This is a genomic window from Micromonospora sp. L32 (assembly GCF_052068055.1).
GTDB classification, from domain to species: Bacteria; Actinomycetota; Actinomycetes; order Mycobacteriales; family Micromonosporaceae; genus Micromonospora; species Micromonospora purpureochromogenes.
Window position 1 is genome coordinate 111,390 of record NZ_JBQHDD010000012.1, and the last position, 57,671, is coordinate 169,060.

The window sequence follows — 57,671 nt, forward strand, 5'->3', positions numbered from 1 at the left end:
CTCCCGGAAGCGGCTGCCCGGCAGCGCGATGACCAGGTCGGCCGCGGCGAGCCGGTCGAGCCCGGCGTCCACCTGCACGGCGAGCCCCAGGTCGGTGCTCACCGGGCCGGGCTGCTCGGCGCAGACGTCGAAGGCGAAGCGGCCGGTGAAGATCTCGCCCACCAGGCCAAGACCGAAGGCCGCCACGCCTTCGGGGGCGTACGCCGCCACGGATCGGATGACCATGCCGTGATGATGGCACGTTCCTTGCGATCGGTGGCAGCCGTGCCACTCGTCCTGATCGGCCGGACGTCGCACGATTGCCGCATGACCGACGCACCCCACGGCCGCAGCGCCGCCTTCCACGTCCTGAGCACCGGCTACACGACCTCGACCGGCCCGGGCGTGGCCGCCACCGTCTCCCTCGTCCTCGACGGTGAGCTGCGCATCGTGTTCGACCCGGGCATGGTCGCCCACCCGTCGGCGATCCTGGATCCGCTCGCCGACCTCGGCCTCCGGCCGGAGGATGTCACCGATGTCGTGCTCAGCCACCACCATCCGGACAACATCATGAACGTGGGGCTGTTCCCGCAGGCACACGTGCACGACCACCAGGCGGTCTACCGCGGCGACCAGTGGACCGATCGCGACGCCGAGGGTTTCACGTTCTCCGACTCCGTGCGCCTGATCCGCACCCCGGGCCACAGCCACGAGGACGTCACCATGCTCGCCGGCACCCCCCAGGGTGTCGTCGCGTTCGCCGGTGACCTGTGGTGGCGGGCGAACGGGCCGGCCGACGACCCGGTCGCACCGGACCGCGTACAGCTGAAGGCCAGCCGGGAGCGGGTCCTGGCCGCAGCCGACATCCTGGTGCCCGGCCACGGCGCACCGTTCGTGCCGGACGGCACGACGCCCCGGTAGTCGTACCGCCATCCGGCGGTGCGATTCGGCGGTCGGGTCAGCGGGCGGCCGCCTGGCGCGGCGAGGGCGGCCCGCCTACCTCCGCCCGGGCTTGGGGGACGCCCCCCGAAGCTCTGTCGGCGCGATCGCGGCCTCGATGCCCATGTCGGCGTTTTCGAAGACGAGGCAGGACTGCGGAGCGAACCCCGAGCAGTTCGGCGGCGTGCCGGTGTTCTCGCTGCCACTTCCGCAGGCGGCGTTCGCATTCTGCGAAGGGGATACGGCCTACTCTCCCTTACGTGATGGACCCACCCCTGGACGCCGCGTTCGCGGTCTTCGACGCCCAGGTCTCCGGGTGCGTCTCCTACGGCGTTGAGGCGTCCGGACGCCGCTGGTTCGTCAAGACAGCCACCACCGCGCAGGGCCACCGTTCGCTGCTGCGGGCCGCCCGCTTCCACGCCGCGGTCCGGCACCCGGCCATCGTGCGCCCCGAGCACGTCCTCGACGGGCCGATCCTGGTCTACCCGTGGCATGACGGCAGCGTGCTGAACCACGCCACCACCCACGGCTCGGACCGCAGCGCACTGCACCGGTTCCAGCAACTACCCCTGCGCGACGTCGAAACGGCCATCGACACCATCCTCGACGCGCACCTGGCCGTCACCGCCGCCGGCTACGTCGCGGTCGACCTTTACGACGGCTGCTTTCTCTACGACTTCCACGCCCGCCAACTGCGCCTGATCGACCTCGATGAGTACCGTCCCGGCCCGTTCACCCTCGACACCGACCGCCTCCCCGGATCCCGCCGCTACATGGCCCCCGAAGAATTCGTCCGCGGTGCCGTCATCGACCGGCGCACCACCGTTTACACCCTCGGCCGCACCATCCACCACCTCCTCGACTCCCCACAGGGCTGGCGCGGCTCCCGCAACCAACAACAGGTAGCCGTACGCGCCACCACCACGACACCCGCCGACCGATACCCCGACGTGGCAGCACTCGCCGCAGCCTGGCGCACCACCCTGCCGAACCCGTAACGCGCCAGAACCCGTCGCACACCCCGTGAGCTGACAGGGCCTCGACCCAGGGCGGCATCGCGCGGGAGGACGAGCTGCGGGAGTGGGTCCAGCGCAGCCCGGGGCTGATCCGGGCGCTGAGCGTGGTGCGGGACTCATGCCGAACGCTGGCCCTGCATCCGCGTCTTGACCTGAGCCAGCCCTCGAAGCCCGGGAGGGATGCCGTCGACGCGCGCTCCTGCCGGCCGGTGGCTCCCGGGCCGGGGGAGCGGGCGGCACGCCATGATCTTGCGCGATGTGCGCGGTGTGTGCTCTCCAGCGGATGCCAACCCGGGTCAACCCGTGCCAACGCGGGTCACTGTGGCCGACCGCCGGTCGCAACCCGGGGTTCGTGTGCTCGGGGTGTGGTCCTGGGCTGGGAGAACAGGGGTCCGGGTGACGTGGGTGAACGTGGGCCACTCCCTGCCACCCCAGGTGAACGCCCGGATCGCTAGACTAGGCCCTCGCGCCCTCGTAGCTCAGGGGATAGAGCATCGGTTTCCTAAGACGGTGCCCGATCCGGTTCCACAGGCCGACAACCTGCAATCCTCTGATTCTGTCGCACGCGTGCCGCTCGCAACGGGCGGGCGCTGTGCTCGTCGGCCGTTAGATCAGCAGGCTGGCTCAGACTGGATGGACGACCTGGGGTGGCGCTGCCATGATGTGCGCCGTGGGGATCATCTATGGCTCGAAGCGCATCAGCTCGGGTCGACCCGGCACGGACGAGCTGGGTAAGGGCCATGCAAGGGCCGTGGTGACGGTGCTCTTCGGACTTTTCGTGCTGGCCATGGCGCACTCCGTGCCGTGGGTGGTCGCGAAACCGGGGCAGGACGTCATTGATCGGCTGTTGGGCCGGGCGCCGGCCGCCGAGGTGAAGACGTACGCGTTGACCGATCTGCCGGGCATTCAGGCGTGCCTGTATGTCGGGTGGGTGCTGCTGCTGTCGTTGCTGGTGGCGGCGTGGGTAAGGCCGGAGTGGCGCCGCGCTGTACGGATCGCCGCCCGGCTGCTGGGCCTGGCGTTGATGCTGGCGCTGACGATGTCTGAACCCAGCGCCGCTATCGACGCGAGCGGATTCCCCCTGGCCGATCGACCCAGCACTGACTTCCTCGCCGGTACCTACCTCGCGCTGTCCGGGACGATGCTGCTCGCCATTGGCGCTTCGGCTCTGCCAGCGTCGCCACAGTCGTCGGCACCACCCCCGCCCGCCCCGGCTTCGCCGACACCCGACGCCGAGGCCGTCGGAGCCGGGTCGTCGGCCCCCGCCGCGCCGACCACCCCAGTCCCGGCGCTGGTACTCGGCCAGAGTTGGTCGGCCCGCCCCGCGCGGGTGCCGTGGTGGCGTCAGCCCTGGCCCGTCACCGGCGTCGTGGTGGGCACCCTCACCGTGGCGATCCTGGTCGGGACGTTCGCCTGGCAGGCGACGCATCGGCCCGCCAACCGGCACCGCGACCTCGCGACGCTGCTGGTGGCATCGCCGGCCGACTCGACACCCGCTCAACCGGCAGCCGCCGACGACCGGGTCAACACCTCCCGGCTCCTGCCGCTCACGGACTTCCGGGCACTGATGCTCGCCGAGCAGCTACGCGACGACGTGCAGCACTCCGCGGGGACGGCGTGGACCCAGCCCGACCACGCCTTGGTGCAGGTCACGCTGCTCCAATTCGACTCGCCCCTGGCGGCCGACCAGTTTCAGCGATCCTACGTCGACATCGAGGGGGCTGTCCGGAGCACGATCAACGGCGTGGACCTCCCCGATGTGCCGGGGGCGGTGGTCTTCAGCGGTGAAGAGCAGGGACGGGTTGAGGTGAACGCGATCGCGCACCGCGATGACGTCGTGGTGCTCGTCAGCGCGAACGGTGGACCGTCGGACCTCGATGCCACCGTCAATGCGCTGGTCCGCGAGCAATACGACAGGCTTTGAGTCAAATCGGGCTCGGCTACGGGTCGACCCTCATCACGGCGTGAGCTTCTTCGGTTGGACTAGTACCGACTGTCGCCCTTCCCTGTCTGGGTCGCGCCCTCGGTTGAGGGAGCCTCAACCTTCGCTTGTGGCTGTACACCTAACTGGCCGTCCGTTGCGCTGGACCCGGAGCGCCAGTTTGGAAAAGCGTGCTCAACCGGTCGTGATGCCCGAAACGCCTGCAGCGGGCGGTCGGCCCGGCTGCGTCTCGTGTCCGCTCGTGCCCGCTGCGCGCCACGGTTACTGGCCCACGGATGGCCCATGCCGACCGCGGGATTAGAAGAAGATTCTTGACCGTTGTCGGGTGCCGTCGTGCCTGGTCAGGCAGTCCGTTGGCGTCAGCTGGAGTCGGTCTTGGTCGGCGGCCGATCGGTGCGGCACTTCGGCCTTTCGGCGCTGCTCGCATCGGCTTCCGCCGGTGTATTCTGCCGCGACATACAAGTTGATCACGGGGGTGGTCGGTGACGACCGTATCTGTCCTGGCGCGTCTGGCGCTCGTGCCCTTGCTTGGCGGCGCGGGTCTGACGGCCCCGGCGGGATCTCCCGTCAGCGCGGCGCCCACGCAGGCCGCCGAACCGGCGGCGACGGCGTCCGAGTTGCACGTCAGCAACCAGTACTGCACGCCGGGCGGGGTGATCGACGGCAGCGTGGAGCATCCGTTCTGCACCATCTCCGCCGCCGTGGCGGTGGCGCAGCCGGGCCAGACGGTGCTGGTGCGGCCGGGCAGCTATCCGGAGACCGTGGCGGTCACCCGGTCCGGCACGGCCGAGGCGCCGATCACCGTCCGCGGAGTCAACGGGCCCGACGGCTACGTTCGCGTCGGCAAGTACAACACCGACATCCCGGTCGAGGGAACGATCCTCGCGATGGACGGGGTGCACGACGTTCGGGTCGAGGGCTTCCGGCTCCTGGGCGCCCGGGGTGCCGACGTCGTCACCGTCGCCGGTTCCAGCCGGGTGACGCTCGACGGGCTCTCTGTCGACCAGGGCAGCTCGGCGGCGGGTATCCGAATTACCGGTCCGGCCCAGGACTTGACGGTCAGCCGCACGCTCGTGGACATCGGCAACCTGCCGGGCCTGACGGTGGAGCCGGGCGTCGTCGACCTGACGGTGACCGCCAGCCAGTTCGTCGGACAGGGCATCGCCGCCACTGACGCGCCGGGCCTGACCCTCACCGGCAACACGTTCTTCAGCGTGTGCCGCGAGGCGATCGCCGTGGCTGGCGCCTCACCGGGTGCCTCGATCAAGAACAACGCCGTCCAGGACGCGGTGATCAGCGGCAGCCTCTGCGCAGGCCGGCTCCTCTCCATTTCTGCGGAATCCGTGCCGGGCACCGAGGTCGACTACAACATCATCGATCCGCGCGGCGGGCGGGCGCCGTACCGGTGGGCCGGCGTCGACCATCCGGACCTTGCGTCGTTCCAGCAGGCCACCGGCCTGGCCGGGCACGACCTGGCGGCGGATCCGCAGATTCGCTGGGCGTCGAATTCATATGGCCGGCCGTACCTGCAGTTGTCGATCACGTCTCCCGCTCGGGACTCGGCGGACGATACCGCCCGGGGTGCCAGCGACCGGGACCTGCTGGGCAATCCGCACGCCGACGACCCGACGCAGCCCAATACCGGCACCGGGACGGGCTTCCGTGACCGTGGTGCCGTCGAGTTGCAGGACGGTAACCCTCACGTCGCCGCCACGCTCCGGCCGAAGGGTGGCGGGAGCCCGCTCGACGTGGTGGCCGCGGTGACCGTGCCGACCAGTTGGCCGACGGACGGAACCCGAGGTCGCGTCGCCTTCCGCTTCCCATCGAGGGGTCTCTGGCGGGTGGGTGACGCTCCGTCGGCCGAGTACACCTACCGCCGGGCGGGCCAGGTCTGTGCCGACATCCGCGTCAGCTACGACGACTTCCGCAACCCCTACAGCCACGGCGACGGCATCCGATGCACCATCCTCGGCTCCCGATATACCTCGATGTCGCCGATCCGGCTGCTGGACACCCGCGGAGCGGTCGGTACGCCCACCACCACCTCCGTACCGGCCAACGGCGAGGTCGTGCTCGACGTACCACGCATCCAGGAGGTTCCGGCTGCGGACATCACCGCCGTCGTGCTCAACCTGACCGTCACGAAGCCGACGGCATCCGGCTTCCTGCGGATCTATCCGGACGGCACGAACCTGCCCGATGTGTCGAGCGTGAACTTCGTCGCCGGTGAGACCGTGCCGAACCTGGTGACGGTGCCGATGTCCAACGGGCGGCTGCGCATCCGCCACACCGGCAGCGGCACAGCACACATCGTCGCCGACCTCCAAGGCTTCTACGCGGCGTCCGGCTCCGGCTTCCGCCCGGTCGCGCCGGCGCGCGTGCTGGACACCCGTCAGGGCGGGTCCATCGCTTTCCCGGCCAACACGTCGCGCACCCTCGACCTGACCGGCCGTATCCCAGCGGGCGCCACCGCCGTGGTCCTGAACACCACGGTGACGAAGCCGACCGCGAGCGGGGTGCTGAAGGTCTTCCCGTACGGGACGCCGGTCCCGACGGCCTCGAACCTCAACTTCGTCGCCGGGCAGACCATCCCGAACCTGGTGGTGGCGCAGGTGGTGAACGGCCGGGTGACCGTCCACAACGCCAGCCTGGGCAGCACCCATGTGGTGGTCGACCTGTCCGGCTGGTACGGCGAGGGCGCTACCGATCTGTTCGTGCCCACCCCGCTGCAGCGCATCTACGACACCCGGGGCACTGATGGCTTCGGGGGGCCGATGGATCCGTGGGCGCAGGTGGCCGTCGGGCCGTGGGTGCTGCGAACGGACTGGACGCCGCCCCGCACGACCGCGCTGGTGGCGAACCTGACCGTCACCGCGCCGACCGCGAGCGGCGTCCTCATCGCGGGGCCCAACGGCTCGCCGGTGCCGCAGGCCTCGAACGTCAACTTCGTGGCCCGCGAGACCGCCGCGAACCACATGGTGACGCAAGTCGGCACCGACGCCCGCGTGGTCGTACGCAACAGCAGCACGGGCCGCAGCCACGTCATCATCGACCAGGCGGGCTACTTCATCGCCGAGTACTGACCTACGGGAGCCGGAGCCGGCGTCCCTGCGGCCAGCGGGCGGACGCCGGCTCCGCCTCGGCGGTGTCGTGCTGGGTAGTCGTGTACCAGGCGAGGTCCGGATGCCGCCGTACAACTTCGGCGCGGCGTCGAACCCCTCATCATGCAAGCCCTTCGTGCGCGCTTCCGGATGCTGGTGGTCGGCGGCGGCGCGGTCACCAATTCTGGCTATCCGGCTTGCGGGGCAATCTGGTGCCGCAGAACAGCGGCAGGGGTACTGGTTGAGGACTTGGGCTTGAAGCCGCGACAGCGCGGCGAGTGGCAGCTAGGCAGAATCGGTCCGTGACGAGGCGACCTGATCCGGCTGTTCTGTATCCCGACGTGGCAGCCAGGGGCAGTCTCGCTGCCGCGTTGCAGGCCGTGGCGGTCGAGCAAGGGCTTTCGTTCCCAACGGCAAGCTCGGCATCCGATCCCCTGCGAAACACCGTCGTCCCCAGCGGCACGCCGCACCGCGACGATCTAGCCGTGAACGCCTGGCATCTGGAGCGGAGGTGGTCGATCAGCGGTAACGGTTCGGGCCGGAGGAGCAAGCGGTTGATTGGGGGTGACACGCAGGACCTGGCGGAGGTCGCCCGGGCGGCACAGGCGTGGCGTGACGGCCTGCCTTTGGCCGACATCCAGCAGGTGGCGCCGTTCGTCGAGCTGACCCAGCATCCCGAGGTACCGGATCAGAACCCCGACCAGGTGATCGCGTCGAAGTGGCAGTACCTGCGAATGGATGCGCATGATTCGAACTGGCCCGAGTACCGGGCGCTGCTCGAGGCCGCATACGCCGAGCCGAAGCTACGAAGGTTGTACCCGTACACCAGCCACTGGTCCCTGAACTTCTCCGCCAGCACCCTCCTGCCGCACGTCAGCCCGCCGAGGGGCGGGAGCTACGACGTGGTGTCGCCCCGCGGGGTGTTCGTGGCAGAGACGGACCAGCCGGCTGAGGCCCTGGCGCTGGTACTGGACTGGATGCCCGACGACATCAGCCCGGCGACCCCCTCGGACCGCGCCACGGACTGCCGGGACCCACTGTGGGAGGAAGTCGAGCGCCGCTGCGACGCGGAGCACGCGGGGGCATGGCCCCGCTTCTGCATCGAGAACACCTCAGTGCGCGAATGGCAGTTGTTGTACGACCTGGTCAACGGTGAGTCGTGGCCCCAGCCGACGCCGCGCGAACCGAGGTGGACCGGCACGCTGCCGGTCACCTACCTCCCCACATCACGGACCGAAATCTGCTTCGACGTCAACCTGAATGCGGTGCCGGCAGAGTGGCGGATGGAAACCCTCCTCGACTACCTCGAGCACCTATGTCTGAAGGCCAAGTTTCAGGGGCCGATTCTGATGGCACCGGAAAGCGACCCCACCCATCCGGTGCTCGCGTTCTCCCCGCTCCGCGGTACCCGCGTACGCCTGCTGCCGCCGGGCGTCCTCCCCGCCCGCAATCTGCTTCCACAGAGGGCAAGGGACGACGGGGAAACGGTGTGAGAGCCGCCGACGGTATGCCCTGCCCCCGGATGGTTCCCGCAGGCCGGCTGTCGGGTCTCACGACGTCCGTGACAGACCAGTCTCGGGACATGGGTGACACGTCCGGTTAGACGATCTAGGGATGGCGGCAGCTCATAGTACGGTGAAACCGCCGTGGCGGACGGTCTGTCTCAGCCAGTCAAGCCAGGCCCCCCACCGGTCATCCCCCTCCAACTCTGCACGCAGGCTCGGTGACGAAGCCTGATAGCAGTCGAGCGCTTCGTCGATCTCCCTCGGTCCTACCAGCCAGGGACCGTTGCTCGTCAGCTTGAATTCTGGGATACCAAGCATTCCAGGGATCGTCTGGGCCGAGGCCGCCCGTTCGGCCTCGTTGTACGCGTCGCGCCGACTCTGATCAGCAGACTGCCAGTCGTCGATGCCCTCGAACGGCCAGGCGGGGAAGGGCTGCGGGGCTGCGTGGTAGGTCATGCCCGTGCGGCGCATACCGTCGCGGCAGAGGGCCATGCCGGCGATGTTCAGATGGAACTGATAGGCAGCCGCAAGCGTCTCGTACTCGTTCAGGCATGGAGGAGCGTGCACGCACAGGTCCCCCAGATCAGAGCACGCTTCGAAGCGCGAGCGAGCAGTGGCAGCAGGTTCGGGTAGATCAGCCCACTCAAGGTCGTAACTCATGAGACCCCTTCGCTGCCGGCGCAACGGCCAGCGCCCGGCGTCATGACATTCTGACGAGCAGCAGTCGGGCAGCACACGGCGGTGTGTCATCCAGGTCCTGATACCGATCTGTCACGCAGGTCCCGAGACCGCACATTCCCGCAGGCCGGCCGGGGCAGGCGACTTATTCCGTAATGCCTAGCTGCGTGCGATCGTCGAAGGGCTCGGCTGGGTAGATCAGCTCGCCCTCCTGGCGGTTGCGTCATCTGGCGGTCATCGTCGGCTCAGTGATCGGCGATCTTCCTCGGCGTTGTCATCTTTCTGGCCGTTCTGCGGGACTGCCGGTGCGGGTCGCGTGAGGTGTACGCTCCGCCGATACATGATCACCTTGTTCGGGGGCGGTAGATGAACGGCCGGTTGTTGTCGTTGCTCGCGGTCATGCCGCTGGTGGTCGGCGGTTTTGGCGTGGTGGCCCCGACGGCGGCGGTGTTGCCGGCCCTTCCCGCAGCGGCGGTGACGACCGGTGCCGAGATCTATGTCAGTCGTGCCCACTGTGTGGCCGGCGCTGACGGCAGCCCGGAGTTGCCGTTCTGCTCCATTTCCGAGGCGGCAGCGGTGACGCAGCCGGGCCAGACGGTGTTGGTCCAGCCGGGGGACTACCCGGAGACGGTGTCGATCACCCGTTCGGGTACGGAATCCGCGCCCATCACGTTCCGAGCTGTCAACAGCCGCGCGGGCGTCGTCCGTGTCGGAACCATCGGAGGCATGCCACCGGTCGCCGGACACATCTTCTCCCTCACCGATGTACATGACGTCGTCGTCGAAGGGTTCACCCTGAACTCCGCGCCGGAGCGTGGGTCGCTGCTGGTCGACGGAGCAGACCGGGTGGTCCTGGACAGGCTGGCGGCGGCCAGTTCCAAGGGCTCCACCGAGTTGCGGGTCACCGGCGGCTCGACGAACGTCACGATCAGCCGCAGTTACTTCGGCACGGTGTCGGGTGCCGTGGTCGTCATCGATGGCGGTACCACGGACGCGGTGGTTACCGGTAACGAGCTGGCGCTCGGCGGTCTTCTGGTCAATGACGCCCCGCGTGCCGTCATCACGAACAACACGATCATGACGTTTTGTGTGGGCGGCATCGACATCGCGGGTGTTTCGCCGGGTGCGTCTGTCCGGAACAACATCGTGCGAGTCGGGAAGTGGACTGCCGGCTGCGCGACGCCTCCTGCGGCCGTGTCAGTGTCCCCGGCATCGACGGCGCGGAGCGTCAGTGACTACAACCTCATCGCCGCCACCACGGCGGGTCCGCTGTACTCGTGGGACGGCACCGACTATTCGACGCTGGCATCGTTCACGCAGTCGACCGGACACGGCACGCACGACATCGTCGCCGACCCGCGCATCCCTGCCGGCCCGTCCCTGTACCAGCGTGGAGGTTACGCGCTCGATCCGGCCTCACCCGCTGTCGACTCTGGTGACCCGACCGCGCCGGGCGTGACCCCCACGGACATGTTCGGCAACCCGCGCACGGACAACCCGGCGGTCAGCAACAGCAGCGGCGGTTACCTCGACCGCGGCGCGATCGAGCTGCAAGGCCCCGTGACCGGCACCGTGAACCTTCGGCGTAAGGCCGGTGCTGGCCCGATGGACGTCACCGCCATTGCCGTCCCGACCTACGCCTGGCCCACGAGCGGCTCCGGTGGGAGCTTCTCGTACCGGTTCAGTGACGAGCGGTTCTGGCGGGTGACCAGCACACCCACCCTCGACCACGCCTTCCGCCGGGCTGGGTCCGTCGGCGTCGAGGTCTGGGCCAACTTCGACGGGTTCCGCACCGCGGGCGGATACGGGCGGCTCGGATACCAGCAGCCCGGCCTGTCGACCGTTGTCGGCGCCCTGTACACACCGCTGCCCCCGACCCGGCTGCTGGACACCCGCGCCGCCATCGGCACCGCCACCGCCACCCCCCTGGCCCCGAACGCAGAGATCGTCCTGCCGATCACCGGCAGCGGACAGGTACCCACCGGCGATATCAGCGCGGTGGTGTTGAACGTGACCGTCACCCAGCCCAGCGCGGCCGGATTCGTCACCGTCTACCCGGATCAGGGGGCACTGCCGAACACCTCGAACGTCAACTTCGTCGCTCGAGAGACCGTCGCGAACCTGGTCACCGTGCCGGTCATCAACGGCAAGGTCCGGTTGCGCAACAGCGGCGGCGGCACGGTTCACCTGGTCGCCGACCTGCAGGGCGTCTACGGCCGTGAGGGCTCAGGCCTCAAGCCTCTCTCGCCGGTCCGGGTGCTCGACACCCGCACGACGGCGGCGATCCCTCCGAAGGCTGACCGCCTCCTGGACTTGTCGGCCAAGCTGCCCGTCGACGCCACCGCAGCGGTCCTCAACGTCACCGTCACCCAACCCGCGTCCACCGGGGTACTCACCGTCTATCCCTACGGCTCGACCGCGCCGGTTGCCTCCAACCTCAACTTCGTCGCGAGGCAGACGATCCCGAACCTGGTGATCGTGCCCGTGCGCAACGGCAGGATCGTCATCCGCAACGCCAGCGCGGGCAGCACCCACGTCGTGGCCGACCTGGCCGGCTACTTCGGAACGGCAGCCTCCGGCGCGACACAGAACTACGTGCCGTCCGGGCCGAGGCGAATCGTGGACAGCCGGACCGGCACGGGCCTGCTCGGTCGCCAGCCAGGCCCCCTGCGCCCGCAGGAGTCCGCATCGTTCTACGTCCGGTACTACGGGGACAATCCCACCACCATCGACACCGGGTGCAACATCAACTGCCCTCTACCGACCGCGCTCGTGGGCAACGTGACCGTCACGGGACCGACCGCACCCGGTGTGCTCACCGCGTACCCCTATCTCACGACCCGACCCACGACATCGAACGTCAACTTCATCGCCGGAGAGACCGCCTCGAACCTCACCCTCACCAAGGCCAACCAGGCGTCGCTCACGGTCTACAACGGCAGCTCAGGCAGCACCCACGTGATCATCGACCAGAGCGGATACTTCATCACCGCCGCGCCCTGACCGCCGGCACAGGAGCCGGAGGACCCGCCTCGCTGATGCAGTGGCTACGCAGTTCCTACAGCGACGGCATCAACAGGGCGCCTTCCACGGCTGGTACGTCAACCTTGAGACGCCGTATCACCGGCACCCCGATGGCGTGGACGTCACCGACCTCGTCCTGGACATCGTCGTGACTCCGGACCGGCAGTGGGAGTGGAAGGACGTCGACGAGTCCGACGGACGTATTGGACACCCTCTCTACTTCGACCGTGCTACGGCCGCCGCCGTCCGTGCCGAAGGAGAACGGCTCACCAAACTGATCGCGGCAGGCGACTCTCCCTTCGACGGCACCTACACCGACTTCCATCCGGACCAGCGCTGGCCGACGCTGCGGCTCCCGGCGAACCTCGACCCGCAGCCAGGCCCGCCGAGAAGCAGGTCCCTCCGGGGGTAAGGCCTGTGTCGAAGGGGATCACAGCCACTCGTTGATGCCGGCGAGGTGAATAGTGGCCTCAGAGTGCACGGCCAGCTTGATGAACTGCGGGCTGTCGCCGCGGTTGGCCGACGATCAGCACGATGGCGAGGGGCTTCTGGCCTTGCTCGCAGCCCAGGTGTAGCTTCTCGGTCAACCCACCGCGAGACGGCCCGGTTCATGATCGGCCGGCTCGAAGACAAGCCGCCGGGCGGTTCAGCCTGCAGATCCCCTTTTTCCGCGCCCCCACAGCATGCTGATGGGCACGGCGCTGGTCGAGTCCACCGAGACGTCCCAGGTGATCCTCCCGGCCGGGTCGGCGAGAGCCTGCAGCGCAACCAGCGGGTGCTGGTGCAGCCGGGGGACTAGCCCCTCGTGGTGCCTGGGCAAGGGGAGCGCGCCCCACCCGTCCTCGGCGATCTCTTGAGGGAAGGCCGGGGTGTGGGGCGGAGCCCCACGGTTTACCGGGTGGGCGGAAGGACTCCGTCGGCGGTGTATCGCTCTCCTTCGTCGCCTTGGAGGGTGGCCCGCAAGTCCTCGGCAAGGGCTCCGAACTCTCGGTAGGGGTCGCTGTCGAAGTGGCCCTTGATGTTGATGCCACCTTCGAACCAGGTCAGCGAAACTACGCTTCCGTCCGCGCAGGTGTACTCGAAGATGGGCTGACGGTCCTCATCCCAGCCGAGCCATCCGCCTGCCCTGAGCGCGGGGTTGCTTCCCGCGTAGGGCAGCCATTCCTCCAGAGCAATGGGGTGCTCTTCGCTGTCGTAGTACTCCTGGGCTCGGCTGATGTGAATCTCGTATCCCACGCTTCCTCCGCGTAGTGAGCTGTCCTGCCTGGGAGAAGCGCAGGATACCGGCACATCAGTTGCCGGCCGGCCGGCCCGGCCGATGCCGGCCGCAGGTCGCCAGTAGGCCGGGGCCGGGCCGGTGCTGCCCGCTTGCGGGCCGCCTTGATCCTCGAAGAGGTCAATTCGGCAGTATCAAAGGCCTACGCGCGCCGTCACCGCGTGTCCCAGCATCGAGCCGTGTGATTAGGAGCGCGGGGCGCTCAAGCTGGCAACGTCTGCTCGGCCAGTTGAATCAGCACCACCGCTGTCCCGTTCTCGGGCTCCACGTCGGCGGTCCGGATGACGGCCTGCGCCCTCGTCTCATGCCGGTTGGCGTCCTGCTCCATCCTGTCGAGTCGGAGGCTGTTGCTGTCACTCGTTGCTAATGATGTCTGTCAGGATGTCCGCCGGACGGTGGTCGGAGGAGGCGAGCGGTGGGCGAATGGTTCGAGACTATTGCCGACGTCGAGGCAACCCCCGAAGAGGCTGACCATCTGGGGGCTGAGGTGCTGTCGTGGCTGGTTGAGCAGGGCATCGTCATGGCCGAACCGACGGACTGCATCCTCGGCAACCAAGGGCACCGCCCCGGGCCGAACTACGCCGCCGCGACCGTCGAACCACGGGATGACCTGCACGAACTTGCCACCAACGGGTTCCGCCTGGTTACGGGGCAGTCAGTGTTCTACTCGATGGGCGTCGACCAGGTCGTCTGCCCGCACTGCAAAGCAGTTGTGGTGGACGACCCAGACAAAGATTCTTGGAGCGACTTCTCACCGGTCATCGATGAGTGGTACATGGGTGGGACCGGCGTGCGTGCATGCAAGCACTGCGGCAAGCCTGTCGGAATCAACGAGTGGGGATGGAGCCCGCCCTGGGGCTTCGGCTACCTGGGATTCGAGTTCTGGAACTGGCCCATGCTCGACCCTGGCTTCGTCGCCGGCGTGTCCAACCGGCTGGGCCACCGGACCGTCCAACCATGCGGAAAGCTCTAGCCCCTGATTGCAAAGATCAAGCGCCCTGTCAGCCGGCGCAGGTCAGGGCTGGTGAGCTACCCCTGACCCTGCTCATGCCGTCGGTTACTGTCGGGCGGCGTCGGCTCTGGCTGGTGTACTTGGCTGTACGGATGGCTGTACGACTGCTTGATGAGAGGGCACTTGTGCGGGGCGCGTACGAAGGCGATCAGGTGACTCTCACTCTGAACCGCGATGAGGTCAGCCGCCTGGCGGCAGTCTTGGCGGAGGCAACTTCTGTTTCATCCCGTGCCGAGTTCTTCATTCGCGTCGGCTGTTCACTGCCGAACGTTGAAGCACTCGTGCAAGAGCTTGAGTCACTGGCAGTAAGTCGATCGACCGCCTTTGAGGTCCAGCTAGTGGCTGGCGTAGAGCGAGAAGAGAACCCAGCTCGGCCGAGGCAGTGAACGGCAGAACACTGACACTGGCATCAAGCCCCACGCGCACCGTCCGTTTGGAAGTGCGTGCTCAACCGCTCGTGATGCCCGAAACGCCTGCGGTGCAGGGGTGCTAATTTGCGTCTGGTGCTCGCTCGTGACCGCTGTGCCTCGCGGCTACTGGCCCGTGGATGGCCCATCATGGGCACGCCACCGGCGCGTCGGCGGGATCTCCTCGGTCAGGCAGGCTTGGCCTTGGCGCGACCGGGGGTTCTCGCGTAGCCCTCGCGGTGCCTGAGCGAGGGGAGCCGCCCACCCGCTCTTCGCTGATCTCGGAGGGAAGGCCGGGGTCCGGGGCGGAGCCCCGGCAGTAGACCTCCCGACGTCACATCTACGGTGAAGTCGTGATCGACATGCAGGTGAGGACAGAGCAGGGGGCGATCGTCGCCGAGGGAAACCGCGGCTTTGACTGGTCGCAGGACCTCATCGATCTCGACCGGTCGGCCTACCCCATGCTCAGTGGGCTCTGCGCCTTCCTGGACACGATGTTCAACCTTCGTCAACTGCCGTCCCTGCTTGACGAGTTGGACCGCTTGCCGTCCGGCGTTGCGCTGGATGACGAGAGCCGAACGGAGATCCGCCGGCTCTGTGAGGTCGCCCAGATGGAACCCCATCGCTATCTGTGGTTCCTAGGCGACTGAACCTGTCGCAGCCGCCTGCCAGTTTGAACAGCGGGCCCGCAGCGGTTGAGCTCAGTCTTCGACGCTTGCGCCGTGGTTTTTACATGCTTCGACGAGTTGAGGAATTACTTCGCTCAATCGGCGTTGGGGAAGGTCTGCTCCGGGAACGGTTGGGTCCCGTCGTGGGTCCTGTGCCCGATGCACGAGGCCGGCTGCTAGCACGCCCTTGTCCTTGAGGTCGTCATGCTTCGAGTTCTGGAACAGTCGGCCCACCGTCGTGACCTCATCAAAGGCCACGTTCTCGCCGCGCTCGGCTTGGACAAGCACGCCGGCGGAGTGGCATGCGATCACGCCCGGGTCGTCGTCCTCCCGCCGGTCGACGAGCCAGTACGACGCCGCGCCGGCCGGCAGCAGGACGAGGAGGGCGAGGGCGGTCACGATAAGGGTTCGTTTGCGGCGGCGCGCCGTTGCAATGGTGTCAGGCCGGCTGGGACCAAGTTGCTGGTCGCTCATACAGATCTTCTCTTTCGTCTCACAAGGGTGGCTCCAGCCGGGCATATCTGTCGAGGGTGGGGCGGACCAGCCTCGTCGGCGGATCCGCCCCTTGGTGTCACTAGCCGACGGCGATTTGTTCGCGGGCATCTAGCAGCCCGTTGGCGGACCTGGGTATATGTACATGGTTCGCGTGGAATCGCCCTTGCCAGTACGTCAGGCTTGCCGTCGCGGCTGAAATCAGTGGTCTAGGGTGCGGGATGCTCGAGTTGTGTGCGCACGAGCAGGAACTGAGGGGCGGGATCGTGCCCGTCGGGGTAGCCGATCAGCGTGACGGAGCCGATGGTGTGCTTGTCTGCCCAAGCGCAGACATCGAAGTTGACCCCGTCGGTTTTCCCGCCGCCGCAGCGCGCCTCTCCGCCCAGCGGGCCCGGTGAGGTCGGCTTGATGTCGGTCAGCTTGTAAAGGCCGTCGAACACCACGTCGAGTGCCGCGACCGGGTCGGTCACCGTCCCGGACACTCCGCTGACGAGGGCGGTGTACTTCTCGTCGGTGGAGGTGTAGGCGACGCCGACCGCGCTGCCGGGATCACCGGCAAGGATGGTCTTGAAGTGGGCCATGTTCCGTTGGGCGTGCCCGTGCAGGATGCGACTTTTCGCCTCCTGCCAGGAGCCGAACAGGTTTTCCTGCTTGTCAAGACGCATTACGACACCTGCGGAGGCGCTCGGGGATGTGTCTAGCCGTGTCTCGGCGGAGGGCTTGCCCGTGGCCGATTGCGGCGAACAGGCTGTCGTCGCCGTGAGGACTACGGCAGCCAGCACAAGGCGGTGTCTTGTCTGCTTCGACGTGCTGGCCAACCAAGTTCGCGTCATCGGTCTTCCTCGTTGCTGCTCAGAGATGGCAGCGCAGGATACCCCCTCTTCAGAGCGTCAGGACTGTCCCTGGTGGCTTGGCTAAACCGTGAACTCCCCCGGCCGGCGACTGTTTCGGTCGCTCATGCCGACCCTGTTGGCTTGCGGCGACGACCCTGGTCACCTTCGGTGATCTTGGGGGCCGTTCTGGGGGCGCTTGGGGGGTTTGTGGTGTCAAGTTGTGACGGCCCCTTACCTCCTGCCGCGAGCGTTCTCTAGGGTCCCGGTCCATCTGCTTATTGATCACGGGAGCTGTGGTGGGTGGTTGGGTGGGGCCTGGTTGGGCGGCCCAGGTGAGACGCGTTGCTAACCGGTCAGCTGTGGTGGTGACGGTGCTGCTGACTGCGGTTGCCGGTGGGGGCTCGATCGTGTCGGCTGTCCCAGCGGTGGCTTCAGCGCCGGTCGCGGGACACCTGCTGGAGCCCGGGGTGGTAGGGGATAGCCCGGAGACTGTGGCACTGACCGCTGCCGATCGATTGGGCAGGCCGGTCGAGGTCGCGCACTCGAAGACGGAGTCCTCACGAGTGTTGGCGACGCCGCAGGGTTCGCTGCTGCTGGAGTCCTACCCCGTTCCCCGGTGGATTGACAGACACGGCTCCGGGTGGCGCCAAGTCGACACGACCCTCGAGAGCACAGAGTCCGGTGTCGTCGCACCGATTGCCACCTTCGCCGACAGCCAATTTTCCCCTGGTGGTGCCGAGCCGCTGGTGCAGCTGCCGCTTGAGGGTGGCTTGGTGAAGATCTCCTGGCCGGCGCCTCTGCCCACGCCGACGCTGGAAGGTGACACCGCCGTCTACGCCTCCGTGCTGCCGGACGTGGACTTGCGTGTGCGGGCCTTGGTGGACGGCTTCACGTGGGTCGTGGTGGTGAAGTCGGCGCAGGCGGCCAAGAACCCGGCCCTGGAGTCGTTGCGGCTTCAGATGGAGACTCCCGGGTTGACAAGACGCGCACGCGTGGGCGGCGGCTTCGACGTGGTCGATGCCGCCGGCAAGTCGCTGCTGTCTGCGGGTAACGCGCTGATGTGGGACTCGCCGGGGACGCCTGAGCCAGGCGCCGGGTTGGCGGGAAAGAGCACTGTCGCTACGACTTCATCGGACGGGGACAGTGATGTGCTGTTCACCGCACCTGACCTGGCGAAACCGGTGGAGCTTCCGACCGAAGTTGTCGGTGCTGACCTGGTGATCCGGCCGAATCTGTCCCTGCTACGTGGCGCTGACACCGTCTACCCGGTAGTTATCGACCCGTGGACGTCGATCAACAAGTCGATGTGGGGTTACGCCGGGTCGCAGAACGCTACCCGGGACGACGGGGTGGCGCGCGTTGGCTTGGATCCCACCGGCGTGGCCGGAGTCTTCCGGTCGTTCTTCCGCTTCAACCTCTCCGGTGTTGGTGGCAAGAACATCCGTTCGGCGAAGTTCCTCACGGAGATGACGCACTCCTGGTCGTGCACCTCGACTCCGGTCAACCTGTGGCGTACCGCGGATCTGACCACGTCGGGTAAGCAGAGCTGGGATGGGCCGAACTTGGAGAAGTGGCTGGAAGAGCGGTCCGGTCACGCCCACAAGCCGCCGGCCGCGCCCAGTTGCGGCGATGACCCGCAGCCGGACATGCCGATGGAGTTCAGCAGCCAGAACCTGAAGACCGACATCGACGCGCACAAGGGGCAGGCCAACTACACGCTCGCGCTGGCGGCGCGGCAGTCCGACGGTAGCTCGGAAAGCACCAAGGAGTGGTGGAAGAAGTTCGATCCCGCGCTGACCAAGCTGACGGTGGAGTACAACACGGACCCGAACACTCCGACCGCCGGTCAACTGACCACACATGCCACCTACGAGGGCCCGGGGGAGGCCTGTGTCATCGGTGCGAATCGGCCGATGATCCGCGGGGACTATCCCTGGCTCAAAGCAATCCTGACGGACCTTGATGGCAGTAACGGCGGAAAGCTCTCGGGGGTCTTCAATTTGCAGAAGTGGACTGGCTCGGCGTGGGCACCTGTGTCCGGCTGGCCCCGAACCGTTGCAGGGGTGTCGCCGAACGCGAAGGCGGAGATCAAGTTCGGTCCTATCGCCGACGGCGAGCAGTACCGGTGGCAAGTCCAGACCAAGGACACCCTCGGGGGCGCGTCTTTGCAGTCACCGTGGTGCGAGCTGTATGCCGACTATTCCCCGCCAGCGTTCAGGCCCAAGGTCACCGCCGCCGACGGCCTGTACCTGGAGTCCGTGCCCGTCGGGACGAACGACTCACCGCGCGGCGCCAAGGGACTGTCCGGGCAGTTCACCTTCTCGGCCAACGGCGCGCCCGACGTCTACGACTATGTCTACTGGCTGGGACAGTCGGGACCGCAGCGGGTGGCGAAGGCGCCGTCGCTGGGCGGGTCCGTCACGGTGTGGGTCACCCCAACCGAACGACTGGACAACACGCTGTTCGTCAGGAGCCGCGACCAGGCCGGCAACCAGTCCGCGATTTATGAGTACGTCTTCCTCGCGGGAGACCCGACCGCTCCCACCGCTGTCTGGGGGATGGACGAGGGCAGCGGCACCGCCCAGGCCACCACCCCCGCCGGCGGCCCGGTCATCAACCTCTACAACAATCCGCAGTGGTCGGACGGCTGGGTGACCGGCACGCACAAGACCAAGGGTCGTCAGCGGGCGGTCAGCTTCGGCTACGGCAAGGGATGGGGCGCCACCACCACCAAGCCGCCCATCGACTCGTCCCACAGCTTCAGCGTCTCCGCCTGGGCGCGGGTCTGGAGCACCAACACGTTCGGATCCGTCGTGGCGGCCAGCGGTAGCAACAACGGCGCATGGCAGTTGCAGCGGGACAAGGGGGGCTCCTGGTATTTCCACACCTTCTCCGCCGACAGCCCCACCCACACCCGCACCTCGGTCGCCGCATCCCCCCCGGCCGCAGTGAACGTGTGGCAACACATCACCGGCGTGTACGACGCTGGCCTCGGCGAGATCCGCATCTACGTCAACGGTGTCGAGGCCGGTAAGCAGCCGCTGTCGTCGCTGTGGTCGTCGACCGGTGTGATGCAGATCGGCCGGGTGCACTACAACGGCGTCCAGAGCAACTACTTCGAAGGCGAGATTGACGACGTACGCCTGTGGGATCGGGTGATCGACCCCGATGAGGACCTTGAGCCGATCCTCAAACCCGTCCTCGTCGGCGAGTGGGACATGGAAGACCCCAACAACCCAGCGCCGCGGCAACAGGCCGACACGTCCGGCTACAACCGGCCGGTGACGCTGAGCGAGCCCGCCACAGCGGCGGACTTCTGCGCGGACGGGTACAACTTCACCACCGGTCTGTGCCTGGACGGCACCAGCGGCACCGCCGACACCGCTGGTCAGGTGTTGCGCACCGAAGGCTCGTGGACCGTCATGGCACGCGTCAAACCGTCGGCGTTCACCGCCTACCACACCGTCTTGTCCCAGTGTGGCACCGCACGGTGCGCCTTCTACCTGCAACGACAGAACAACGCGCCAGCCAGCTGGGCCATCGTCGTACCGGACAAGGACGCCTCCACCGGCGTGGTGTACACCACGGTCAAATGGGGCGGCACTCCCACCCTCAACCAGTGGGTACACCTCGCCGCGACCTACGACTCGGCACAGCGAAAGCTCGACCTGTACATCAACGGCGCCCCGGCCGGCGTCGTTGAGAACGTGCCACCGGCATGGCCGTCGACTGGTCGATTGCGTATCGGCTCCAGCGACTCCGGTGACCACTTCAAGGGCGTCATCGACGACGTGCAGGTGTGGCAGGGCGCCCTCGACCCCTCGCTGATCAACAGCCTGGCCAACTCCTGACAGGCCGGGGTCGGCGCGGCCCATAACGCCGCGCCGACCCCAACCGATCCCGCGCTCATTGCAGCCGCCCGACGGCCATGCGCTCAGGTCCGACACCGCACCGTTTCGTGCCCCAACCATGCCCCGTGACTGCGCTCTGCGCGCCGTCACCGCGCTCGATCAGGAAGGTTCCGATGACGCCTCCCCGCTCAGGTCGGCTTGCGCGCCGCCTACCCGCACCCGGCCCAGGGCAGAGGTTGCTGGCCGCCGCTGTGGTGTCAGCCCTCGCCGCCACCATCGGAGCCCAGGTCCCCGCCCATGCGCAGGCGCCGGCACCGGCAGATGTGTTGAAGCCCCAGCGGTACGAGTCGGTGCCAGTGCAGCCGGCAAAACCGGTGACTCCTCGCCGCACGACGTCGCCGACCACAGCGGTCGCTGCGGCAGCTGCGGCTCCCAGGTGGCCGGCTGCGGGCGCTGCGGAGGTCTCGCTCACCACCGCACGGGACCCCCGATCGTCGACGGCTGCCCGGCGTGCCGGCTCTCTTCCGGTGACCGTACGCGCTGCAGCCAAGAGCGCTTCCTCGGCCGTTTCACCGGGGCGGGTGCGAGTGGAGGTGCTGCCACGCTCGCAGGCCGAGGCAGTCGGGGCACGCGGAGGCATGCTCCTTCGGGTGGGCCGCACGGACGGGTCCGCCTCCGCCGGGCCAGTGGACGTCACCGTCGACTACGCCGAATTCGCCTCCGCCTACGGCGCCGACTGGTCATCGCGGCTGCAGCTGGTGCAGATCCCGCAGTGCGCGATGAGCACCCCGGCAGCACCCACCTGCGTCCCCATCCCTCTGCGATCACGTAACAACGTCCGCCAGCGGACGGTCTCCGCCGAGATCGCCGTGGCTCCCCTGCGGCCGGCCGCGGCCGCCTCGGACACCCGGCGCTTCGGCGTGCAATCTGCGGCCGCGACAGGCACGTTGGTCGCCGTGGCTGGCAGCCCCTCGGGTGGAACCGGTAACTTCGCCGCCTCGAGCCTCTCGCCGTCGGCGTCGTGGAGCCACGGCGGCTCCAGCGGCGGCTTCCAGTGGTCATACCCGATGCGGACCCCGCCCGGCCCCGGCGGCCCCGCTCCCTCCCTGGGCCTGAACTACGCCTCCCAGTCGGTAGATGGCCGCCACGCTGCCACGAACAACCAGCCCGGTCCCATCGGTGAAGGCTTCGACTACTCGCCGGGCTTCATCGAGCGGCAATACAAGGCCTGCGCCGATGACATGGACGTCGATGACAAGGGCGGCACCGCCAACAACACCACCAAGACCGGTGACCTGTGTTGGGGGCCGGACAACGCCGTGCTGTCGTTGGGCGGCTCGTCTGTGGAGTTGCTCAAGGGCACCGACGGCAAGTGGCATCCCCGTCGGGAGGACGGCTCGAAGATCGAGCTGCTGACCACCCCTGCCTACAGCAACGGTGACGACAACAACGAGTACTGGAAGGTCACCACCGCCAACGGCACGCAGTACTGGTTCGGCCGGCACCAGCTGCCCGGCTGGTCCGCGGGCAAACCGACGACAAACTCCGTGCTCACCGTGCCCGTCTTCGGCAACCACCCCGGTGAGCCCTGCAATACCAGCACCTTCGCCTCCTCCGACTGCGGTAAGCGGCAGGCGTGGCGCTGGAACCTCGACTACGTCCAGGACGTCCACGGCAACACCATGTCCCTGTGGTGGACCAAGGAAACCAACTACTACGCCAAGAACAAGTCCACCACCACAACGACCAGCTACGACCGGGCCGGCTACCTGAACCGGATCGACTACGGCACCGACAACCGCGACGGCAACGAGTACACGGCCACCGCCCCGTACGTGCAGAACGCCCCGATGCGGGTCGAGTTCACCAACTTGGACCGCTGCCTGAGCAACTGCACGACCAAGACCGCGACGACGTGGCCGGACACCCCGTGGGACCAGGAGTGCACCGCCAACCAGACCAACCCGGCCTGCCTCAACGCCTCCCCGACCTTCTGGTCGGCCAAGCGCCTCACCACCGTCACCACCAAGGTGTGGAAGGGCACCGGCTACCAGGACGCCGACTCGTGGACCCTGCGGCACAGCTTCCCCGACCCCGGCGACGGCACGCGCGCCGGACTGTGGCTCGAAGGCATCACCCACCGCGGCCTCAACGGCACCGCGGTGACCACCCCCGAAGTCACCTTCAGCGGCATGCAGATGCCCAACCGCGTCGATGCCGCCGGTAGCGACTGGGCGCTGGCCATGAATTGGCGGCGCGTCAACTCCATCACACTCGAAACCGGTGGCGAAATCTACGTCACCTACAGCTCCCGTGAATGCGTCAAGGGCAGCACCATGCCCACCGAGGCCGCGCTGGACAACAACTCGCTGCGCTGCTATCCGGTGAGTTGGACGCCCCCCGCATACACCAGCCCCATCACCGACTACTTCCACAAGTACGTCGTCACCGAAGTGCAGCAAATCGACCGCACCGGGGGTGCCCGGCCGCTGCGCACCGCCTACGAATACCCGAACCCCACCAACCAGCCCCTGTGGCACCACGACGAGGACACCGGTCTCGCCCCCGCTGACCGCAGGACCTGGTCACAATGGCGCGGATACCCCACCGTCATCACCTACACCGGTGAAGGCGCCGACCGCACCAAAACCGAAACCCTCTACTTCCGAGGCATGTACGGCGACAAACTCGCCACCGGCGGCACCCGCACCACCACCGTCCAGGGGCGAGAAGGCGCCGCCACCAACGACTACGACCACTACGCCGGCACCCCGAGAGAGCAAATCACCTGGCTCGGCGGGCAGATCGTCAGCGCCAATGTCAACGAGATGTGGCGCTCGGATCCGCCCACCGCCACGCGCGCCGGCACGCCGATCGCCGAAGCCCGCTACTCCCGGGTCCGAAAGGTCAACTACCGCACCGCAGTCGGCAGCACCTTCCGCCGCTCCAGCACGACCACGACCTACGACAACCGCGGCATGCCTGTCAGCGTCGAAGACACCGGCGACACCGCCAAGACCGGCGACGAAAGCTGCGTCCAAACCGAGTACGCCCGCAACCTCACCGCACCGAACTGGCTACTAACGCCCACCAAACGCGTCCACGGCTGGACCGGGCTCTGCACCACCGCTCCCACCCAGGAGCAGCAAATCACCGCCGACACCCGCTTCTACTTCGACTCCCTCGCCACCCACGGCGCCACGCCGACAGCGGGGAAGCTGACCAAAACCGAAGCCATCAAGAGCTTCAGCGGCGGAACGCGCACCTACCAGGTCGTCTCCACCGCCACCTACGACCCCCATGGCAGGGTCACCGAGGTTACGGACGTCGCCGGGGAGAAGACCAAGACCGCGTACACGCCCGCGACCGGCGGGCCGGTCACCAAGATCGTCACGACCAACCCGCTGGCGTGGGACACGGTCACTGACCTGGATCCCGTCCTCGGCCTGCCTCTCAAGGTCACCGACCCGAACCTGCGCGCGACCGAATACAGCTACGACGCGCTGGGCCGCAACACCGGCGTGTGGCTGCCGGGCCGGTTGAAGGCGTCGTTCCCCTCCGACCCGTCGATCGGCTACAGCTACAACCTGTCCAAGACCGGCGTCTCGTCGATCACCACTCGCTCGATCAACGCCCGAGCGGGCTTCGACACCTCCCACGCCCTCATCGACGCGCTCGGACGGCCGCGGCAGACCCAGGAGCCCGGCTACGGCGGTGGGCGCGTCATGACCGACACCTTCTACGACGCGGCCGGCCGCATTCGCAAGGTGAACGCCGCCTACCACAATGACAGCCCGATCGACCTGACCAAGATCCAAAGCCCGCTCGACCAGGACGTGCCCAGCCAGACACAGACACTGTTCGACTCCGTCGGCCGTCCCACCACCTCACTGCTGTTCGGCACACAAGCCAGCGTCCAGGTCGAGAAATCCCGCACCACCACCACCTACCACGGCGACCACCTGAGCGTCCTGCCGTCGGAAGGCGACGCCGCCACCACCGTCTGGATGGACGTCCAGGGCCGCACCGAGAAGCTGTGGAAATACCACGGCCAAACGGCCACCGGTAGCTACGACGAAACCAGCTACACCTACCACCCGACCGGCCAGCTCGCCACGGTCAAGGACGCCTCCGGCAACACCTGGTCCTACACCTACGACCTGCAAGGTCGGCTGACCTCCAGCCAGGACCCCGACAAGGGCGCAGCCACCCTGCAGTACAACACCGTCGGCGACCTGGAGAAGAGCACCGACTCCCGCGCCGACACCCCTGACCTCTGGTACACCTACGACCGGCTGGGCCGCCTGGAAACCATCCGTGAGGGCAGCCTCACGGGCCCGATGCGCATCCAGAACAAGTACGACCTCCCGGTCAAGGGCATCACTGCGTCCACCTCCCGCTGGATCGGGTCAGACGAGTACCGCGACGAGGTCGTCACGGTCGACGCGCTGTACCGGCCGACGCAGACGAAGCTGACGCTGCCCGCCTCGCAGGCAAGCTTCTGCGGCGCCACCGCCACGGCGTGCAGCTTCACCTCGAGGGCCACCTACAACCCCAACGGCTCACCGAACACCGTCACCCTCCCCGCCGCCGGCGGCCTCGCCCTCGAGAAGCTCACCTACGAGTACGACCAGAGCTACACCATGCCGTATCGGCTCAGCACCGACTACGGCGACCAGAGCTACTACGTCATCGACGCCGGATACACCAACCTCTACGAGGCCAGCACCATCACCCGCTCCGGCGAGCTCACCGGAACCAAGTCCGTCAAGTCATCGAACTACTACGACGAGGCAACCGGGCGGGTCAATAACAGCGCTGTCATCCGCTCCACCGCACCGTCCTACATCACCAACACCGTCTACGACTACGACGCCAGCGGCAACATCACCAAGATCGACGACAACACGGGAACTCGTCCCCGCGACACCCAGTGCTTCGACTACGACCACCAGCGCCGCCTCACCAGAGCATGGACGCCCACCTCGGCCGACTGCGAAGACACCGACTTCGTCGAATCCGACCTCGGCGGGCCCGCGCCGTACTGGCAAGAGTGGAACTTCGGCGCCCCGGACGACCCCAAGGGACGCATCGGCAACCGCCTCACCCAGACCGAGAAGGCCACACCCACCGGCACCATCACCACCACCTACAGCCACCCCGAGCCCGGCGCGAACCAGCCACACCGACTCGACGGATGGAGCCGCACCGACAACGTCGGCACCACCACCGGCGCCTACACCTACGACGCGGCCGGTAACACCAAAACCCGCCCGGGCCCGGCCGGGCAGCAAAGCCTCACCTGGGACGTCGAAGGGCACCTCGCCGCGCTGACAGACAGCGCCGGGAACAACTCCTACATCTACGACGCCTCCGGCAGCCGGCTCATCGCTACCGACCCCACCGGAAGCACCCTGTTCCTGGGCTCCACCGAGCTGCGCCGCAACGCCAGCACCGGCTCGCTCACCGCAACCCGCTACTACACGTTCAACGACGAAACCATCGCCCAGCGCACCGTCACCGGCGTGACCTGGCTCGCCAGCGACCACCAAGGCACCTCCCAGACCAGCGTCACCAACGACGCCAACCAGACGGTCACCCAGCGCAGACAAACCCCCTACGGCAAGCCACGCGGGCAGACCGTCGCCTGGCCCAACAACCAGGGCTTCCTCGGCGGGTACCAGGACCCCACCGAGCTGACCCACCTCGGAGCCCGCGAATACGACCCCACCATCGGGCGCTTCATATCCGTCGACCCCATCAACGACCCCGGCAACCCCGCCCAACTACCCGCCTACACCTACGCCGCCAACAACCCCATCACCTTCAGCGACCCGACGGGTGAAATCATCGCCGAATACGCGGGCGTCGACACGCCTGTCGGCCTGTGTACTCACCAAAAGGACGGCTACGCCTGCCAAGAAGAGATCGAAGGCTCCGGCCAAGGCAACGGAACGGGATTCAAGGGCAGAACCGGCGCCCAAAAGGGCCACGATGCTTTGGAGGTTTGTGGGCTCTCCCAAAGCCCTGTCGGCACGATATGCGACGTAGCAAATGCCGCCTGGTACTACGCCGAGGAAGACTACGTCAACGGAACCGTCTCGCTCATCTCGCTGGTTCCTGGCGTCGACTTCGTCTGCGCGCTGAAGACGTGGTGCAAGGAGGGCGTGCAATGGGTTGCAGGTAAAGTCAAGACGCTTGTTGGCAAGGCGCCAGTTGGCGCTGCGCCAAAAATCAATCCAGCGGCAGAAGCGCGGGAAATTGCGGCAATCGTCGCAGATGCGCGCACGCAAGCGACCAAGAACCGCATCCCAGTCTCGACGCCACCAGCTCCTGTCAAGAGTCCGGCGGCCAAAACCAAGGGCAAACCCGCGAGTAATGGCGGCGACGCCCCGCGGACCAAGGACGGCTGCCTCCACAGTTTCGACCCTGACACACCTGTCCTCATGGCCGACGGCACCGGGCAGCCGATTAGCAAAATAGCCCCTGGTCAAGAAGTCCTCGCACAAGATCCTCAGACCGGCGAGAACAGCGCCCAGCCTGTGCAGCAGGTGCACGTCAACCGCGATAAGGCGCTGACGAATCTTTCCCTCCAAGTCGCGAAGGGGGACTTCGTCAAGCTGAAGACCACTCAGCATCACCCCTTCTGGAGTGAGACCCGCGGCCGATGGGTGGATGCCGGAGACCTTCAGCCGGCCGAACGGCTGCGAGCAAAGGACGGCGAGCTGGTCACCGTCGCTAAGGTCGACAACTTCCTCGACCTGAAAACGATGCGCGACCTCACTGTCGCCGCACTCCACACGTACTTTGTACTCGCAGACAACACCCCAGTCTTGGTGCATAACTGTAATAGCGCCAAGCTGGGCAAAAACCTCATCAATTCTGGTGACGCTAAACCGGCGGGGGTCGATGCCCAAGCGCACCACATTGTTCCATGCGGCTGCAAGTTGGCGGCACCAGCGCAGCGCATTCTCTCGCGCCACGGCATCGACATCAATGACGCAGTTAACGGTGTCTGGATGAGTCAGAAGGGTCATGCTGCAACGTTCCGCCGTAAGGCGCCCAACTCGTATTATGACTGGATCAACGATGAGGTCGCGAGGGCTGATAGGCTCGGAGGGCGACAAGGTGTGCTTGACTTCCTGCGACGAGCAAAATCCGATCTATCTGCCGTTGACCAACATGCTCGCTACGAGTTCTATTAAGATGCGAGTGTAACTGCGGTGAGATTAAGGCGACGGTGGGCTCTTTCGGGGCCCACCGTCGCTTAGGTTCTAGGGCTGTACCAGTCAGGTCTCTGATCGATGGAGTGCATGTGGCTTTCATGGCCGAACTCTCAGTGGATGAATATGGTTATCTATTTGGCGGGGAGGAGGCCTTCCCGGTTGACGTTACGGAGCATGACTGGGAAACTCCGTATCCAATATTCGAATCGCTCGCAAACTTCGAGTGGGACCCAGGCGAGCTGGGAACCCATCCCAACATCTTCCGGCATCCAGAGATTCGCGACTGGGTTTGTGATAGCCGAGCCTGGTCCGTTTTGTCGATGGTTGCGGCACCGGATATCAGATTAATCGGCGAGGGTTTTTTGGGCGAGGAAAGGATGTACATCGTTCAGGTGATCGCCACGCTGAATGTGGTCGACCCTGAAGCATCGATCATCCATGACTATGGCTCCTACCGAGTGGTCGAGTTTCCGGCATTCCGTCGCAGCGCCGCAGATGGCATCAGCTCGCGTGCCTTTAGGGTGCCGGGATCCTATACCGATCTGTTCCTCGGCGACGTGGTGAAGTCATCGCTTGACGACGCAGGTATCGTTGGCCTGAGGTATACGCCTATCCCGTTGACGGGTTGAGTCGCCGGGCGTGTGAAGTAGCTTCCGTTGTAAGGCGCTAAGACCGTGTCTCAGGTGGTGGTTCGCTGGCCTGGGGTGGTAATCCACTTCTACTGTGGACGAGCGATTGATCCGGCAGTGGGCGCCTGACGAATAGTGGATCCTGGCGCCCCGTTGATCCTGCCACCACTTCGGCGTCGGCAGGTCGGAGGTACGCCGCCGATCGACGCGCGGGCGGTGTTCGCGGCGATCCTGTACGTGCTGACCACCGGTTGTGCGAGGCGGCCCTGCCGCCCGGGATCGGGTGTCCAGGGCCACCGCGCACCGCCGGTTCGCGGCGTGGACCGCCGCCGGGTGTGGCGCGGGCTGCACGTGGCAACCCTGGACCACCTCGGGTCGAAGGGTTGATCGACTGGTCCCGCGCCACCGCCGACGCCGCCTACCTGCGGGCGAAAGGGGGGGGCTGACCGGGTCCGAGCCCGGTCGACCGGGGCAAGCCCGGCAGTAAGATCCACGCCCTGCCGGACCGCGGCGGGCTTCCGCTTGTCCATCGGGATCTCCGCTGCGAACACCCACGACAGCCGCCGCCTGGAATCCCTCATTCAGGTTCCCCGCCGTCAGGTCCCGGCGCGGCCCCCGCAGGCGGCGCCCGGACAAGCTGCACGCCGACAAGGGATACGACTAACCGCACTTGCGACGGATGCTGCGCCAGCGCGGCATTCGACCCCGCATCGCCCGCCGCAGCATCGAGTCCGCCAACCGCTTGGGCCGGCACCGGTGGGTGATCGAGCGGACCTTCGCCTGGCTGACCGGCTACCGCCGACTGAGGTCGCAAGCCGGCCGTTCTGGGGCTAGTGGAGGCGCTGGCGGGGGTCAAATCCGGCTGTCGAGCGTTGGTACGTCGGCGAGGTCGAGGTCGAGGCGTGGGCGTCGGTAGCGGACGAGGTGGCGCCATCGGTGGTGCTCGTAGGCGGTGTCGACCTCGATCTCGGCGGCGACCGCGGGGAGGACCGGGGTGTAGGGGAGCGGCTTTGGCCGATCCAACTGCCCTGTCCAGGAGGCGGGCAGTGGTTGCGGCCACGGATGGGCGTCTGGTGCTGCGGTGTGAGGGGTGAGCAGGTCGATCAGCTCCGCGCGTTGGGCGGGCCGCAGGGGGTGAGTCCGGCCGGTGTAGCGGAGTCGTCCGTGCTCGTCGAGGCGGCCGAGCAGGAGGGTCTCCGGACTGCTGATGCTGGGGGTGACGCCGCTGATGATGGCCTCGGTGGTGTGGTAGGCGCGGTACTTCTGCCAGCCGCGCTTGCCGGGCTCGTAGCGGCTGTCGAGGCGTTTGATCATCAGTCCTTCGATGCCGGCGGCGGTCCAGGTGTGCAGCCACTCGGTGGCCTGCCCGACGTCGGTGCTCTGCGGTGACAGGGTGACCTGTGCTGGGGAGTCGGCGAGCAGTGACGTCAGCAGGGCGCGCCGTTCGGCGAGCGGCTTGTCCAGCAGTGGTAGGCCGGGTGGGGCGCTGAGGAGGTCGAAGACCACGTAGTGGGCGGGGTGGCTCCTGGCCAGGGCGTCGCGGCCAGTCCCGGCGGTGACCCGCCGCTGCAACTGGGAGAAGTCGGTCCGATCTCCCGCCCACACCACGAGTTCCCCGTCCAGCGCGGCGCCGGGTGCCACCGCCTGGGTGACCGCCTCGAGGACGTCCGGGAAGTAGGTGCCAAGGTCACGGCCGGCTCTGGACTGCAGGTAGACCCCGTCCTGCTGGCGGAACGCCAGGGCGCGCCAGCCGTCCCACTTTGGTTCATAGGACAGGCCGTGGCCTGTCGGCACGATCTCGACGGGTTTTGCCAGCATCGGCGCGACCGGTGGCCGCAACAGGGCACCGGCGTCGGGTGGGCTGGCGCGCCGGCGGCCAGGGCTCACCGCGAGACACGCCTTGGGCAGACCCGAACAGTCCTCACCTCCTTCCCTCAGGGTTGGGCCTCGCGGCCGGCGGCGCAGGGAGATGCCGAACAGTCGATGGCTGTACGACATCCCTTTACAGGCATGCCCTTCGATCGACATGATCGTTAGAGACGGTAGCCATCCACCACCACGAGGAGGCCCGCCATGTCGATCACCCAAACCTCTCCCCGATTCCCGCGCGCCAGACGACACGCCGCCGCGCTCGCCGTCGCGGCACTCGCGGGAACCTTGCTGGCCGCCGTGAACGCGCAGCCCGCGTCGGCCACGCCTCCCGGCATCCCGTCGAAGGCCACGGCGCAGTCCCAGCTGAACGCCCTGACGGTGGCCGCGCAGGGCTCGACCAGCGGCTACTCCCGGGACCTGTTCCCGCACTGGATCACCATCAGCGGCACCTGCAACACCCGCGAGCAGGTCCTCAAGCGCGACGGCACCTCCGTCGTCGTCGACAGCTCCTGCGCCGCCATCTCCGGCCGCTGGTACAGCCCCTACGACGGCGCCACCTGGACGGCGGCCTCCGACGTCGACATCGACCACGTCGTGCCCTTGGCGGAGGCGTGGCGGTCCGGTGCCAGCTCGTGGACGACCAGCCGGCGGCAGAGCTTCGCCAACGACCTCACCCGCCCTCAGCTGATTGCGGTCACCGACAACGTCAACCAGGCCAAGGGCGACCAGGACCCCTCGACCTGGCAGCCGCCCCTGTCGTCCTACCGGTGCACCTACAGCAAAATGTGGATCACCGTGAAATACAGCTGGGGCCTGACTCTGCAGTCGACGGAGAAGTCCGCGCTGCAGAGCATGCTCAACACCTGCAGCTCCTGACCGAACGGTTCCGGCCGGCGGCGCCGTCTCTCGGGATGCGACCGCCGGCCGGGCCTTGCGCCGTCACCGGGGTGGGGACGAGGCGGCGTCAGTGTCTTGCTCACGCCACCTGCCGCCGGCGTCCGCGGCGAGCAGGCGCTGGACCATGGCGAGGGCTTCGGACTCGGTGTCGAAATCCCACCGCAGTACCCGACCCGTCTCGGCATCGCCAGCGCGGGCGATGACCTTCCACTGGACCTCGCGGGTCAGCCACACGTCCCGGCGGCCCAGCCGTCCCCAAATGCCGTTCCACCAGCGCCCCGCCACTTCCCGCACCACCGCATCGTACAAGCGTTCGACTGGCGCTGTCGGGCGAGCCGCTGCTCGAGGGCGGTGTGGCGGCCCGAACCGATGGTGGTCGCCCACTTCGCGCTACGTCGGGTGGTTGCGCCGACTGGGCTCGTTGCTGGAGACCGCGCATCTCGCCGCGGTTCAGTGCCGGATGATGCCAGGACTGGCCTACCTGCGGGGCCTGGTGATGCCGAGCCAAGGTCAGACGTCGAGGAGAGTCTCGTCGTACCAGACGTCCTCGTAGCCGGGTGCCAGTACCACGCCCCAGCCCCGTGGGAGAGCGAGATACGGCCCAAGCTGCGGGGCGTATTCGTGCAAGTGCTCGACATGCAAGGGTGCGAAGAAGTGGTCGTCTTCCCGGGGGATCGCCTGGCCGCGCCACACGAACCAGCCGTTGCTGCTACCGGCGATCGGGTGCGGCAGGGCGTTGAGCGGCTCCAAGTGCCGGGGGCGCGACAGTGTGAGGCCGACTATCGTCCGCTGTCCGGGCGGCGCCGGCTCGACCGCGAAGCGTCGACACGTGTCGTGTTGCGCAGCCGAGACACCGACACGGGGCCTGCGTCGACGCCAACTGATCATGTCGCCATCATGTGAAGTCGAACCGTCACAGGTCAATCGGAGTGCGACAGCCGGCTGATCCGTCAACCACTCACGCTTCGCAAAGGATGACGAACACGATGCGTCCTCTCCCGGTAGACCTGCAGCTTGACGTGGACGGATCAGCCGGCGACCTGAGCGAGGTCGCGTACGAGTGGCTGGAGGGGGTGTCAGCGCGGCTGTTGCCTGACGAGCGGAACGCGCTGGCTCTCCTCCCTGCCCGAGTGTCTAGGGGTCTGGGAGAGCCGGGATCACTGTTCGGCGTGCTCGGCGTGACGCGTGGCGGTATCGACGTGCCGCCGAAGTCAACGGAACGCAACTGCTCCGTGTCGGGATTTGAGTGGTTGCGGAAGGAACTGGCCGACCTTCCCGCGATGGCGACTCTTGAGATCGGCACCTTCGATGAGCGCGGGCATCGAGCGCAGCGACAACTGGTTCTCAGCGTTCGGCACCACCCGCTGTCGCCCGGATGGCTTCGACTCTTCGTGTTAGAGGACGACCGGCCGCTCGACGGATCCGCTGACGGCCTGACCGTCCAGCAGGAATGGTTAGACGCCGTTCGCCTCTATGCGGAGAAATGGGACCCTGGATTCGGCCATATTTCCTACAGCTACGGACTCGGTGCCACGGCGCTGGAGGACTGCCTACCCCCGCGAAATTATCCGCCGGAACAGCGGGAGCCCGAGCGCACGGTCAACGAGTGCCGCCGCCTGCTGCGCGGCTATTCGTGGCTGACCATCGTGCCGAAGGAACTTGCCGCAAAGATCGGCGGGCCGGCGGGCCTGTCGGCGACAGGAACCTTCCACCGAGTCGACGAGCTACCCGGAGGTGCGCTATGGCTCCAAGCCACCGAGCGGTTCGAGGACTACCACGGCGAGATCGTGACTAAGGTCTTCGCTGCCCTCGCCCCGGTGCTGCGGCCCGGCCTGCCCGTCGAGACGCCCCGATACCCCGGTCAGCCACCACACATGCTTGTTTTCGAGGACGCGGCTGAGCACACCGGGAGGCGGTAGGCCCCGCAGCCCCCGGCCGGTACGGCCCGCAGGGTCAGTCACCCCGCAACCAGAGCACCCTGGCGGCCTAATCAGATCAAGGCGACCCGCAAAGCGGGCCGCGCCGACCCGGCCCCGGCCTGCTGGCGACCTCCGGCCGGCATCGGCTGGGCCGGCGGTTCTGGTGCCTGGGTCGACGGGAGGGCGAGGCTGTCCCGGAGGGGATGTTCGCTTGTCGGGGCTGTCGCCGTCGGATGGCACGATGCGTGCTGTGAGTCGGCACTTGCTGGTGACGCCCCTGCACGCCGTCGTCGCAGACGGTGGACTCGACTGGGCAGCCAGCGCTGAGTCTTCCTTTGGTCTGCCCGAGGAGCCACCGGCGGCCCGTGAGCTGCCGACGGTGGCGCAGGTCCTGTCCGCGTTCCGGGAGGCCGGTTGTCATGGCGTGCCGTGGTTCCAGGTCGCGGGGCATGGTCTGACGCGCGATCTTCCGGGCTGCCCGGACCCGGCCACCTGCGCATCGATGGGCGGCCTGGACCTGGGCGAGGTCAGTCTGGGCGTCGATGGCGCAGACGGTGACGAGCCTGTGGAACTGGACCAGGCCGTGACCGACATTGCGTTCCGCAAGCCGTCTGGCACCGCAGTGCTGGCCGCAGTGGTGGCGCTGGCATCGCAGGCGGGGCCGTTGCTGGTGTTCGATGACAGCGGCGAGCATGTGTTCGTGGTGTCGCCGGGCGACGAACCGACCTACCTGGTTACGCATTGGCCGTGGTAGCCACCAACGCAGAATCAGCCCCTGCTTCCCGGCGCGAGGCTCATCCAGCGGGGACCGTGATCTGGTGTTTGGCCTTCCTGCGGTTCAGCTCGGCAGGCGGCCGATCCGCCCGATTGGAGTTGATCACGAGCACGCCGGAGGGGTTGAGGGTTCAAGCCCAGGCCCCAACCGGGCGGGGTCAGCCGAACGGCCATTGACCGCCCGCCGGGCGTCTGTTTTGCTGCGTCGCAGTTGACCTTACAGGTGTCAATCTCTCACTGCGCTGGAGAAAATATGTCCCCCGTTGATGCCATCAAATCCGTCCTCTCCCAGTACGCCGGCTTCGGCGGTCGAGCTCGCCGGTCCGAGTACTGGTGGTTCGCCCTCTTCACCCTGATCCTCAACGTCGTCGCCGGAATTCTGGACGGCGCGCTGGGGACCGACATCGGGTCGGAGCCGAGCTCTACCGGCGCCATCGGGCTCATCGTCACCTTGGCCCTGCTGGTGCCGACCCTGGCCGTTGCCGTGCGGCGACTTCACGACACCGACCGCTCGGGCTGGTGGCTGTTGATCGGACTCGTGCCTCTCGTGGGGGCCATCGTCCTGCTCGTGTTCTTCGTGAAGGACGGCACTCGGGGAAGTAACCGGTACGGCGCCGACCCGAAGGACGCTCCCCACGCCGCCGCCCCCAGCATGGCCTGACAGGGCCCATTGAGTGGCTGCTTGCTAGAGCTGAGCCAGCTCAGGAAGCCCAGGCCGGCGGTTGACAGCGCACGACTGTCGCCGCCGGCGCCACTCACCGGTCTTTGGCCAGCGCGAGCAACTGTGGCCACGCCAAGGCCAGAGGCAGCGAGAGCCGCAAGCCCTTTGATGCGGGCCGCTACTTCCCATCAGAGGACGCTTGGCGCCAGGTACGGCAGCACCGCCCACATCACCGACACATAACGGCAGTGTGCGTCTGGCTCCCCCCGCCGGGGGTCGTCGTACAGCCATCAGCGGCGCTTCTTGGGCGCCACGACCGCCAGCGGTAGCTGTCAGTCTGTTGCCGCTGAGGCGGGCGGCTGGTACTGGTAGACCTCGGTGTCGTCAAGCCGGTCGGCCAGGACGTAGACGTACTCCACCGGGGGCTCCGCGAGGTCGCTCGAACCGACGTAGAAGCCAGTCTGAGGCAGCCTCACCACGGTCGGCGGACTGCCATCGGCAGTGACCTCCACTGGCATCAGTCTCCCGTCGACCGGTCCACCCAGAAACCACGCCTCCACCGCTGCCATCCCGCCATCATGACGCCGGGCCTCATTGCGGTCGATATCCGTGGCGGCGTTCCCCCGTTTCGCACAGAAGGGCAGATGCACGAGACTGTCACCGTGGCGCACGACGATGCAGCGGTTGTGAAGATGGCCGACCTCTTCGACCCCGAGCCGGCAACCTGGGGCCTGCGTGGTGACCCCTACGTATGGGCAGCCCTTCGGAAGCACCTATCCGGTAAGGACATCCCGGCATCGCTCAACGAGGTGCTCGCCCTACTGCACGCAGCGTTCGATGAGCTCGTGGGTCTTGACCTAGTTACCGAGCCGGCGTCGTCGGTGTACCGGGAGCAATACGCCCACGGAGGTATGTCCGGTGGGATGATCGATCTCGACGCTTGGCGACAGCGGCTGATCCCATTGCTCACGGAGCGCGCCAGGATGCGGCTGGAGGCATGATCGCAGCTATAACTAGATCCGCCTCGTCGAAGCCGGCGGCGGATCTCTCTGGCCGGCCGCGACCAGCGGACTTGCAGTGGCCGCTTGACATCAAGACCTGACATCAACGGTCGCGACCTAGGGCGGACAGCCTCGTACCGATCTCGGCTACGGGCCGGAGCCAACGGACGTCAGCGGACTCTTGCTCAAGACGCCTTGTAAGCGAGGCGTCAGCCGCGACCAGGCTCGGGGCTGCCTTCGGTCGCCATAACGACCTACTTCGAGGCAGCTACGGGTCAGACTTTGTCTTGGCGTTGAGGATCGTCTTGCACCAGAGAGGTTGGCATGGGTGTAAAGGCTGCTGGGCTTGAGTTTTACGCGGGGCCGCCGGCACTGGGCGGGCCGGACGATCTCGACGCGGTGATTCGGTCCTTTATCGAGGAAGCCGTTGAGTCGTTGCTCATCGCGGTGCAGGAAATCGATTCAGAGGTGATAGCCCGGGCAGTCCTGGCCGCGAAGGTCCGCAAGGTGCGGGTTAAGATCATCTGGGGCGGGTCGACGGCGCACGGGATGGCAAACGGGCGCGCTGTGGTGCGGGGCGTCGGGAGCAGTGCGATCCCGGCCAGCCGGCTACCCGGCCCGCTCATACCTGCAGGAGCCTGGGAGTTGCGTCCGACCGACCGGTGGTGAGCACTCTGACCAGGCCGCGCTTGACCATGAGCAACTGCTCGGGGGTTAGGTGAAGTGCGAACCTTACGCTCGCGGGCAGGTGCAGCATCTCTGCGGCCTGGGGAGTAAGTGCCAGGCGCAGTTCACTCCTGTCACTAGGCGGCATCAGCGGCAAGGCTGGTTGGTCCTCAGCGCTTATCTCGCACTCGACAACCCCGCCGTAGCAGATCCACTGGCCGTCCCAACCTGCCGCGAGGCAGTACGTGTTTGTCCCGGACGCTCTGTCCTGCTCGTCGGGTTCGATGCACTCCATGAACTGCAGCGACCAAAATTCGCGGTCAGGGTCCTCATATAGACCAAGGATGTAACCGTGGTGCTCGGCCTCGACCGCGCCGCGGAGCACGGTAGGGATTTCATCGTCGCTAAGTGACGTCGCCCCCATGTTGCCTCCATCGATGAGACGACGGACAGCCTAACCGACGTGTTGGGCGTGCCCGATGCGTGCCCGACGCAGGAGTCAGCACCGGCCAGCACCGAAACCTCCACGGCCTCGACCTGAACGCTCCGTGCTTCTCTAACGCCCGGCGCGGCTACTCAGGGTGTAGATCAAGCCGATTCCCAAGCTGAGGTTAGGCACCTTCCAAACTGAGGTTCCCTTATTCAGGACCGAGGCGTCGCCAGGCGACGGAGGAGGCGACCCGCAAGCAGCAATCAGCTCTGCACGTTGCGCATGACGATGGTCTTACGGCCACCTTCCAGGCCGTAGTACCACCACGTCCCCTCGGGGGCGGGCGGAAGACTCTCTCGGAGCAGCTGCACTATGCCCTGCCCAAGCTCGATCACCGGCGCCGTATCCACCGTGTCGCGCCGCAGCTCGATCACGTCATCGCCAAGCGTCGTCCAGCCCGCCACCTCGGACGCTGTCACACGCCCACGCTCACCCAGTCGCCGGTTTGCCTCTTCGATCAGCTGCATGAGCACGTCAAGTCGATCGCCGGGCCAGTCCTCGTCGACAATGAGGCCAAGGTCCGTGACGACCGCACTCGCGCGAAGTTGGTCGACCACGTCCTTAAAGGCCGCCGAGCGCCGATCAGCCCCCATCTCCTCCGCTGTCAGAACGGCCTGACCGAGCAGGACAGCCAGGCTATCGCTGAACGCCCAGAAGCCCGCGCCATTGAACTCGACGAAGCACGTCTTACTCACAGAACCTCCTCGTACCGAAGTACCCGGCATGACCGGACGGCCACCAGGCGCGCCAGAAACCGGATGCCACGGGCGGCAAAGATGTCATCGGCCGTACAGCCAAGCCGACCGACGAACGGCGGGGGCGAGCGCCATCGGCCGACCGCGGAGCGGGTCAACAGCGATGAGCGACCCAAGCCGACAGGGCGCTTGATCTGCAAGGCGCAGGGTGGGGCTCCCTTAGCCGACGGGCGCGACCCAGACAGGGAAGGGCGACGGTCGGTCCTGGTCAACGGAAGAAGCCGCGACGGACTCGACGGTTTCCAGCTCTTTCCATGCAACGAGACCGGGGCTGGGGTCGGCGGCGGCCAGGGCGACGATCTCGGCGGCGTCGAACGTCGAGCGGTACGGCGCGCCGAATGGAAGCCGGTCCGGAGATGCTGAGGCCAGCGAGCAACGGAGCTGACCCGCTTGCTCGTCGTACCAGGCATAGAAGGTGCCGGAGGCGTCCTGCCCGGACCACCGCTTCTGAAGTTCGAGGTGGACGAGGTGAAGGGCTGCCACCACCGCTGTCACGTCGATCGGCCCCTCGGGTACCCCGTAGCGCCAGGTGTTCAGCCGATGCTCCCGGTCGGGCTCGTCTGGCAGCAATGCCACCTCGTCGTCATCGAGGTACGAGCGGACAAGCGCCGCAAGATCACTGCCACTCATGGCGAACTCCCTAGAAGGTCATCTCATGCGGACGCCAGTGCGCCCCGGCGTGCCACCAGCGTGCCATTGGGCCAGGACAGCAGGGGCGAGCCGGGGTCACCACCGACCGCCCAGACCAGCCCATCAGTGCAGCACGCAGCCAGATATCGACTTTCCGAGCTGACGGTGCGGTCCGTCGCACGGTGCCTTGGCCTGCTGTTGCCCGAGGACTGCCCGCTGCCAGGTCCGGCGTGCTGATCATCGATGCGTCGGCGGCTCTTGCCCGTCGATCTGCAGGTCGGCGGTCACTCGCTCGGTCATCACGGCGAGGTCGGCGAAGGGCCACCAGGGGCCGGACGTCAGCGACACTTCTCGGCAGCCTTGCCAGCCGGGGGTCGGGGTGGTGCCGAACGCGGTGCGGTAGGTGTCGATGGCGGCGAGGACGACGAGGTCGGGGTAGAAGTGCCACGCGGGGTCGAAGAACTGGTCCTTGGCGTCGGGCAGGCAGTACTGCACGACGGCGCGTGCCTCGTCTTTCTGTTCGACCCCGGTGTGGTGGTTCTGCCAGTACCGGACGGAACGCAATGGGTAGCTGCGCACTGCCGGGCCTACCGCGTCCCAGGCTGGGCGTAGGACCTGCTCATAGGTGCTGCGCACGGCGGTCAGGACCGGTCGCAAAGCGGCGCGTTCTGCTGGCAGGACGGGTGAGCAGAGGTAGGGGTGTTCCATCAGGTCGTAGCGTTCGTCCATGCCGTCGTAGCGTTGTTCGCCGTAGTAGCCCTTCCACTCGAAGAAGTGGTGGAAGGCGCCGAACGCCTTGCTCTGTTCGAGGTCGGATGCCTGCTGCCACAGCGGTGCCCGCGCCGTGGATAGGGCCTGTTGGAGAACCTCTCGGCGCACCTGGCGCACCAGCGGCGTGTGGCCCTCACCGAGGTGGCGCCCGAGCTGGTCAACGGCCTCGTGCAGTGACGTGCGCCAGATGAATCGGGAAGGCGCCGGGAGGTCGGCAGCGTGGTAGGCCGCCCGGGCGGCGGCTTCGGCGGCTTGTCGGTCCACGGGATCGGTCGCGGTAGCGGCTGTCGTCCAGAGGGCGGCGACGTCGTCGGGGGATACGGGCGTCGATCGTGGTTGCACGGTTCCATCCAATCCATGGCGGTCAAGGTAACCAAGTGGGTGAAGCGATTCAGGGCGGCCAGGCAGGACCTCTGATGTCTTCTTCGGGCCGCTGCTTGGGGTTGCTGTGCGTGATTCATGGGTGACGTGACAGTGATCCTCATGTTTGACTGGGGTCTATGCGACCGGGGGAGGCGCGGCTAGCGATCGACTGCGGCAATGCCACCACGACCGCAGTCGTCGCCTGGCCGGACGGCAGGTGGTTTCCGCTGCAGTTCGACGGCGGGCCGGCACTGCCCAGCGCCGTGTACCTGTCCGACGACGGGAACATCCTCACCGGGCAGAGGGCCTGGCAGGCGGCGGCCGCGGACCCGCGACGGTTCATCCCGGCTCCTCGACGCTCCGCCGAGCAGACCCTCACCGTCGCCGGCGCTGAGGTCGACGCGTTGGATCTTGTCGTGGCGACCCTGCGCCGGGTGTCCGCCGAGGCCCAGGCGGCGGTGGGCGTCGCCGTGGAGGATGTGCGCGTGGTGGTGCCCGCGGGGTGGGGGCCCCGGCGGCGGACGTGGTTGCGGCACGCCGCGCACCGCGCTGGCCTGCCGCAGCCTCGCCTGGTGGAAGCGCCGGTGGCCGTGGCCAGCCAGCTGCTGGCCGAAGGTGTGCAGCTTCCGGTGGGCGCGTTCTTCGTCGTCTGCGATGTCGGCGCCACCGCGGAGGTCAGCGTTCTGCGGCGTGGCCCGGCAGGATTCGAGGTCCTGGCAACCCTCGCCGACCCGGACGCCGGCGGCAGCGCCATCGACGACGCGTTGACGGCCATGCTGATCCCAGCGGCGACCGAAAGGACCAGCGAGCAGGCAGACAGGTGGGTCCTGACCGCCAGCGTGCAGGCGGGCAAGCACGCCCTTGCCCACCATCCGGCGGTCACCGTGGCACTGCCCGGCGGCCCCGCCGCGGTGTTGAACGCTGCCCTGCTGGACCAGGCCGCGCGGCCCGCGCTGGATCGGGTCGCTGAACTGACGGTGGAAGCGATCGCCGCGGCGGAAGTCGACCGGGCCCATGTCGTGGGCATCTACTGCGCCGGCGGGGTCGCTCACATGCCCCTGCTGCAGAAGACCCTCACCGAGGCGACCAGCATCACCCCGGTCGTGGCGGCCGATCCTGACCTGGCCGCGGTGCGTGGTGCCGCCGACGTCGGCGCCGTCGCAGTCGACGGCGATGCTGTCGCTCAGGAGCCGGCTGTGGTGCCGCCGGTGCGCAGGGCTGCCGCGATCGCGATGCCCGGCTTCGCGTCTCTGGCGTTGGTGGCGCAGTTCCTCCTCACCCCGGAGTGGATGGGAGGGATCCTCGGTGTCATTCCTGCCACGGCGATGCTGAACTGGGGTGAACTCGCCATGGCCGCGGTGTTCGCCCTGATCGCCTGCCTCGGCGCGGGCACGGTCATCGCCTCGGCCATCGCCGCCCGCAACGCAGCCGACCGCAGCCCACCCGGTGTGCAGACCGGCACCGGGATCCTCGCCGCCGCGAGCATGGGCAGCGCGATCGCCGGCATGTACGCCGTCGTCGGCAGCCTCTACATCGAGACCGCGGTCGGGCCGTTCCTGCGGTGGGCGCTGCTGCCGATCGCCCCGATCATCGCGGTCGCGGCGGTGATGGCACTCATCGCCGCCCGACAGTGGCGCACACCCCACGGCGGCTGGTCACAGCTCCTCTCCTTCCCCACTACCTCGGTGCTGGCCGCGGCCGCCGGGATGCTGTGCATCCAGTACTCCCTGACCGCCGACCGCTGGCCCGACATGATCCTGTTCATCGACATCACCGGCCGCCTCGGCGGACTGCTCCTCGGCGCCGGCACCATCATGGCGATAGTGCGACAGCCGCTGCTGCGGCTCATCCTGGGCGCGCCCATGGCGGTCATCACCGCCGCGCTGGTCAGCCCCCGCGCAACCGGGATCCTCGGCGTCATCTACGCGATCGCGGTCGCCGTGTGGTGGATCCGCCAACTGTGGACCCGAATCCTGCGCCCGCACCCCCGCCCCACCCCATGAGCGTCGTCACCGACCTGAGCCCTGATCTGGCAGGCGCAGCACTCGCTACCCGGTGGTGGTGGCGGTGAAGTGGCCACGGCGTCTGGCGGCACTGCTTGCGCTGTTGCTGCTTCTGGTCGTCCCGCCGCTGCTCCTGTTGAGGATTGCCGGGTGGCCCATCGCGGGCATGCCAAGCGGTCAGCAGATGCAGGAGTGGGTGGCGCATCCGTTGACCGAAGGCACGCTGACCGCCGGGTTGACCCTGCTGGCCTGGTTGATCTGGCTGTTCGTCGCCTACACCGCCATCGCGGCCGCCGCCCGGCGGGTGCGCTCCGGCGCACGGTGGCTGCGCCGCCTGCCGCTGCCCACGCCGCTACAAGCCACCGCCACCAGCGTCGCCGGCGCAGCTGCCCTGGGCGCGGGCCACGCCGCTGTTGCCCAGCCTGCCGAACCCGTGGTCCCGGTCACCGCCTCGGCCGTTGACGGCTCGCCCATCAGCCCCGACATCGCTAACACGGTGGGCGTGGAGGAAGGGGTCACCATCGCGGGAGGGTGGCTGCCCCGCGAGACGGCCGAGCAGGTAGCGGCAGCGTCGGTGCTGGTGTGGCTGCGTCGCCGCCGCGACTACCAACCCATGACCCGATCAGGACCGCCGCACCATGACCTGGCGCCGCTGTCAACGACGGTCGCGGCTGTCCGGGCGGCCCTGGACGTCACCACCCACGCCGATGATCCGGCTGGACATTCATCACCGGTCAAGGCTAGGGCGGCGGGGCCGCTGACCGTGCTGCCAACGGCGGTCGCGCTGACCGGGCCCGGTGCCCTGCACGCCGGCAGGGGAGTACTGGTCACCGCGCTCCTTGCCGCCCTGCGGCAGCCGACGGGTCCCACCCCGACCGTGATCACTCGTGTAGCCCTAACGAAGCTGCTCGGCCCGGCCGCCGCCGTGGCACTGCAACAAGGGATCCCCGGCTTGCAGACGACGGCCAGCCTCGAAGACGCGCTGACGCTCGCTTCCGGCACCGCAGGCAAGGTGCTGCTGATCAGCGAGACCGTGCCCGCGCCGGCGGGCAGTCGGTTGGCCGCCGCGCTCGATACCGGCACCCTCACCGCAGTGGTTCTCGGCACCTCGCCGCTCGGAGCGGCCTGGCACGTCGATGTCCAAGGTCACACCAGCGAGGTCGGACGGTCGCACGAGAGCGGGGCGCGGCTGTGCGTCCTGGACCAGGTCGCCACCACCGACCTGCTCGCGGTGCTCACCCTCACCCGGGCACCGCTGCAGCGCCAGCCAGCCGACGCCACGGCCGTTCCCCGCCCGCGGCCCCCCGTCGATCCGGTCACCCTCGCCGCAGCGACGGCCGAAGTCGCGAAGCCGACGCCGTCGGTTCACCTGCGGATTCTCGGCAAACCCGCCGTCCTCGCCGACGGGCGACCCGTCGCAGTGCGCCGCAGCGCCGCCTGGCAGGGCCTCATCCTCCTCGCTGTTCACCCTGAGGGCCTGGGCGCCCGGCAGCTGACCGAGGCCATCTGGCCGGGCATACCGGCCCACACCGTCACGGGCCGCCTCTACACCACCCTCAGCGACCTGCGCCGCACCATCGGCGCTGCTGCTGTCCACCACCGTGACGACCGCTACCGCCTCGACCCGGACCACGTCGACGTCGACCTGTGGCGCCTACGCGCGGCAGCCCACCGCGCCGCCACCGCCCTCACCGACCACACCGGCGCCTGGCAGAAGGTCATCGACGCCTACACCGGCGACCTCGCCACCGGCCACACCTGGGCCTGGCTCGACCCGCCGCGCGAAGCGACCCGACGACTGGTCATCGACGCCTACGCCGCCGCGGCCGCCGCCCAATCCGAACCACAGCGCGCCTTGGAACTGCTGGAGGCGGCGCTGCGCGTTGACCCCTACAACGCGCACCTGCACCACCGCGCCGCCGACGCCCTCACCGCCCTCGGCGACCACAGCGGCGCCGCCCAGCTCCTGCACCGCTACACCCATCGCCTCGCCGACGCCGGGCTAGCACCCATCCCCCTGGGTCAGACGACACCTTCCTCGCGGTAAGCCACTGGCGGCCATGGGTGGCCGGTGAGTGGAACGTGCCGTGCGTGGCTGACCTGCGCGTGTAAGGGCGTGTGAGGTGGTGTGAGGGTCTGTCAGACGCCGGCCCCTGCCCCCACACCCGGCCCGCTCCTAGCGTCGATCACGAACCCCGCCGACCACATGGCAGGGGGAGAGGAGGCGTGAGGTGAGATCCACGTCGGGCGTTCTAGGCGCCATCAGCGCCCTGACTCTCGTGTCCGCCGGCTACGCCGTGTTGCTGCACGCGAACCTGTTGCCGGCACCGCGGCTGCCGTCCGCGGCACAGGCACGGGCCTGGATCGCGCAGCCCCTGACCGAAGGCTTCATCGTCTTCCTCGCACAGGCCGCGGGCGGTGTTCTCGCCGTCTACCTCGTCACCGCGATGACCACCCGCGTGGCCGTCCGGCTCACCCGCGCCGCGCGTGGGCTGGCCGCACTGCACCTGCCCGGCCCGCTGCAGAGCCTGGCCGCCGCGCTGCTCGGCGCCACCGCGGCCACCGCCACCGCGGCGGCCGTCCCCGCCGCCGCTGCCGCCACGAACACCGCCGACACGGATGGGCAACCGACCGGGCGCGGCGCAAGCACGGAAGCCGGGAACGCCGCTGACGCCCCGCAGCAGCCGTCGGCGACTGCGGCGCACGACACCGGGCTGACACGCCCGACCTATACCGTGCGGCGCGGTGACACCCTGTCCTCGATCGCCGCGCGGCGCCTCGGCGATGAGCACCGCTGGCCCGACCTGTACCACCTCAACCGCGGCACCCACTTCCCTCACCCCGGCGGCACGCTGCGCGACCCGAACCTCATCCGCCCCGGCTGGACCCTGACCCTGCCCACCGACGCCACCCGCGCACCGCAGCGCACGGCCCCACCGCCGCAGCAGCCCGAGACCGCAACCCCGGGGCCCGCCCCTACGACCGCACCGTCGACCGGACCGGGCACCACCACCGGCGCACCCACCCCGGCGGCCGCGAGCGCATCGGAGAGTTCTACGCCCGCCACACCCAACTGTGCCGACGACCGCGCGGGCGGTGCGCCCAACCGCCGCAGCGACACCGCGCGGCGCGGGATCAGTCTGCCCAGCGGCAGTTGGGTCGACCTCGGTCTCGCCCTCGCGATCGCCGCCGCGGTCGCCGTGGTGTGGGCACACCGGCAACGCCGCTACGTCCCCCGCACACCCTCGACGCCGCGCCGCCTGGACACCCCGGACCTGGCGCCGATGCCCCGCGTCATTGCGCAGATCCGCCGCGGCCTACGCCGCGCCTGCGCCGGCCCAACCGACCCCCACGCTTCGGCGAACCAGCTCGGCGCCGATCACGACGACGTGGACAACTCTGACAACGAACTCCTGCCCATCCGCCCGGACGCCAGCAGCGGCAGTCCGCACATTGAGGGCAACGACGACGGCCAGGACCACGACAGCGGCCAGCAGCCTCGTGCCGTCGTCGGCGACGCCGACAGCGGCCCCCCGCTGCCGGTGCTGCCGGCGTTGGACAACCCGCTGTCGGCGCTGTGGCCGCCGGCAGGACTCGGCCTGACCGGGCCCGGCGCGGACGCCGCCGCCCGCGGATTGCTCACCGCCGCCCTCGCTACCGGCGGTGTGAACCATCCCGAGGCGCGCACCGAAGTGGTCATCCCGACGGTGACAGCGACCAGACTGCTCGGCGACGCGGCCTTCACCCTGCCCCGCACACCCCGACTGACCGTCACCGCCGACCTCGACGAAGCCCTGAACATATGCGAAGCGCAGACGATGCACCGCACCCGCCTGACCTGTCAGCACGAGGTCGACACCGTCGCCGACCTGCGCCGCGCCGACCCCTACGAACAGCCCCTCCCGCCGGTCATGCTGATCGCCGAGGCCACCAAACGCCACGACCGCGCCCGCGTCGCGGCCCTGCTCGCCCAGGGCCAACGTCTGGACATCCATGGCGTGCTACTAGGGGCCTGGCCCGACGGCAGCACCGTCACCGTCGCCGCCGACGGCACCACCACCCCCGCCGAGGGTGAAGGCGCCCACCAGGGCAGCCACCCCGCCGACGTCGGCCGTCTCGCTGTCCTCAGCCCCACCGAGACCACCGATCTGCTCACGACACTCGCCGAGTCCCACACCGGCCAGCCGCCAGCCCCCGCACCCTCTCCACCGACACCCCAGCCAGAGCCCGCGACGTCCGGCTCCAGCGCGCCCGCCACTCCCACCGACTGCAGCGGGCCGGCAGTGACGGCTCAGGCCGACAGCAATCCCGGCGACGCCATCAGCGGCACGGCAGCAGCAGCGCACCACGTGCACCTCGCACCCACCGACGTCGCGTGCGGCCCCGAGAGTAATCAGCAGGTTGCGCTAGCGGAAACAGCCACAGCCGGCGACGAAGTCGCGACCGCGCAGCAGACAGCGGACGAACCGCACAACGGCAGGAGCAGGCGTCCGGTGCGGGTGCGGGTGTTGGGCACACCCGGGGTCGTCGACGGCGACCCGCAGCGCACCCCACGCGCGAAGTCCCTGGAACTGCTGGTCTACCTGGCCGTGCACGACGGAGCAGCCTCCACGGAGGCGATCCTCGACGACCTGCTACCCGACGCCCCGTCCAGCAAGGCCGCCGGCCGGCTCTACACCTACGTCTCCGGGCTACGCGCCGTCCTGCGCCACACCGGCGGCCCCGGCAGCTACGTCACCCACCCCGACCACCGCTACCTCCTACAGCGCGACCTGCTGGACGTGGACCTGTGGCGAATGCGGGCGGCGATCCGCGAGGCCGGCCAGGCCACCGACGCCCAGACCCGCATCGCCGCGCTGCGCCGCGCCGTCGACGCCTACACCGGGCCCCTGGCCGAGGGCTGCGACTACGAATGGGTCGAGTCCTACCGCGAAGCGATCCGCCAGGACGCCCTCGACGCCCACCTCGCCCTCGCCGACGCCCTCGCCGCCCAACCCGCGCAACAGATCGCGGTGCTCGACGTGGCCATCGCCCACCACCCGCACCACGAGGCCCTCTACCAGGAGGCGATGCGCGCCCACGCCCAGCTGGGGCACCTCGAGGGCATCCGCGCCCTGCGCCGCCGGCTGACCCACGCCCTCGCCGAAATCGACGCCGGACCCGACGACGAGACCCTGGCCCTGGCAGACCTGCTCGTCGCCCAGATCCAACGCACCCTGCGACCCAGCCCGCCGCCCACGCCCCGCTACAACGGCGAGAGCCCAGCATGAGCAGCGCGACGACACCCGTCACCACTGAGGTGAGTGCGGTCGACCGGCGGCACCTGCGGCGGCTGCGGTGGGCGGTGCGCGCCGTGCTCGCCCTCGGCGTCGCCGCGTCGATCGCGGCGAACGTCCTGCATGCCCGACCCAACCCGATCAGCCAGGTCATCTCGGCGTGGCCGCCGCTGGCGCTGATGCTCACCGTCGAGCTGATCTCCCGCGTACCCACCCACCAGCGGGTGCTGGCGGTGCTGCGGCTGGTCGCCGCCGCCCCGATCGCCGTCATCGCGGCGTGGGTCAGCTACTGGCACATGGCCGGCGTCGCCGCCCGCTACGGCGAAACCGAAGCCGCCGCCGCCTACCTGCTGCCGCTGTCCGTCGACGGGCTCGTCGTGGTCGCCAGCGTCAGCCTCGTCGAAATCACCGGCCGGCTGCGCGCCACGCGACCGCGGCCTGCGGCTGCCCCCGGGCCGGCCGTGGCCGGCCACCAGTCGCGGCCCGGCAACGCCACACCGGACGTTCCGCTTCCAGCCGAGACCGAGTCCGAGGCTGCGAGCGGCGGGACTGCTCTCCATCTTGCGACTCCGGTTATCCCGGGGCGGACGCAGGGATCGCAACCCGTTGCGCCCGTCGCCGTAGCCGCTCACACGCGGCGCCTGCCCGAGTCGCCACCGGCCACCACACATTCGCGTCAGCAGCCTTATCGCAACGGCACGCACACGGGTGACGACAGGCGAGCGGCGCCAGCGGACGATGACCGCACCAACGCCGAAGCCGTCGGACAGCGTGGGAGCGGTCAAGTGAGCGGTCACCATCCTGCCGACGCCCACCCGGGCCTGCACCCCATCGCGGCGGGGGTAACCGATTCTGCCGCGCAGACACCCGGACAGCCCCTCGTGGACTCCACCGACGCGCAGCACCGGCCGGGTGAGGATGCGGTGCCGACGGACACCGCCGCAGCGGTGGCGTACTGGCACGGTCGCGATCCGACGCTGCACCCGTCGGAGATCGCTGCGCGGATCGGCCGGTCCGAACGCACCGTCCGCCGGTACTGGCCGCCACGGCCCCACAGCAGCGGGCCGCAAGTCAACGGTCCCCTCGCCGGCAGCCACAGCCGCTGACACCCCCACCCCGGCCGATGCTCTCACCGATGACCTGATGTGCTGCGCTGCTCCTGCCGCCGGCCTCCATGCGGCCAGGCCATCGCCAGACAGGAGTGTTTGGTAGCGGCCCGAGCGGCGTGCTCGACGCCAAGGGCCGGGTCTTCTTTCTCTCGGAGAATTCCGCCGGGCGACGCGTGCGCTGGAGCAGACGGCTGATGCCTCTGATTCTTCGCCGTGGTGTCGGCGTACGGGTCAACGTGCACAGCCAGGTACAGCTGAACGTGCACAGCGTCGTGCAGATGGCGGCGCACGTCCGAGCCTTCGACCGCCCGCGAGCCAGCCAGCGGATTCAGCGAGACCCGCAGGAACGGGCGGGCGGCATCGTGACGTCCCGTTACCAGCGAGTCGGCATTGACCGTATGGCGCATCCGCTTCTGCCGAATTGAGTGCGTTGGCGTTCAGCTCGAGTGGTGGAGTCTTCCCGGCTGCGATCGTCGGTCCTGACGACTGCGAGCCCGACCAAGTTGATTAACGCAGCTTGCACGGAGCTGTTCGATCCTGGCGATGCCAGTCGGACCGCCCGTGCAAGGCGGCATGCAGTGCAAGCGGCTCGTCAGCTATATGTGCGCGAGGACCTGCCGGAGCGGATGGCCCAGGATAGCTGCGACCGCGCTGACTTCATCGGCGGCGAACTCTGCGCGAACCGGGTTGGCGACTGCGATCTCGAACCGAGCAAAGCCGCTGGGCCAGTCGAACTTCAGGGTGTCCAGCGCGACTGCCGTGTCGCAGCACGGAACCGTCACATCCGGGCTGTCGAACTCGCCCTCGGTCTGCTCGATAAGGTCCTCGTACCAGTCCAGCGGGATGTCCCGATCGCAGCGCGGGCATGCGATCTGCTGGATGTTCTCGCCCGCGTCGACCGCGGTGATCCGGTCGTAGAACTCGACCGTGACGTCCTGCTGGACGCCGTCCGGGTCGGGAAACACTCGCCGGACATAGGCTTCGGCCTCGGCGGCTGCTTCGCTGGTCGGCTGCCAGTTGACGTCGGTCGGAATCAGCGAAACGTAGAAGTCGCTCACGGGACGTCATTCTCCACCGCGGGCCGGATGACCGGTGCAGCCGCCCTGTCAGCAGCCAGCGCCTGGCCGACAGCGCCCGCACATGTCGCCGACAGCGCGTCACGCAGAGTCACCGCCGGTCGATCAAGACGCACTCGGTCTTGCCGATGTCCGCGCCTCGGCGGTCTCGTCCGGTAGAACGGTGAGCGACCGCGACTGGTGTGGGCGAAGGAGCAGGTGAGTTGTTGTGGAGGACCCAGACGTGGGTGCGGCTGCCATATCGCGGGTTTACGTCGACATGGTTGGAGACCTGTTCCACGCGGGCCACGTGTCGCTCCTCCGGCAGGCGCGCCGCCATGGTGACTGGCTGGTCGTTGGCGTGCTGTCCGACGACACGGCAGCCTCCTACAAGCGTCGTCCCATCATGACCCTTGCTGAGCGTGTCGCCGTGATCGAGTCGTGCAGGTACGTCGATGAGGTGATTGAGGACGCCCCGCTCCAACTGACCGAAGAGTTTCTTGCCGAGCACGGGATCACCACCGTGGTGCACGGCGACGACTTGTCGCCCGAGGGGGCCGAGTTCGTATACGGGCCCGCTGCAGCAGCCGGGAAACTCACTTACGTTCGGCGCACGGGAGGAATCTCAACCACCCAGTTGATCCAGCGGGTGCTCGACGCGGCCGCCTCGCGAAATGAATGACCGGACCGCGATGCGAGCGGCGGCTCGGGCGCCAAGACAGTCGCCCTCAGTTATCACGATCTCGGCCCGACTCGGACAGCGATAGTCGTTGAAGTCGATGGCCGGATCGAGGCAGGGTGCCGGACCTCCGGGATCAATCGTTGAGCGTCGTTATGGACCTGTGCACGTTCGGGCGTACCCGGTTGGGCGCGCTGACCCGTACGCCGACACGTGCCAGCCAGATACGTCGTCGTCGCGAACCCGCCCCTGATTGACCGCTGCTGCCAGCGGTGTGGCTGCTCGGCGAAAAGCACCCGCAAGCGGAGACGACGGGTATTGCTGGCACCAGTTCGGGTAGCTGGTAGGGCTCAGGTTGCCAACGGTCCAGCTTGGATTGGTGCAGTGCCTCATTCGTCGGGGTGCTGTGGTGATGGCGCGGCGGCGTCGGGTGTGGCCGGCTGCGGGTCGGCCTGCGGCGGGTCGACCTCGATGAAGCCGAAGAGCCGTTCGATGAGTTGCAGTGTCTGGGTGCGGTAACGGTCGGCGAAGCCGCGGCAGATCGCGGGCTGGGCGTCAGGGTGCCTGTAGTGGGGCAGTGTCGAGTGGCAGACGATGAACGACTCGCGGGCTCGGGCTTCGGCGACGAGGTCGCGAAGCCGGCCTGGCGCGAGGTGCATTTTGTTGCCGGGGGCGAACACGCAGGTATCGCACTGCCGCGACAGCAGCCGTGACTTACCGAGGTCGGGGTCGCCGACGCTGAGGCCTTCGCTGGCGGTGTCGTCGGGCTCGGAGCGGTGTTTCATGGTCTCTCCTGCTGCACCTGTGCAAGGGGCGCCGCCATTCGGCGACGCCCCTTGCCATGTCGGGGTGGGTAAGGGTGGGCGGGCTACGTCCGGCGATGGTGGGGGTCAGCGAGCGAAGGACCAGGTGCGCGGTTACGCGCTGCCCAGCGGGTACCCCCGATCCGGTCAGGTCTGCGTGGCGGGCGGGTGGACGGCGATGAGGAGCCGGTCGACTGGCGGCCAGCCGTCGGGCAGGAACAGCACCCCGGCGTCGCTGGGGGCGACGTCGTTGCCGACGACGTCGCCGGTGAGGTCGAGGGCTTGCGCGGCGGCCGCGATGATCGCGGTCATGGCCGGGGCGAGGAAGTGCGGCTCGCCGTGCTGCCACGGCTCGTGCGCGACGCGGCCGAACGCGCGCCCAGTACGTCGCTGTGCCGGGCGGGGTAGTCGGGGTCGTGGTCGAGGCGGGGTTCGAGGAACGCCCGTAGGTACTGCTGGGCGAATCGGCTACGGGAGTATTCGGTCATGCGCAGGCGCAGGTCCACTGCGGCGGGCGTAGCCGGTGAGGGTCGACTCGCTGCGGAAACTCCCGGTCCCTCCGAGGGGGTCGGGGGCAGCGGCGGCTGGCGCGTCGCCGCTGCCACGGGGCAGACGTCGGTGTGCGCGGCGAGCTCAGGCGGCGCGCGGGTACGGCATCGACAGCGGCGGCGATGTGACCGGGCGGGTGGGCCGGAACCAACCGGCGAAGCCTGAAGCTGCGCCGCCGGCAGCCTGGACGGTGACCCGTGCCAGGCCCCGAGCGAGTAGCCGGGGGCGGTTGGCGGCCTGGCATGCGCGAAGGGCCTCGCGTGCCGGCGGGCACGGGTACGCCTCGCCGGTGCAGCGCAGGTTGGCGCAGCGGCCGGGCCGTTCGGGGTGGGCTTGGTGAGCGACGACGACGTCGGTGGCGAGCAGCCACAGCAGGACGTCGGTGACGGTGCGGGGTACGGCGTGTCGGTGCGGCTGGGTCATCGTGTGGTGCCTTCCGGCAGCGGGTGTCGGCTCGGGTGGCCGCCACCCCGGCCAGCGGTGTGGGGATGCCGCTGTCGGGTTCGCCGGGGCGGCGACCGCGAGCAGTGACGCTCGACTTTCCGTATGGATCAAGTCGCCGGTGACGGGCTGGGGTAGGTGTGTTCGGCTGCGGTGGGGTCGAGGTCGCCGGGGTTGGCGTCGTCGCGTTCGCGTCCGTCCCACTCGATGTGCACGTCGAGTTCGGCGTTGGTGAGTGCGGTTTCGACGGCGGCTTCGGCGGTGTCGAAGGCGTCCTCGCGGCTGGTGGCGGTGACCTCGATGAGGATGGGCAGGGCGAGGCGGACCTGCCAGCGGCGCGGCAGCAGCGGCAGGTCCACGGCGTGCAGGACCCGGTTGGCGGCGTCGACGTCGATGTCGTGCTCGGCGACGGCGTCGCGCAGCGCGCTCCAGACGTGGGCGCCGAGCTGCGCCGACGGGTCGGTGAGTTCGACTGCTGGCGGCTGCGCCTGCGGGGCGGGCTGGTGCTCGTGCAGGTAGGCCTGGACCTGGGTGGCGGTGTGGGTGAGCCATCCCAGAGGGGCGGGCTGGGTGGGGTGAAAGGCGTCCCAGGCGTGGCGCAGGACGGATTCCAGGGTCGGCGGTGGGGCGGGGGTCGGCGGTGCGGCGATGGACGCCGTCGGTTCGGTCATCGGGTTACCTCATGTCTCGGGCAGGGGCCGGCCCCGCTGCCCGTCCTCGGGCTGCGGGGCACGGCGCGGCGGTGTTCAGGTCAGGGCGTGGTCGTGGTAGCGCCGTCGGGTTGGCCGGCGGCGCTGGTGACGTCGCAGGTCGTGACCAGGGCGATGTCAGTGCTGATGAGGGCCTGGCAGGTGCGCCGCAGGGCCGCGGTGGCCCTGTCGCGCTGAGCGAGGGCGGTGGTGAGGGCGCCGGCGACCCGGTCGAGGCGCTCGCGCAGGGACAGGACGGTGTCGGCGCCCGCGCGGGCGTGGACGTCGCAGAGCAGGTTCGCGGCGTCGGTCAGGGCGGTGATCTGCGCCTGGGTGGCGGCGATGCTGCCGGCCTGGGACAGCAGTGCGCACACCTCGTCGGGTTGCTGCGCGCAGGCCTGGGCGAGCTCGTCGAGGGCGAGGGTGTAGCCCTGGTGTTGCAGGAGTCGGTGCAGGACGTCGAGGTGAGGTTCAGACATCAGTGCTCTCCGGCAGGAGGGGGTGTGGGTCAGGGCGTGTGCGGGCCGGGGTGGGTCACCGGTCGAGCACGGATGGGGGCAGTCCGGCGCGGAGGGCTTGGTCGATGAGCTGCGCGAGGGTGTAGGTGGGGTCGGCGGTCAGGGCCCGGTCGAGGGCGACGGAGGCGAGGGCGCCTTCGCCGCGGCGCCAGGCCGCGAAGGCGAGCAGGGTGGCCGGTGGGGCGGCCAGGGGCGGGTGGACGCGGCGGGTGATGTCGGCCCACAGGGCGGTGTGCCAGGGCAGCGAGTCGGTGGCCAGCCAGGCGGCGTCGCGGACGGCGGGGATGGGTAGCAGGACGGTGAGCCAGGCCAGCTCGTCGTCGCTGAGGACCTGCTCGTCGGCGTAGCGGGCGAACGCGGCGCGGACCGCCTCTTCGCCTGCGCGGATCAGCCCGTCGGGGCCTTCGCTGGTGGTGAGGGCGCGGCGGCGGGCGCGGGCTCGTGCGGTGGCGCGGGTGAGCGTGGCGCGGGCGTGGCCGGTGGCGGGGGCGATGCTGGCGACGAGGGCGGCCCGGTCGGGCAGGGCGTGGCAGCCGGCGACGATCGCGTGCATGGTCACGTTGCTGCGGTGGGGGTCGAAGGGCACGCCGTCGGCGGGGCAGCAGGCGGGTTCAGAGCACAGGTAGGAGAAGTAGCGGCCGTCGGTGACGCGCAGGGCGTCGAGCACGTCGATGCCGGCGGCGGTCAGCCGTGGGGTGACGGTGTCCATGACCCCGGTGACGGCGGCGGCGGGCCCGTAGCCGATGGTGATGGCGCGGGTGGCTGCCGCGTTGCGCAGCAGGCGCAGCTGCGCCGGGTGCATCGCCTCGGCCCATTCGGTGACGTCGCCGGGTGCGGGCAGGTCGGTGCGGCTGGCGACGACGACGCGTGGGCCGGTGAGGCCGACGAGCACGAGGCTGTCGGTGGGGTGGAAGCCGAGCAGGTACGGCACGGCGGTGAGCAGGTCGGCGGGTGAGGCGAGCGGTAGGCGGTTGTTCGAGTGGCTCACGGTTGTCTCCCGAGGTGTCGATGTGAGTACCGGGCACGGCACATCGGCCGTGCCCGGACGCGCAGAGGTGCGCAGGGGGCCGGGCAAACGGCAGGTAGCGAATGCAGGGGATGAGTCCCGCCGGTGCCGCTCAGCGCGGTGCAGGCCCACCCGCGTGACGGCGGGGTCAGCGCGGCGAGCGAGCCGAGGCGGCCGGGTCGCCGGGGCGGGGCTGTCAGGCGCGTTCGAGGGCGGTGACGGCGGCGTCGGCGATGTAGTCGATGGCCTGCACAGGGTCGGCGACCAGCACGGTGCTGGTGTCGGTGAAGGTGTGCCCGTCCAGGTCGGCGGGGCGCAGCCACAGCACAGGGCAGCCGGCGCGGTGCAGGGTGCTGACGAGTCGTTGGGCGGCCGGGATGTCGTCGAGATCGCCGTCGGAGACGACCGCCAGCATCCGCAGCCTGCCGGGTTGGCGCAGGTGCAGGAGCTCGTCGGCGAGTTTCACGGCGTCGCCGAAGGTGCTGCTGCCGCCGGAGGTGTGCATGTCCTGCACGTGGGTGGGGCGTTGCCGGGGGCCGACGAGCAGGGTGACGTCACTGCCGAAGGCGACGGTGGCGGCGACGGCGTCGCTGCTGCGGGCGGCGTGGGCGAGGATCCAGCCCGCCGACGACATGGGTGCGGCGTAGGGGTGCATGGAAAAGGACACGTCGACGATGACGCCCAGGTGCAGGGCCGGCTTCGGCGGTGCCAGCGTGGCGCGCCGCTGCCACGGTGTGGCGGTCGGGATGGCGCCGGCGGCGATCTGCGCCTGCGCGGTGATCGCGTGGCGGGTCCGCAGCCGGCCCGGCGGGATGAGACTGGGCCGGGTGTCGGGTTCGGGCTGATACGTGCGGGCGCGGCGCAGCCGGGCGGCGAGGTGGCGAGCGGCGCCACGTTCGGCGTCGGTGGGGTCGCGTCGGGTCCATGCCGCCGGGGCGGAGAACTTCGTACTGATCTGCCGGGCCCGGTATGCGGCGGGGGTGAGCCCGACCGTGTGGGCGAGGTAGTCGGTCAGGGCCTGGGCGAGCTGGCCGGCGAACATCCCCGGATCCGGCTGCGGCGGATTTGGCTGCAGGTGGGGGTGGATGCCGAGGATGCGGCACCACCGCCACGCCAGGTCGAGCATGCTGTCGGCGTCGGAGTCCTCGACGGTGTGCGCCTGCCGCCACACGTCGCGCAGCTGCAGCAGGCGCTTGCGGCCGAGGACCGCGGTGACCGCCGCGCGAACCCCCTTGATGTCCTTGGCGGTGATGATCCGGGCGTCGACCCTGGCGAGGAGCAGCCCGGCCAGGTGTCCGGCGTGCCACGCGTCGTCGACGGGGGCGTCGTCGGTACTAATCAGTGCGGTGACGGTGTGTCGCAGCCACCTGCGGTCGCCGCGCCGGCGGCTGCGCTGCCGGTACTCGATGCGGGACTCCTCGAGCACCTCGGCGGCGGCGGCGACGACCGGTGGCGTGCCGGGCGGGGTACGCCACCGGCTGTGGGCGGCGTGCGCGGCCTCGTGGACCAGGAGCCCGTAGGCGGTGGGCACCAGCCGTTTGTGGCCGGCGCGTCGGGGGTTGGCGACGTCAGGGGTGCCGATGTGGGTGGCGTCGACTTCGATGCGGCCGGTGTCGGGGTAGAAGCAGGCGGGGGCGCCGCCGCCGGCGCCGGGAGCGACGGTGACGGTCAGGTCGGTGCGGCCGGTCAGGACCGGGATGTGTCGGGTCCACGCGGTGCTCCATTCCTGCCAGTCCGGGTCGCCGATCGCAGGGGCGGTGCCGGGCTGCAGGTGTGTACGGGGATGGGGCATCAGGTTCTCCTTTCAGGGGTTAGCGCTGCTTGCCGAGGGTGAGCGCGGTGATTTCGCTGCCGAAGTGCTGTCGCAGGGCGGCGAGGACGTGCTCGCGGTCGTCTTCGGGGGCGCGGCCGGCGAGGTTCGCCACCGCGGCGGGTAGGCCGAGGGTTTTGCGGACGCGGGCGAAGCCGAGCAGCTCGCGCAGCTGCGGCGCCCAGGACACCCGCCCGGCGGCGAGGTCGGCGTTGAGGGCGATGGCCGCTTGCACGGCGGGGGCGGGGACGCCGAGGTGGCGGGCGAGGTCCCAGTCGGTGGTGACCTCGATGTGCACGTCGAACCGGGACGCGAGCGCCTCGGTGAGGATGGCCCCGTGTACGCCGGGGTTGTGCCCGGCGATGACGTAGAACCCGTCGACGGCCTCGACGCGTTCGTTGCGGTAGCCGGGGATGGTGATGACCCGCCGGCCGTCCATGGCCGGGTAGAGCACGGCGAGGACCTTCGGCGCGATGAGGGTGGCGTCGTCGACCAGCAGCGCCCGCCCCTCGCGCATCGCGGTGACGAGGGGGCCGTAGACGAACTCGTAGCCGCCGTCCGGGAGGGGGATGAAGTTGCCGAGGAAGTCCTCCACGACGGTGTCCCCGGTCCCGGCGACGGTGAGCACGTCCGGGAAGGCGGCCTCGACGAGTGCGGTCTTGCCGGTACCTGGCGGGCCGTAGAGCAGCACCGGGATACGCTTTTCACGTAGCAGGCGCAGCACGTCCACATCGGTGGCTCCCGCGAGTTTGCGCGGGAAGTACAGGTCGCCGTTGGGGCGGGGGACCGGCTGCCGTCGACCTGCCCCGCGGCCACTGCGGGGTGTACGCGGGGCAGGCGGTGGCATCGTCCCGGCGGCGTCGATGCCGGCCTGGGTGATCTGGAAGCGGTGTGGGCCGGTGTAGTGGGTGGCGTAGCCGGCGGCGGCCATCTTCTTCAACGCTTCGAACACCGCGCCGGTGGAGCGGGCGGCGATGGCGGTGGTGACCTGGCCGACCTTGAGACATTGGTCGGGTTGGCTGGCGAGGTAGGCGGCGACCTGCCGGTAGAGGAATCCGGGACGGCGGTCGCCATCTGGGCCGCCCCGCAAGGGGTCGGTGGTCGCGGGCGGGGTTGCAAGGTCCATGCGGGGTCTCCTGTGGTCAGGGATGGGGCCCGCGCACCCGTCTCCGGGTGCACGGGCAGACGTGGTGCGGTGTCCGCGCGGCGGAGACGGCGGTGACGGGCGCGGCCCTGTGGCAGGGACGGCCAGCGACCTCCGTGAGGTTTGTGCAGCAAGCAAGGCCGGCAGGGGTCTGCCGGTCAGGTGTCGCCGTCACCAACCGGTGGGCGACGACAAGGAACGCACCCGCACGCGGATCGATCAAGTCGACCCGGAACGGGCGCGCAAGGCGTTAGTTGCGGCGGAGGGTGACCTCGCTGCGGGGGCGGCGGGAGATCTGCACGGTCAGGCCGAACACGCTGCCGTCGGACAACTCGAGCCACACACCCCGGTCGAGGGTCATCACGCCGGCGTCGCGGTAGACGCGGGCCGAGGTGATGGTCACCGGCTGCCCGTCGTCGTGGGTGAGCTGGGGCAGGTCGGCGTCGTCGCAGAGCTGGTCCAGGTCGGCGCTGGTGAGCAGGTGCCGCACCAAGGCCTGCAGGATCTCCTCGTGGGCGTACTCGCCGAACTGGTCGTCGCGGTCATCGAGCATGGTCGTGTTCCCTTCTGGCCAGGTAGGTCACGGCGGAGGGGGCTTGGTTAGTCCTCGGGCGTCGGCTGGCTGGCCAAGTTGGGGATGTCACCGGCGATGTGGTCGCAGTCGTAGGGGTGCACGGCGGTCCAGGTCCAGGCGCGGCCCATGACCGTGTACCGGCCCTGCGCGTCAGGGGCGATGCGGTGCACCGCTGCCGGGTCGCCGTGGATGAGGGTCTCGTCGACGGCGATGACGTCGCCGTCGAAGCACATGCGGGCCAGGGATTCGTCCAGCAGCCGCTCCCGCCGCGCCTCAGGGACAGCCTCTTCAGCGAGGGTCTGCCGGTGACGGTCGCGGGTGGCCTGCTGGTCGGCGACGACCGCTTCCGCCACGGCCCGGGTGCAGGTGAACACCGCCCACCCGTTCCAGGTGTCGACCAGGGTTCCGACGAACCCGACCGGGATGCGCATTTCCCCGTCGGCGTTCGGCGTCCACGCCCAGTCCCCGGCGAACACGCCCGGCCCGCCGAGGCGCACCCGGTCCGGGTGCAGGTGGCTCAGGTCGCGGTCGTCGCCGGTCGGGGACAGCACGATGTGGCACTGTCGGGCCACCTCGTCGGTGAGCGCCTGGTCGAAGCCGTCGCACCACGCCCACCGTGTCTGGTCGCAGCGGGCGGC

48 protein-coding genes and 2 pseudogenes (2 of these 50 cut by a window edge) are annotated in these 57,671 nt (G+C 68.7%); 25 read left to right on the forward strand and 25 right to left on the reverse strand.

From position 1 onward, the window contains the following. Positions 1-225: the beginning of a GlxA family transcriptional regulator gene (locus tag ACTMTB_RS27405; RefSeq protein ID WP_441149073.1), read on the reverse strand. 714 nt of this gene lie to the left of the window's left edge; only the first 225 of its 939 coding nucleotides appear in the window; the start codon lies at positions 223-225; its stop codon lies beyond the left edge, outside the window. Between the two features lie 81 nt (positions 226-306). On the opposite strand from ACTMTB_RS27405, the gene ACTMTB_RS27410 reads away from it, so the two are divergent. From ACTMTB_RS27410 to ACTMTB_RS27430, 5 genes are all read left to right on the forward strand, one after another. Continuing rightward, entirely contained in the window at positions 307-900 is a 594-nt protein-coding gene (locus ACTMTB_RS27410) for an MBL fold metallo-hydrolase (RefSeq protein ID WP_441149074.1), read from the forward strand. A gap of 281 nt (positions 901-1,181) precedes the next feature. Continuing rightward, on the forward strand, positions 1,182-1,916 hold the full coding sequence (locus ACTMTB_RS27415) for a serine/threonine protein kinase (protein ID WP_441149136.1): 735 nt from the start codon (positions 1,182-1,184) through the stop codon (positions 1,914-1,916). Positions 1,917-2,604: 688 nt separating this feature from the next. After that, the gene (locus ACTMTB_RS27420; RefSeq protein ID WP_441149075.1) at positions 2,605-3,858 is read left to right on the forward strand and encodes a hypothetical protein; all 1,254 of its coding nucleotides are present in this window, start codon (positions 2,605-2,607) and stop codon (positions 3,856-3,858) included. A gap of 635 nt (positions 3,859-4,493) precedes the next feature. Continuing rightward, positions 4,494-6,959, forward strand: coding sequence for a hypothetical protein (locus ACTMTB_RS27425; protein ID WP_441149076.1), 2,466 nt, complete (start codon positions 4,494-4,496; stop codon positions 6,957-6,959). 320 nt (positions 6,960-7,279) lie between these two features. Beyond that, positions 7,280-8,470, forward strand: coding sequence for a DUF6193 family natural product biosynthesis protein (locus ACTMTB_RS27430; RefSeq protein WP_441149077.1), 1,191 nt, complete (start codon positions 7,280-7,282; stop codon positions 8,468-8,470). Between the two features lie 132 nt (positions 8,471-8,602). On the opposite strand, the gene ACTMTB_RS27435 is transcribed toward ACTMTB_RS27430, so the two are convergent. Continuing rightward, positions 8,603-9,142, reverse strand: a complete 540-nt coding sequence (locus ACTMTB_RS27435) for a hypothetical protein (protein ID WP_441149078.1) — start codon at positions 9,140-9,142, stop codon at positions 8,603-8,605. Positions 9,143-9,526: 384 nt separating this feature from the next. On the opposite strand from ACTMTB_RS27435, the gene ACTMTB_RS27440 reads away from it, so the two are divergent. Together ACTMTB_RS27440 and ACTMTB_RS27445 are read left to right on the forward strand one after the other, a co-directional pair. Continuing rightward, a complete protein-coding gene (locus ACTMTB_RS27440) occupies positions 9,527-12,163 on the forward strand; it encodes a hypothetical protein (protein WP_441149079.1) in 2,637 nt (878 codons plus the stop codon). Positions 12,164-12,203: 40 nt separating this feature from the next. Beyond that, positions 12,204-12,596, forward strand: coding sequence for a DUF402 domain-containing protein (locus ACTMTB_RS27445; RefSeq protein WP_441149080.1), 393 nt, complete (start codon positions 12,204-12,206; stop codon positions 12,594-12,596). Between the two features lie 78 nt (positions 12,597-12,674). Here the strand turns inward: ACTMTB_RS27445 and ACTMTB_RS27450 are convergent. From ACTMTB_RS27450 to ACTMTB_RS27460, 3 genes and pseudogenes are all read right to left on the reverse strand, one after another. Further along, positions 12,675-12,956, reverse strand: a pseudogene (locus tag ACTMTB_RS27450) (IS5 family transposase); the annotation flags it as partial. A 119-nt stretch (positions 12,957-13,075) separates the two neighbouring features. Continuing rightward, complete coding sequence (locus ACTMTB_RS27455; protein ID WP_441149081.1) at positions 13,076-13,420, reverse strand: hypothetical protein; 345 nt, start codon at positions 13,418-13,420, stop codon at positions 13,076-13,078. Between the two features lie 242 nt (positions 13,421-13,662). Then, positions 13,663-13,788, reverse strand: coding sequence for a hypothetical protein (locus ACTMTB_RS27460; protein ID WP_441149082.1), 126 nt, complete (start codon positions 13,786-13,788; stop codon positions 13,663-13,665). Between the two features lie 87 nt (positions 13,789-13,875). On the opposite strand from ACTMTB_RS27460, the gene ACTMTB_RS27465 reads away from it, so the two are divergent. Both ACTMTB_RS27465 and ACTMTB_RS27470 read left to right on the forward strand, forming a co-directional pair. After that, positions 13,876-14,433 carry a hypothetical protein gene (locus tag ACTMTB_RS27465; protein ID WP_441149083.1) on the forward strand — a complete coding sequence of 186 codons (558 nt, stop codon included), beginning with the start codon at positions 13,876-13,878 and terminating at the stop codon, positions 14,431-14,433. Positions 14,434-15,232: 799 nt separating this feature from the next. Continuing rightward, positions 15,233-15,529, forward strand: coding sequence for a hypothetical protein (locus tag ACTMTB_RS27470; RefSeq protein WP_441149084.1), 297 nt, complete (start codon positions 15,233-15,235; stop codon positions 15,527-15,529). Positions 15,530-15,580: 51 nt separating this feature from the next. Here ACTMTB_RS27470 and ACTMTB_RS27475 read toward each other — a convergent pair whose 3' ends face one another. Both ACTMTB_RS27475 and ACTMTB_RS27480 read right to left on the reverse strand, forming a co-directional pair. Beyond that, positions 15,581-16,021 (reverse strand): hypothetical protein, encoded by a 441-nt coding sequence (locus ACTMTB_RS27475; RefSeq protein ID WP_441149085.1) that lies wholly within the window; start codon positions 16,019-16,021, stop codon positions 15,581-15,583. A gap of 227 nt (positions 16,022-16,248) precedes the next feature. Continuing rightward, a complete protein-coding gene (locus tag ACTMTB_RS27480) occupies positions 16,249-16,704 on the reverse strand; it encodes a hypothetical protein (protein ID WP_441149086.1) in 456 nt (151 codons plus the stop codon). Between the two features lie 533 nt (positions 16,705-17,237). On the opposite strand from ACTMTB_RS27480, the gene ACTMTB_RS27485 reads away from it, so the two are divergent. The 4 genes and pseudogenes from ACTMTB_RS27485 to ACTMTB_RS27500 form a co-directional block, all read left to right on the forward strand. Further along, positions 17,238-20,723 carry a LamG domain-containing protein gene (locus tag ACTMTB_RS27485; RefSeq protein ID WP_441149087.1) on the forward strand — a complete coding sequence of 1,162 codons (3,486 nt, stop codon included), beginning with the start codon at positions 17,238-17,240 and terminating at the stop codon, positions 20,721-20,723. Positions 20,724-21,373: 650 nt separating this feature from the next. Then, complete coding sequence (locus ACTMTB_RS27490; protein WP_441149088.1) at positions 21,374-27,928, forward strand: RHS repeat-associated core domain-containing protein; 6,555 nt, start codon at positions 21,374-21,376, stop codon at positions 27,926-27,928. 110 nt (positions 27,929-28,038) lie between these two features. Then, positions 28,039-28,578, forward strand: a complete 540-nt coding sequence (locus ACTMTB_RS27495; protein WP_441149089.1) for a hypothetical protein — start codon at positions 28,039-28,041, stop codon at positions 28,576-28,578. 640 nt (positions 28,579-29,218) lie between these two features. Next, a pseudogene (locus ACTMTB_RS27500) lies at positions 29,219-29,383 on the forward strand (transposase); the annotation flags it as partial. Between the two features lie 47 nt (positions 29,384-29,430). Here ACTMTB_RS27500 and ACTMTB_RS27505 read toward each other — a convergent pair. Continuing rightward, on the reverse strand, positions 29,431-30,396 hold the full coding sequence (locus ACTMTB_RS27505) for an ATP-dependent DNA ligase (protein WP_441149090.1): 966 nt from the start codon (positions 30,394-30,396) through the stop codon (positions 29,431-29,433). Positions 30,397-30,651: 255 nt separating this feature from the next. On the opposite strand from ACTMTB_RS27505, the gene ACTMTB_RS27510 reads away from it, so the two are divergent. Then, entirely contained in the window at positions 30,652-31,326 is a 675-nt protein-coding gene (locus ACTMTB_RS27510; RefSeq protein WP_441149091.1) for an HNH endonuclease family protein, read from the forward strand. Positions 31,327-31,389: 63 nt separating this feature from the next. Here the strand turns inward: ACTMTB_RS27510 and ACTMTB_RS27515 are convergent, their stop codons facing one another. Both ACTMTB_RS27515 and ACTMTB_RS27520 read right to left on the reverse strand, forming a co-directional pair. Continuing rightward, positions 31,390-31,641: a hypothetical protein gene (locus ACTMTB_RS27515; RefSeq protein WP_441149092.1), complete on the reverse strand. Its 252-nt coding sequence runs from the start codon at positions 31,639-31,641 to the stop codon at positions 31,390-31,392. A gap of 216 nt (positions 31,642-31,857) precedes the next feature. Beyond that, positions 31,858-32,235: an immunity protein Imm33 domain-containing protein gene (locus tag ACTMTB_RS27520; RefSeq protein ID WP_441149093.1), complete on the reverse strand. Its 378-nt coding sequence runs from the start codon at positions 32,233-32,235 to the stop codon at positions 31,858-31,860. Between the two features lie 86 nt (positions 32,236-32,321). On the opposite strand from ACTMTB_RS27520, the gene ACTMTB_RS27525 reads away from it, so the two are divergent. The 3 genes from ACTMTB_RS27525 (at position 32,322) to ACTMTB_RS27535 (ending at position 34,701) form a co-directional block, all read left to right on the forward strand. After that, entirely contained in the window at positions 32,322-33,266 is a 945-nt protein-coding gene (locus tag ACTMTB_RS27525) for a hypothetical protein (protein ID WP_441149094.1), read from the forward strand. Positions 33,267-33,516: 250 nt separating this feature from the next. After that, positions 33,517-34,020, forward strand: coding sequence for a hypothetical protein (locus tag ACTMTB_RS27530; protein WP_441149095.1), 504 nt, complete (start codon positions 33,517-33,519; stop codon positions 34,018-34,020). A 273-nt stretch (positions 34,021-34,293) separates the two neighbouring features. Next, positions 34,294-34,701 (forward strand): DUF805 domain-containing protein, encoded by a 408-nt coding sequence (locus ACTMTB_RS27535; protein WP_441149096.1) that lies wholly within the window; start codon positions 34,294-34,296, stop codon positions 34,699-34,701. Positions 34,702-35,033: 332 nt separating this feature from the next. On the opposite strand, the gene ACTMTB_RS27540 is transcribed toward ACTMTB_RS27535, so the two are convergent. Then, positions 35,034-35,270 carry a hypothetical protein gene (locus tag ACTMTB_RS27540; protein ID WP_441149097.1) on the reverse strand — a complete coding sequence of 79 codons (237 nt, stop codon included), beginning with the start codon at positions 35,268-35,270 and terminating at the stop codon, positions 35,034-35,036. A gap of 75 nt (positions 35,271-35,345) precedes the next feature. Here ACTMTB_RS27540 and ACTMTB_RS27545 point away from each other — a divergent pair, with 75 nt between their 5' ends. Together ACTMTB_RS27545 and ACTMTB_RS27550 are read left to right on the forward strand one after the other, a co-directional pair. Then, positions 35,346-35,702, forward strand: coding sequence for a hypothetical protein (locus ACTMTB_RS27545; protein WP_441149098.1), 357 nt, complete (start codon positions 35,346-35,348; stop codon positions 35,700-35,702). A 324-nt stretch (positions 35,703-36,026) separates the two neighbouring features. Further along, positions 36,027-36,371 (forward strand): hypothetical protein, encoded by a 345-nt coding sequence (locus tag ACTMTB_RS27550; RefSeq protein ID WP_441149099.1) that lies wholly within the window; start codon positions 36,027-36,029, stop codon positions 36,369-36,371. 690 nt (positions 36,372-37,061) lie between these two features. On the opposite strand, the gene ACTMTB_RS27555 is transcribed toward ACTMTB_RS27550, so the two are convergent. The 3 genes from ACTMTB_RS27555 to ACTMTB_RS27565 form a co-directional block, all read right to left on the reverse strand. Further along, positions 37,062-37,553 (reverse strand): hypothetical protein, encoded by a 492-nt coding sequence (locus ACTMTB_RS27555; RefSeq protein WP_441149100.1) that lies wholly within the window; start codon positions 37,551-37,553, stop codon positions 37,062-37,064. 219 nt (positions 37,554-37,772) lie between these two features. Continuing rightward, positions 37,773-38,243, reverse strand: a complete 471-nt coding sequence (locus ACTMTB_RS27560) for a hypothetical protein (RefSeq protein ID WP_441149101.1) — start codon at positions 38,241-38,243, stop codon at positions 37,773-37,775. Positions 38,244-38,480: 237 nt separating this feature from the next. Continuing rightward, entirely contained in the window at positions 38,481-39,356 is an 876-nt protein-coding gene (locus ACTMTB_RS27565; RefSeq protein ID WP_441149102.1) for a hypothetical protein, read from the reverse strand. Positions 39,357-39,514: 158 nt separating this feature from the next. Here ACTMTB_RS27565 and ACTMTB_RS27570 point away from each other — a divergent pair, with 158 nt between their 5' ends. From ACTMTB_RS27570 to ACTMTB_RS27590, 5 genes are all read left to right on the forward strand, one after another. After that, entirely contained in the window at positions 39,515-41,380 is a 1,866-nt protein-coding gene (locus ACTMTB_RS27570; protein ID WP_441149103.1) for an Hsp70 family protein, read from the forward strand. 58 nt (positions 41,381-41,438) lie between these two features. Continuing rightward, positions 41,439-43,427 carry an AfsR/SARP family transcriptional regulator gene (locus ACTMTB_RS27575; RefSeq protein ID WP_441149104.1) on the forward strand — a complete coding sequence of 663 codons (1,989 nt, stop codon included), beginning with the start codon at positions 41,439-41,441 and terminating at the stop codon, positions 43,425-43,427. Between the two features lie 184 nt (positions 43,428-43,611). Then, a complete protein-coding gene (locus ACTMTB_RS27580) occupies positions 43,612-46,650 on the forward strand; it encodes a BTAD domain-containing putative transcriptional regulator (protein ID WP_441149105.1) in 3,039 nt (1,012 codons plus the stop codon). Continuing rightward, complete coding sequence (locus tag ACTMTB_RS27585) at positions 46,647-47,762, forward strand: DUF2637 domain-containing protein (RefSeq protein WP_441149106.1); 1,116 nt, start codon at positions 46,647-46,649, stop codon at positions 47,760-47,762. The genes ACTMTB_RS27580 and ACTMTB_RS27585 overlap by 4 nt, the downstream gene beginning before the upstream one ends. 119 nt (positions 47,763-47,881) lie before the next feature. Further along, positions 47,882-48,190 carry a hypothetical protein gene (locus ACTMTB_RS27590; protein WP_441149107.1) on the forward strand — a complete coding sequence of 103 codons (309 nt, stop codon included), beginning with the start codon at positions 47,882-47,884 and terminating at the stop codon, positions 48,188-48,190. Positions 48,191-48,361: 171 nt separating this feature from the next. Here the strand turns inward: ACTMTB_RS27590 and ACTMTB_RS27595 are convergent, their stop codons facing one another. Beyond that, entirely contained in the window at positions 48,362-48,823 is a 462-nt protein-coding gene (locus ACTMTB_RS27595; RefSeq protein WP_154937076.1) for a hypothetical protein, read from the reverse strand. A gap of 226 nt (positions 48,824-49,049) precedes the next feature. Between ACTMTB_RS27595 and ACTMTB_RS27600 the strand changes: the two genes are divergently transcribed. Continuing rightward, positions 49,050-49,502 (forward strand): adenylyltransferase/cytidyltransferase family protein, encoded by a 453-nt coding sequence (locus ACTMTB_RS27600; protein ID WP_154937044.1) that lies wholly within the window; start codon positions 49,050-49,052, stop codon positions 49,500-49,502. A gap of 386 nt (positions 49,503-49,888) precedes the next feature. Here the strand turns inward: ACTMTB_RS27600 and ACTMTB_RS27605 are convergent, their stop codons facing one another. From ACTMTB_RS27605 to ACTMTB_RS27650, 10 genes are all read right to left on the reverse strand, one after another. Continuing rightward, positions 49,889-50,284 carry a hypothetical protein gene (locus ACTMTB_RS27605; protein ID WP_441149108.1) on the reverse strand — a complete coding sequence of 132 codons (396 nt, stop codon included), beginning with the start codon at positions 50,282-50,284 and terminating at the stop codon, positions 49,889-49,891. Positions 50,285-50,449: 165 nt separating this feature from the next. Then, positions 50,450-50,614: a hypothetical protein gene (locus ACTMTB_RS27610; RefSeq protein WP_441149109.1), complete on the reverse strand. Its 165-nt coding sequence runs from the start codon at positions 50,612-50,614 to the stop codon at positions 50,450-50,452. Positions 50,615-50,935: 321 nt separating this feature from the next. Further along, positions 50,936-51,274 carry a hypothetical protein gene (locus tag ACTMTB_RS27615; protein ID WP_441149110.1) on the reverse strand — a complete coding sequence of 113 codons (339 nt, stop codon included), beginning with the start codon at positions 51,272-51,274 and terminating at the stop codon, positions 50,936-50,938. Between the two features lie 128 nt (positions 51,275-51,402). After that, a complete protein-coding gene (locus ACTMTB_RS27620) occupies positions 51,403-51,963 on the reverse strand; it encodes a hypothetical protein (protein ID WP_441149111.1) in 561 nt (186 codons plus the stop codon). 80 nt (positions 51,964-52,043) lie between these two features. Then, on the reverse strand, positions 52,044-52,460 hold the full coding sequence (locus tag ACTMTB_RS27625; protein ID WP_441149112.1) for a hypothetical protein: 417 nt from the start codon (positions 52,458-52,460) through the stop codon (positions 52,044-52,046). A gap of 55 nt (positions 52,461-52,515) precedes the next feature. After that, on the reverse strand, positions 52,516-53,487 hold the full coding sequence (locus ACTMTB_RS27630) for a DUF4192 domain-containing protein (RefSeq protein ID WP_441149113.1): 972 nt from the start codon (positions 53,485-53,487) through the stop codon (positions 52,516-52,518). A 214-nt stretch (positions 53,488-53,701) separates the two neighbouring features. Continuing rightward, positions 53,702-55,297, reverse strand: a complete 1,596-nt coding sequence (locus ACTMTB_RS27635; RefSeq protein WP_441149114.1) for a VWA domain-containing protein — start codon at positions 55,295-55,297, stop codon at positions 53,702-53,704. Between the two features lie 19 nt (positions 55,298-55,316). Next, entirely contained in the window at positions 55,317-56,441 is a 1,125-nt protein-coding gene (locus ACTMTB_RS27640) for an AAA family ATPase (RefSeq protein ID WP_441149115.1), read from the reverse strand. A gap of 268 nt (positions 56,442-56,709) precedes the next feature. Beyond that, entirely contained in the window at positions 56,710-57,012 is a 303-nt protein-coding gene (locus ACTMTB_RS27645) for a hypothetical protein (protein WP_441149116.1), read from the reverse strand. A 47-nt stretch (positions 57,013-57,059) separates the two neighbouring features. Further along, positions 57,060-57,671, reverse strand: the 3' portion of a protein-coding gene (locus ACTMTB_RS27650) for a DUF4314 domain-containing protein (RefSeq protein WP_441149117.1). The gene runs 345 nt beyond the window's last position; only the last 612 of its 957 coding nucleotides appear in the window; its start codon lies off the right edge, out of view; it ends in the stop codon at positions 57,060-57,062.

Excerpts from the sequence above, each read along its gene's own strand:
- ACTMTB_RS27410 (WP_441149074.1), top strand. The coding sequence starts at position 307 with ATGACCGACGCACCCCACGGCCGCAGCGCCGCCTTCCACGTCCTGAGC.
- ACTMTB_RS27415 (WP_441149136.1), top strand. The coding sequence starts at position 1,182 with ATGGACCCACCCCTGGACGCCGCGTTCGCGGTCTTCGACGCCCAGGTC.
- ACTMTB_RS27435 (WP_441149078.1), bottom strand. The coding sequence starts at position 9,142 with ATGAGTTACGACCTTGAGTGGGCTGATCTACCCGAACCTGCTGCCACT.
- ACTMTB_RS27440 (WP_441149079.1), top strand. The coding sequence starts at position 9,527 with ATGAACGGCCGGTTGTTGTCGTTGCTCGCGGTCATGCCGCTGGTGGTC.
- ACTMTB_RS27460 (WP_441149082.1), bottom strand. The coding sequence starts at position 13,788 with ATGGAGCAGGACGCCAACCGGCATGAGACGAGGGCGCAGGCCGTCATC.
- ACTMTB_RS27475 (WP_441149085.1), bottom strand. The coding sequence starts at position 16,021 with ATGAGCGACCAGCAACTTGGTCCCAGCCGGCCTGACACCATTGCAACG.
- ACTMTB_RS27480 (WP_441149086.1), bottom strand. The coding sequence starts at position 16,704 with ATGCGTCTTGACAAGCAGGAAAACCTGTTCGGCTCCTGGCAGGAGGCG.
- ACTMTB_RS27505 (WP_441149090.1), bottom strand. The coding sequence starts at position 30,396 with ATGCTGGCAAAACCCGTCGAGATCGTGCCGACAGGCCACGGCCTGTCC.
- ACTMTB_RS27510 (WP_441149091.1), top strand. The coding sequence starts at position 30,652 with ATGTCGATCACCCAAACCTCTCCCCGATTCCCGCGCGCCAGACGACAC.
- ACTMTB_RS27520 (WP_441149093.1), bottom strand. The coding sequence starts at position 32,235 with ATGATCAGTTGGCGTCGACGCAGGCCCCGTGTCGGTGTCTCGGCTGCG.
- ACTMTB_RS27525 (WP_441149094.1), top strand. The coding sequence starts at position 32,322 with ATGACGAACACGATGCGTCCTCTCCCGGTAGACCTGCAGCTTGACGTG.
- ACTMTB_RS27535 (WP_441149096.1), top strand. The coding sequence starts at position 34,294 with ATGTCCCCCGTTGATGCCATCAAATCCGTCCTCTCCCAGTACGCCGGC.
- ACTMTB_RS27540 (WP_441149097.1), bottom strand. The coding sequence starts at position 35,270 with ATGGCAGCGGTGGAGGCGTGGTTTCTGGGTGGACCGGTCGACGGGAGA.
- ACTMTB_RS27545 (WP_441149098.1), top strand. The coding sequence starts at position 35,346 with ATGCACGAGACTGTCACCGTGGCGCACGACGATGCAGCGGTTGTGAAG.
- ACTMTB_RS27550 (WP_441149099.1), top strand. The coding sequence starts at position 36,027 with ATGGGTGTAAAGGCTGCTGGGCTTGAGTTTTACGCGGGGCCGCCGGCA.
- ACTMTB_RS27560 (WP_441149101.1), bottom strand. The coding sequence starts at position 38,243 with ATGAGTGGCAGTGATCTTGCGGCGCTTGTCCGCTCGTACCTCGATGAC.
- ACTMTB_RS27570 (WP_441149103.1), top strand. The coding sequence starts at position 39,515 with ATGCGACCGGGGGAGGCGCGGCTAGCGATCGACTGCGGCAATGCCACC.
- ACTMTB_RS27585 (WP_441149106.1), top strand. The coding sequence starts at position 46,647 with ATGAGCAGCGCGACGACACCCGTCACCACTGAGGTGAGTGCGGTCGAC.
- ACTMTB_RS27605 (WP_441149108.1), bottom strand. The coding sequence starts at position 50,284 with ATGAAACACCGCTCCGAGCCCGACGACACCGCCAGCGAAGGCCTCAGC.
- ACTMTB_RS27610 (WP_441149109.1), bottom strand. The coding sequence starts at position 50,614 with ATGACCGCGATCATCGCGGCCGCCGCGCAAGCCCTCGACCTCACCGGC.
- ACTMTB_RS27615 (WP_441149110.1), bottom strand. The coding sequence starts at position 51,274 with ATGACCCAGCCGCACCGACACGCCGTACCCCGCACCGTCACCGACGTC.
- ACTMTB_RS27620 (WP_441149111.1), bottom strand. The coding sequence starts at position 51,963 with ATGACCGAACCGACGGCGTCCATCGCCGCACCGCCGACCCCCGCCCCA.
- ACTMTB_RS27625 (WP_441149112.1), bottom strand. The coding sequence starts at position 52,460 with ATGTCTGAACCTCACCTCGACGTCCTGCACCGACTCCTGCAACACCAG.
- ACTMTB_RS27635 (WP_441149114.1), bottom strand. The coding sequence starts at position 55,297 with ATGCCCCATCCCCGTACACACCTGCAGCCCGGCACCGCCCCTGCGATC.
- ACTMTB_RS27640 (WP_441149115.1), bottom strand. The coding sequence starts at position 56,441 with ATGGACCTTGCAACCCCGCCCGCGACCACCGACCCCTTGCGGGGCGGC.
- ACTMTB_RS27645 (WP_441149116.1), bottom strand. The coding sequence starts at position 57,012 with ATGCTCGATGACCGCGACGACCAGTTCGGCGAGTACGCCCACGAGGAG.